This window comes from Streptomyces sp. NPDC007863 (assembly GCF_040633895.1).
Lineage (GTDB): Bacteria > Actinomycetota > Actinomycetes > Streptomycetales > Streptomycetaceae > Streptomyces.
In genome coordinates, this window is sequence record NZ_JBEYEI010000037.1 from 1 (window position 1) to 43045 (window position 43045).

Genomic DNA, 43045 nt, shown 5'->3' on the forward strand with positions numbered 1-43045 from the left:
GCAGGGGGGACCCTGTGGGAGAGTAGGACGCCGCCGAACAATTTTTAGCCTCAACCCCCAGACCTTGTCTGGGGGTTGAGGCATTTTTGCGTTCTCGTGAAGCCTCGTGCGCATCGCTTCCCTTCTCCAGGGGCCCCACCTAGCGTCAGCCGTCGGCGTGACAGTCGTACGGATCCCTAGGAGCTGTCTTGAGTACACGTGTACCCCGCCGACGGGGGCGAGCGGCGGTCGTCGCCGCTCTCGCGGCCGTGCTGCTGGCGGGATCGGCGCCCGTCGCCCAGGCCGAGGAGATACCCCTCGCGCTCGGACACCGGCTCGTCGACCACTACGAAGGGGCGCCGGGCGTCGCCCGGCCGCTGCCGGGCACCGGACCGGACCGGCACCCCCACCTCGCGCCCAACGGCCGCAGCGGCATGCACGCCGACGGGGCCGGCAGCGGCACCCATCCGTATCCGGCGCCGCTGGGGCGGAACCCCGAGGTCACGAGCGAGAAGATCGCTCCCGTCGGAGGCGAGTGCGCCACCGCCACCTTCGACGCCGGCGGGCGGCTGATCACCGTCTGCGGCACCTTCGGCGGTTTCCTGCTGAAGCTGCTGGACCCGAGCAGCCTCGACACCCTCGCCGAGTACAAGCTGCCGCAGCGCTCGTCCACCGTCGAGGCCCTCACCCGGCTCGACTTCGAGAAGATCTTCAAGGACACGTCCGGCGGCGCCTACTTCTACCTGGACGACCGCGACCGGGTGGTCCTCGCCGACTCGCGGCAGCACGTCCTGCGGATCGCACACGGGCAGAAGGCCGACGGCACCTGGGAGTTCACCGTCGAGGACGACTGGGACCTGACCCCGCTCGTGCCGCACGACTGCGTCAGCTGGACCAACCTCTTCCCCAGCGGGGTGTGCGACCCCGTCACCTCCGTGATGCCCGACTGGGACGGGCGGATCTGGTGGGTCACCCGGCTCGGGCGGGTCGGGACCGTCGACCCCGCCACCGGCATCCTGCGGGCGATCCGGCTCGACGGGGAGGAGATCCAGAACTCGTTCTCCGTCGCCGAGGACGGGGTCTCCATCGTCACCGACCACGCGCTGTACGCGTTCCGGGCCGACGGCGACGGGACGCCGCGGGTCGTCTGGCGGGAGACGTACGACCGGGGGACCGGGACCAAGCCCGGCTCGGTGAACCAGGGCTCGGGGACCACGCCCGACCTCTTCGGCAGCCGGGACGCGTACGTCGCCATCACCGACAACGCCGACGACCGGATGAACGTCCTCGTCTACCGGCGCGGGGACGGCGTGCCGGCGGGGGAACGGCTCGTGTGCAAGGTGCCGGTCTTCCGGTCCGGGGCCTCGACGACCGACAACTCGCTGATCAGCTGGGGCGACAGCCTCGTCGTGGAGAACAACTACGGGTACGAGAACCCGTCGTCGCTCGGGTTCGGGCGCACGGTCACCGGCGGGGCGACCCGGATCGACGTGCGGGGCGACGGCAGCGGGTGCGACGTCGTGTGGGAGAGCGACGTGCGGTCGCCGTCCACCGTGCCCAAGCTCTCCACCGCCAACGGGCTGCTGTACTTCTACGAGAAGCGGGCCAGCGCCCTCGGGATCGACGCCTGGTACCTCACGGCCGTCGACTTCCGCACCGGCGGGCGGGTCTTCTCGCGGCTGACCGGGACCGGGCTCGGCTACGACAACAACTGGGCGCCGGTCACCCTCGGGCCCGACGGGACCGCGTACGTCGGCGTCTTCAACGGGATCGTCGCCGTACGCGACACCGCCTGAGCCCGGGCCGGCCTCCGGGTCACTCCATGGGCGGCATCTCGCCGACCGTCGTGCGGACGTCGATGACCGCGAACACGGCACCCTGCGGGTCGAGGAGGGTGGCGAAGCGGCCGAAGGGGCTGTCCATGGGGCCGAAGATCTTGCGGCCGCCGAGGCGTTCGGCCGCGGTGACCGCGAGGTCGCAGTTGTCGACGGAGAAGTAGATCTGGATGTGGTTGGGGACCTCCGGCGGGAAGTCGTCGGGGGCCATCCTCATCCGGCCGAGCACCGGGTCGGCGCCGAGGTCGAAGACCTTGTAGTCCATGTCCTCGCCGGTCATCTTCTTGGTGTGGTAGCCGAAGACGCTGGTGAAGAAGGGGTCGGCCTTCTCGGGCCGGCGGGTGAAGACCTCGGCCCACACGTAGGAGCCCGGCTCCCCTTCGAGCTCGAAGCCCTCGTGGACGCCGCCCTGCCAGAGGCCGAAGACCACGCCCGACGGGTCCGACGCGAGGCACATCGAGCCGAAGTCGCCCACCCGCATCGGCTCCATCAGGATCGTGCCGCCCGCCGCCCGGATCTTCTCCGCCGTGGCGGTGACGTCGTCCGAGGCGAAGTAGAGACACCAGGCGGACTGGGGTGGGGTGTCGCCGCCGGGCATCGGCGGGACGATGGCGGCGACCGCCTTGCCGTCCTTGTACGCCTGGGTGTAGTTGCCGAACTCCGTCGACGCCTCGCCGAACGTCCAGCCCAGCACATCGGCGTAGAAGGTCTTGGCGCCCTCGGCGTCGGTGAACATCGCGTCGGTCCAGACCGGGGTGCCCTCGGGTCGTACGGCCATGACGAGACTCTCGCTTCCGATCGGTGACGTTTTGCGTGGCTCAGGGCCTTTGTCCACGCTAATCACGACCGGCCCGGCCCGCGCGGTGGCGCGCGGGCCGGCTCAGTGCGGGAGCCGCGTGAGGCCGTAGCGGTGGAACGGGGCCCTCGGCAGGGCCAGGTCCGGGCGCCAGGCGGCGAGGACCTGCGCGGACGGCAGGAACAGGGCCGTGGGCAGCTCGTCGGGGGAGGTCCAGCGCCAGCGCTCGATCTTCTCGGGCTCGGCCACGGCCGGAGTGCCCGTGAAGGCGCGGACCACCGTCGCCGCCGTCAGCCGGGTGAGCTCCGACGAGGTCACCGTGTCGAGGAGCAGGCCGATGACCTCGACGTCGGCGGGGCCGGCGGCGAGCGTCGTCTCCTCGGCCAGCTCGCGCGCCGCGGCCTCCTCGATGGACTCGCCCGGCTCCACCGCGCCGCCCGGGAGCTCCCAGACGCCCGAGCGGTCCAGACCGAGCAGGACCCGGCCGTCGCCGTCGAGGACGACGATCCCGGCGCCCAGGGCGGCCCGGGGGGTCGGCGGGCGGGTGTTGCGGGAAGCGGCGGCGGGATCGGAGGCGTACACGTCGGGCGTCATGCGCCCTGTCTACCAGCCGCCGCCGACATCCCGTCCGCCGGCGCCGGCGGGACGACGACGACCGGGCAGGCGGCGTGGTGCAGCACCGCGTGTGCCACCGACCCCACCAGGAGCTCGGCGATGCGGTGCCGGTGGTGCCGGCCCACGACGAGGAGGGCCGCCTCGGCGGAGGCGTCCACCAGGAGCCCCGCGGCGTCGCCCGGTGCCACCGTGCGGACCAGCTTCACGTCCGGGCGCCGCTCGGCGAAGGGGCGCAGCCGGGCCTCCTGCTCCCGCCGGGCCTCCGCGAGGAGCTCCTCGGTATCGTCGGCGAGGGGCAGCGGCGGGGGCATCTGGAAGGCGGGGGAGGGGGCCGCGACCAGCGCGGACGGGTTCGGCGGGAGGCGGAGCCCGGTCATCGCCTCCAGGGGTACGCGGCGGAGCGCGGCCGCCCCGAAGGCGAAGTCGATCACCTCGTCCGGGGTCTCCTCCGGGTGCAGGCCGAGCAGGACGCAGCCGGCGGCCGGGCCGCTGCCCAGGGAAGCGGTCCTCGCCTCGTGCGGGACCACCACCAGCGGGCAGGGGGCGCGGGCGGCGAGGGCGCGGCCGGTGGAGCCGAGGAGGAGGCTGGCGAAACCGCCGTGGCCGCGGGAACCCGTCACCAGGAGGCGGGCCTCCCGGGCCGCTTCCGGCAGCACGTCGGTGACGGTGCCGTCCAGGGACTCGTACCGTACGGGGACCGCGTGTCCCCGCTCCTCCACGACGGTCCGCACCGCGTCCAGGACGGTGTCCCGCAGCTCCGGCTCGGTGCCCAGCGAGGCGATCCTGGCCGCGCCCAGCTGGAGGGCGTCGGAGCGGACGTGGGCCACGACGAGCGGGGCGTCCAGGGCCTCCGCCTCGGCGAGTGCCCAGGACAGGGCGCGCAGACTGTGCTCGGAGCCGTCCACGGCGGCCACCACGGGCGGATCGCTCTTCACGTTCATGAGGGAATGCCTCCCTCGGCCGGCGCCGCGCCACGCCGGTGGGTCAGGAGCGGATCAGGCGTCCTGCTCGCGGGCGGCGCGGTCGGCCTCGCGCTGGGCGTTGCGCTCCTTGATGCGGACGGTCTCCTTGCGGACGTCGGCCTGGGTGGCGCGCTCCTTGACGAGCCACTCCGGGGCCTCGGTCTTCAGGGCCTCGATCTGCTCCGTGGTGAGGGCCTCGGTGATCCCGCCGCGGGCCAGGCCCGAGATGGAGATGCCCAGCTTGGAGGCGACGACGGGGCGCGGGTGCGGGCCGTTCTGCCGGAGCTCCTTGAGCCAGGCCGGCGGATTCGCCTGCAGCTCGTTGAGCTCGGCGCGCGAGACGACGCCCTCCTGGAAATCGGCGGGGGTGGCCTCGAGGTACACACCCAGCTTCTTGGCCGCGGTGGCCGGCTTCATCGTCTGGGAGTTCTGGTGCGACGTCATGGGGTCAAGGGTATCGAGCACACGGAGCTCCTCCGACCACGGTCGCCCTCCGACCTGCGCGGACGGCGGGCGTGACGGGCTCCGCCGGGCGCGGAGCGGCGGGTAATCTTGCGGGGTGACAGACTCCCCGCTTGCCCCCGCCCCCGACGCCGCGGCCTTCCGGCTCGCCTTCGTGCCCGGTGTGACGCCCTCGAAGTGGGTGCGGACCTGGGAGCAGCGGCTGCCCGACGTGCCGCTCACGCTGGTGCAGGTGACGCCCGGGGAGGCCTTCGGGATGCTGCGGGACGGCGGCGCGGACGCCGCGCTGCTGCGGCTGCCGGTCGACGGCGAGGACCTGAGCGCGATCCCGTTGTACGAGGAGACCAGCGTGGTGGTCGTGCCCAAGGACCACCACTTCGCCGCCGCCGAGGAGCTGGCCCCGGAGGACCTGGCGGAGGAGCTGGTGCTGCATCCGCTGGACGACGCGCTCGGCTGGGAGGGGTCGCCGCCTGGGCTTCCGGCGTTCCAGCGGCCGGAGACCACCGCCGACGCGATCGAGCTGGTCGCCGCCGGGGTGGGTGTGCTGGTCGTCCCGCAGTCGCTGGCCCGGCTGCACCACCGCAAGGACCTGACGTACCGCACGATCACCGGTGTGCCGCAGTCGCGGGTGGCGCTGTCCTGGCCGAAGGCCGAGGAGGCGCCCGACCTGGTGGAGGAGTTCATCGGGATCGTCCGGGGCCGGACCGTGAACAGCACCCGGGGGCGGCGCGCGGAGGAGCGGAAGGGGCAGAAGACCGACCGGAAGTCCGATCGGAAGCCCGGCCAGACGTCCGGTCAGAAGCCCGCGAAGAGGACGGCGGGGGCGAAGCCGGCGCGGCCGGGGAAGCCCGCCCAGGGCAAGGGCGGTGCCGCGGGGCGCGGCGGGAAGCCCCGCCGCGGCCGCTGAGCGGACCCCTCGGCATACTCCTTCTGATGATCAAGCGCCCACCACGGTGGGCGGTGAGAAGAGGAGAAGCCTTTGGCCGCCAGTTTCAGGACCGTCGTCGAGGTGGCACCCGCCCATCTCGACGAGGCCCGGTCGATCGACCGGGTGTTCCAGGAGGCGATCGCCCCCGCCACCGTCAATTTCGACTTCGAGGCCATCCACCAGGCGGCCGTCGCCGTTCCGGACAGCACCATCGTCCGGATGGTGCGCGGCTGGGGCCTGAGGGAGCACGCGCCGCTGCTCGTCATGGTGCTCTCGCTGAAGGAGGCCGTCCGGCAGGCGCTGCCGGCGGAGTGCGCGGAGGCGGGCTTCTGGGAGACCGTGGAGCGGGAGCTGGTCTCCGCGTTCACGGGGCTCGGCGAGCAGCTGGGGCAGCCCGGTCTGTCGTTCTACGAGGAGTCCGAGGAGCGCACCCGCTACTACCGGGACCTGTTCTTCGCGCTCCAGGAGGAGGGCGCGGCCGGTGACGCGCTGCACGCGCTCGCGTTCTGCGTGGACGTCACCGTCGAGCTGCCGAAGGAGCGGGTGCTCGGGCTCGGGCTGACGGACGCGGCGCCGTTCGCCGTCGGTCTCAACGCGATCGTGCTGCGGCGGCCGCTTCCCGTCGCGGCCTGATCCGCCGCTCGCGCCGGCCCGCCGTCCCGGGCCGGATCCTCAGCGGGGCCACGGGCCGTAGCCGTCCCCCGTACCGCCGTTCCCGTCGCCGTTCCCGTCTCCGCCGTTGCCTCTGCTGAGCCGGGCGACGAGCGGGACCAGGAACCAGCAGAGCGCCAGCCAGAGCGCCATCAAGACGACCAGCCAGAGCGCGATCGTGTCGTCCAGGACCATGCGCATGATCAGCAGGAACGTCGACACCATCGTCAGGTAGAGCAGCACCACGCCGACCAGGGTCAGGCGCCCCGCCCAGGCGACCGCCTCCGGTTTGAGCCGGCGCCCCGCCACGAGGCGGTGGACCGCCACCGGCGCGACGAGCGCGCCCGTGGTCGCCGCTCCCAGACAGACCGTCACGACGTAGATGACCCGGTCCGTCGTGCCCAGCTCGGCGAAGCGCGGCTGGAAGACGACGGCGACGAGGAAGCCGAACAGGATCTGGGTGCCCGTCTGGGCGACGCGCAGCTCCTGGAGGAGTTCGTTCCACCGCCGGTCGGCGCGCTGGTCACGGCTCTCGTCGCGTCCGTCGTCGGGCCGGACGGTGTTCTCGGTGGCCATACGGGGCGAGTGCCCGCACGCCCGCCCCGTATGCCCCTTCCCGCTCGGGTGCGCCTTCTCCGCGCACCCGGTCCGTGTCAGCCCACCGGCCCGCGCAACCGGCCCCGCCGGGCCGCCGCGACCAGCTCGGGGACGGTCGCGAGCTTGACGCGCGGCCGGCCCGTCGCCGCGCCCCGGGCGCGTTCGGCCCGGTCGATGGCGGCGAGGCCGCGGGCGTCGACGAGCCGCCCGGCGCGGCCGCGGGCGAGGCGGGCGAAGGCCTTCGCGGAGCCGGCCGGCTTCGGGAGGCGGCCGTCGACCGCGTCGGCGAGCAGGCTGCCGACGGTCTCCGCCGCGCAGGCGCGGTTGGCGCCGATGCCGCCGGAGGGGCCGCGCTTGATCCAGCCGACGACGTACGTGCCGGTCATGCCCTCGACGCGCCCCGCGGTGTGCGGGACGGTGCCGGTGGTCTCGTCGAAGGGCAGCCCGGCGAGCGGCACGCCCCGGTAGCCGACGGCCCGGACGAGGAGGCCGGCCGGGATGTCGGTGCTTCCCCCGGGGCCGCCGGCGCGGACCGCGCGGACCGCGTCCTCCCCGAGGGCCTCCTCGGGGGCCGAGTGGAAGCGGAGGACGATCCGGCGGCGGCCGGTGTCGGGGCCGCCGGTCCAGTCGACCGTCTCGCGGGCCGTCTCCTTGAGGAGGGCGGCCTTGTCGCCGGGGGCGGCCGTGTCGATGGCCTCGGCGATGCGGGGGTCGTGGGTGTCGACGACGAGGTCGACGCCGGGGAGGTGGCCGAGGGCGAGGAGCTCGGAGGCGGTGTACGCGGCGTCCTCGGGGCCGCGCCGGCCGAGGAGCACCACCTCGCGGACCCGTGAGCCGCGCAGGGCGGCGAGCGCGTGGTCGGCGATGTCGGTGCCGGCGAGGGCGGCCGGGTCGGTGACGAGGATGCGGGCGACGTCCAGGGCGACGTTGCCGGTGCCGACGATCACGACCCGCTCGGTGGTGCCGAGGGCGACGGCTCCGGGCGCGGTCTCCGGGTGGGCGTTGTACCAGGAGACGAGGGAGGTCGCGGAGAGGCTTCCGGGCAGGTCCTCGCCGGGGATGCCGAGGCGCCGGTCGGACGGGGCGCCGACCGCGTACACGACCGCGTCGTGGTGGGCGGCAAGCTCGTCGGGGGTGACGTCCTTGCCGATCTCCACGCCGAGCCGGACGGTGGCCCGGGGGTGGGTGTGGAAGCGGGCGAGGCTGTCGCCCGCGCCCTTGGTGCCCGGGTGGTCGGGGGCCACGCCGTAGCGGACCAGGCCGCCGGCGACCGGGAGCCGGTCGATGAGGGTGACCTCGGCGTTGGTGTGCAGGAGGAGGTCCTCGGCGGCGTACATGCCGGCCGGGCCCGTGCCGACGACGGCGACCCGGATGGGGGCGAAGTCGGAGGGCAGTGAGCGGCCGAAGGAGGGCTCGCCCCAGGGGTGGAAGGTGGGGGAGGCGAGGACGGGGGCGGGTTCGCGGCCCTCGAAGTGGGCGGCGTTGATCGCCTCGTACCGCTTCAGGGGCCCGGTGAGCCGGTCGACCGGGAAGATCGCGTCGACCGGGCAGGCGTCGGCGCAGGCGCCGCAGTCGATGCAGCTCTTCGGGTCGATGTAGAGCATCTCGGTGGTGCCGAAGTCCGGCTCCTCGGGCGTCGGGTGGATGCAGTTGACCGGGCAGACGGCGACGCAGGTGGCGTCGGAGCAGCAGGTCTGGGTGATGGCGTAGGTCATGGTGGCGGCTCGGCTCGGCTCGTCGGGGTCGGACTCGGGGTCGGACGCGGGGCGGACTCGGGTCGGAGTCGGGGCGGAGCCGCGGTCAGATGAGGTGGGCGCGCCGGTAGAAGCGGACGGCCGGCCGGGTCAGCATGCCGACGTCGCCGAGGAACTCCATGAGGCCGGAGCAGCTGGCCCGCAGCCGGGCCTTGTAGTGCTCGTTGGCGGCGGCCTCGCGGCGGGCGCGCTCGGGGTCGAGGCCGGCCCGGACGTACACCTCGGGGTTCACCAGGCTGGTGATGATGTAGTACGCGGCGATGGCGACGATCAGCGCCTGGAAGTGGCGGCGGGCGCGGCTCGCGCCGGCGAGGTTGCGGCGGGTCTCGTCCCGGGCGAACTTCATGTGCCGGGACTCCTCGACGACGTGGATGTTGTTGATGGTCCGCACGAAGGGGACCACCCGCTCGTCGCGCATCCAGTCGCGCTGCATGACGTCGAGGACCTCCTCGGCGACGAGGATGCCGGCGTAGGCGGCCTCGCCGAAGCCGACGGTCTTCATGACCCGGCCGAGCTCCATGATGGCCCGCTTGGGCCGGTAGGCGGGGGCGCCGAGCTTCTGGGAGCCGCGGGCGAACATGATCGAGTGGCGGCACTCGTCGGCGATCTCGGTGAGCGCCCACTGGAAGCGGGGGTCGGTGTGGTCGGTGCGGTAGATGTCCCGGAGCACCAGCTGCTGGAGGATCATCTCGAACCAGATGCCGGTGGAGGCGACGGAGGCGGACTCCTGGCGGGTCAGCTCCTTCTGCTGCTCCTCGGTCATCTCGTTCCAGTAGGCGGTGCCGTAGAGGCTGTTCCACTCCGGGCTCTGGCCGTGGAAGTCCTTGTCGAGCGGGGTGTCCCAGTCGACCTCGACGGCGGGGTCGTAGCTGAGCTTGGCCGCCGACCGGAGCAGCCGCTCGGCGACGTCGTCCTGGTCGTGGTTGTCCGGGCGCACGGTGCTGCTGGCCATCGTTGCGGCTCCTTGGGTCACGCGGTCGGCTCGTGGTCGTTCCCTCGCTTGTTAGACACCACGTCTAGCAAGCTTGTTAGACGGAACGTATAGCAAGGGTGTCGCGCGGGCTACCCCCCGGTACGGGATTTCTCGTCCGGACATGCCGAAGGGGCCGGAGCGCGATCCGCTCCGGCCCCTTCGGTCCGACCGTCAGAAGGTCAGGTTCCAGGCGTCGATCTTCCCGGTGTCCGCGCTCGCGTTGTCGTTCACACGGAGCTTCCAGACGCCGTTCGCCACCTCGGAGGAGGCGTTGACGGTGTACGTCTGGGCGATGTTGTCGGTGGAGCTGCCCGTCCGGTTGTGCAGGACGTAGACCGAGCCGTCGGGGGCGACGAGGTCGACCTTGAGGTCACCGATGTAGGTGTGCTTGATGTCCACGCCCACCTTCAGGGTGGCCGGGGCGTTGCCGGTGACGCCGCTGACGGTGATCGTGCTCTCGACGGTGGTGTTGTCGGGGACGGTCACGTCGGTGAGGTTCTCGAAGTACTTCCCGGGCGGGGGAGTGGTCGAGCCGCCGACGGCCTTCAGGGCGTCCACGCGGCCCTCGCCGAAGAAGCTGTTCTTCGCCGTGGTGCCGGTGCAGCGGGCGTCCGACGGGCAGGCCAGGTCGGTGGCCTGCTCGCCGAGCTTGGCCCGCAGGTCCGCCGGGGTGTACGCCGGGTTGGCGCTGGCCATGAGGGCGGCGACGCCCGCGACGTGCGGGGAGGCCATCGACGTACCGCTCAGCGAGGAGTACTTGCCGCCGGGGACGGTGCTGTAGACCGACTCGCCGGGCGCCGAGACCTCGATGACGTCACGGCCGTAGTTGGAGAAGGACGCCTTGGACGTGCCGCTGGTGCCGTTGGCGGCGACCGTGACGACGCCCGGCAGCTCGGCCGGGATGTCGAGGCAGTCGTTGGTGATCGTCCGGGTCACCGGGGTCGAGTCGTTGGGGCTCGACGAGTCGGTGGTCTTGTTGGCGAGGTCGACGTTGGAGTTGCCGGCCGCCGCGACCTGGAGCGAGCCCTTGCCCTCGGCGTAGGCCTGGGCGCGGCCCACGCCCTCCAGGATGGCCGCCTGGTCGAGGTTGTTCGGGCAGTTGAACTGCCACGGGTCGGTGTAGTAGCTGTTGTTGGTGACCTTGAAGCCGTGGTCACCGGACCACACCAGGCCGCAGATGGTGTTCTCGGCGAAGAAGAGGGTGCTGCCGGGCTCGGCGATGCGCACCGAGGAGATCTTCACGCCCGGCGCGACGCCGATGGCGCCCTTGCCGTTCTTGGCCGCCGCGACCGTGCCGGCCACGTGGGTGCCGTGCTGGTCGACGTCGCGCCAGGCGCCGATGCGGGTGTCCGCCTTGCCGTAGGCGCAGGAGACCGAGTCGGCGGCGTTGAAGTTCGGCGCCAGGTCCTGGTGCTGGTCGTCGACGCCGGTGTCCAGGATGCCGACCTTGACCGAGGCGGAGCCCGGGTTGACCGCCCAGGCCTGGTCGGCCTTGATCTGGGTCATGTCCGAGCGGACGGGCTCCGTCGAGGGGGCCGCGGCCTGCGACGGGTTGGCCGGGAGCGCCGGGTTGTAGGCGTCGGCGGGGACGTCCGAGGTGCGGGTCGCGCCGACCTTCTGCACGCCGGAGACGCCACGCATGGTGGTGGCGAAGGAGGCGGAGGTCGAGTGGGCGACGATCACGCCGATGGCGTCGAAGGAGGAGAAGACCGAACCGCCGTTCGCGGCCACGGCGTTGCGGACCGCGGTCGTGTCACCGGGGGTGGTGATCACCAGGTAGGCACGGGTGCCGGCGGCCCAGGCGGCGGGCGCCTGCTGGGTGGTCCGGGCGTTCGCGGTGAAGGCCGCGAGCGGCTCGTTGTCCACCGGGGCGGCCTGGGCGAGGGAGACCGGGCCCGCGAGGGCCAGGGTCGTGCCGAGGGTGATCGCCGCGAGTCTCATCCGGCCGGATATGTGGGAAAACAATGCGTCCTCCGATGGCCCGGTGGCGCGGGTGGCGCCGGCCGGGCCCTGTGATGTGTGGGGTGGACGCAAGATCCCAGATGGGGGGCGCGGAAGGAAGTCTTCTGTCCGACAAGCCCGTTCACGTAACAAAATCTTGACTTGAACATGGCGAAAGGGGGCGGATTTCCGTCTCCGCCCCCTTCCGTACGCGTGCGCCTACTTCAGGTAGGGGCCCGCCGTGCCGATCTTCCCGGGCCCGTTCAGGACGTACACCCGGAGGTTGCCCTTGCCGGGCGCGCCGACCGTGAGGGTGCCGTTGGAGACCGTCTTCACGTCGCCGGTGACGGCGTCGGTGTACGTGCCGTTCGGGATGCCGTTGTACGTGGCTCCGCCCGAGACGGTGACGAGCGCGAAGCTGTCCGTCGAGCCGCTGGTGTAGCGGCGCTTGAACGCCATGCCGCCCGAGATGCCCTCGGTGGAGTACTGGCCCATCTGGAGGGCGGGGATCGCCCGGCGGATCTCGTTGAGCCGCTGGACGTGCTTGACCAGGGGCTGCTGGAGGGTGGTCGCGACCTGGCCGCTCGCCCCGGAGACCTTCGAGAAGTCGGAGGCGGTGACGGTGCCGGCCACGTGGTCGCCGTAGTAGGCGCGGCCGGTGGTGGCCAGCGGGCAGGTGGGCCCGCAGTCGATCTTCTGGCCCTTCTGGAACTCGATCTCGGAGCCGTAGTAGAGCGTCGGGATGCCGCGGAAGGTCCACATCAGGGACATGTTCTCGGCCCAGGCGTCGGTGCCGCCGGTGTACCGCTCGCTCGACTTGTTCGGGCCGTAGTCGTGGCTGTCGACGTAGACGACGTTGTAGGTGGCGTCGTTGTAACTGTCGTCCGAGTCCTTGCCGTTGGAGAAGGCGTTGTACGCGTCACCGAAGTTCATGTGCATGCGCATGTCGATGACGTTCATGCCGGAGAAGCGGCTGTGGTCGGGCGTGTGGTAGCCGTTGCCGTTGAGGAAGGCGTTGGTGGAGGTGGGCTGGTTGCCGGTGCCCTGCTGCTGCTCGTAGTCGTACATCTCCAGGGCGGCCTTGGTGTCGTCGGCGTCGTACTCCTTGCGCTCCTTCCAGGTGAAGAACTGCGCGGAGTGGTTCACCGAGCCGCGGTTCCACTTGTCGTTGACGAAGGCCGCGACCTCGCCGAAGACGAAGAAGTTCCTCGCCGCCTCGGCGCCGTGCCGCTGGGTGACGCGCTCCTGGATCGCGGGGAGGAACCGGCGGTTCCAGGTGGTGCGCGGGATGTGCACGGCGGTGTCGACGCGGAAGCCGTCCACCCCCATGTCGATGTACTTGTCGTAGGCGCCGATCAGGTAGTTCTGGACGGTCGCGTTCTCGGTGTTGAGGTCCGCCAGGTCCTCGTGCAGCCAGCAGGAGCGCGAGTCCTCGCCCTCCCAGTTGCCGATCCAGCACTGGTGGAAGAGGTCCTTCGGGAACATGCCCGAAGTGGGGCTCGGCCACTGGCAGTTGTAGAGCGTGTAGCCCTCGGCGCTCTTCCCGCCGGTGGGCTTGCCCCAGTTGACACAGGTGTTGCCGGTGGGCTCGGCCGTCGACCAGAGGTCGCCGTTGTAGTACGACTTGCCGGTCCTCGGGTCGATCGTCAGGCCGTCGTACTCGAAGCCGGGCTGCTTCTCGTCGTAGTACCAGCTCCACTGGGTGTCCCGGACGCCGTAGACGGTCGGCGTGAACAGGCCCTTGGCGCCCCAGCGGGACGAGTGGTTGTAGACGACGTCCTGGTAGATCTTCATGCCCTTGGCGTGGGCGGCGTCGATGAGGTCCTGGTAGGAGGCGCCGGCCGACTCCAGGCGCGGGTCGACCTTGTAGAAGTCGTAGCCGTGGTAGCCGTGGTGGTCGTAGTCCGAGCGGTTGAGCACCACCGGGGTGACCCAGACGGCGGAGAAGCCGAGGCCCTTGATGTAGTCGAGCTTCTGGATCAGGCCCTTGAAGTCGCCCCGGAACATGGGGTCGTCGTTCGCCGCGTTCCCCGACTTCACGTGCTGGCTGCCGCCCCGGTTGTTGGAGGCGTCGCCGTCGTAGAAGCGGGCGGTGAGGACGAAGTAGATCGGGTCCTTGCGGGGGTCGGTGCCGAGCGGCTTGCCGTTGGCCGGGGCGGTGGGCTTGTCGCCGGTGGTGGCGGTGGCCGGGGCGGAGGCGGCCGAGACGTTCCCGGCGGCGTCCACGGCCTTCACCGTGTAGGTGTACGCAGTGCGTTCGGCGAGGTTCGTGTCCGAGAAGACCGTCGAGCCGACGTCGGTGACGACCGTGCCGGTGGTGCCTCCGGTGCGGGTGACCTGGTACTTCGTCACGCCCCGGTCGTCGGTGGCGGCGTTCCAGGAGAGCAGTACGGAGACGCCGTCGGCGGTCGCGGTGAGGCCGGCGGGGGCGGTGGGCGCCTGGGTGTCGGGCGGGGTCGCGGCGCAGGGGTCGGTGGCGTTCGCGGTCACCACCCGGTCCCGGACCGTGGAGGTGCCGGTGCCGATCGCGTAGTCGGCGCCGCCGTTGTTGTCCCACACGCCGTTGCCGTTGTTGAAGGCGGCCTTGAGGGAGGTGGCGGAGCCGAGGTCCAGCTCCCGCTTCCACCAGCCGGTGCAGGCGGCCGTCATGCCGAGACCGGGTACGGCCGTCCACGTGCCGCCGGCCGGCTGGTAGTGGACGTTCACCGTCGACCAGCCGAGGGAGGCCGAGGAGTAGTACACCGTCGCCTTGTTCGCGGTCGGCGGGGGCGTGTCGGCGCACGGGTCGGAGTGGGCGACGACGCCGTCCTTCACGGTGATGTTCCCCGTGCCCAGCGCGTAGTTGCCGCCGCCGTTGTTGTCCCAGGTGCCGGTGCCGTTGTTGAAGGTGGCCTGGAGCCCGGCGGCGGAGCCGAGGCTGACGGTCTTCTTCACCCAGTCGGTACAGGCGGGCTCCATCGCGGTGCCGGGCACGGTGGTCCAGGACCCGCCGTCGGGCGCCCAATGGAGGTTGTAGGCCGACCAGTTCTTCGTCTTGGTCCAGTAGTGGACGGTCGCCGTGTTCTCGGCGACGGCCGCCGCCGGGGCGGCGTCGAGGGCCGGGACGGCGGGGGCGGTGCCGCCGGGCGGCGCGGCCATCAGGCCGGCGAGGCCGGCCGCGGCGCCGAGCAGCGCGAGCGCGCGCCCGCGTCGCCGTGTGCGGGTGGGGGTCATGCGGTTCTCCAGACGAGGGCGCGCCGGGGCAGGGGGCCGGTGGTGAGAGGTGGGGATCGGCCCCCATGGAAGCGCGTGCGGAAACTTGCGGAAACTTCTTGCGTCGGCGGGAAGTTACCCCCGTGAGGCGCGCGCGTAAAGAGTCCGCGTCGAAGCGGTTCGAACGCGGTGTCCGGATGCCGGGACGGCGGCCGGGTCAGGGACCCGGGGATCCGCCCCGCTTCAGGTACGGCGCCAGGAGGGTGCGCCAGGACGAGTCGATGCGCCGGTACTCCGCCGGGCAGAGCGCGGCGCGGTCGCGGGGCAGCACTCCGTCCGGGTTCCCCTCGGCGTCCACCGCGTCGGCGAACCGCCGGGGATCGGAGCCGTACAGCCAGCAGGCCCAGTCGAAGAAGCGCTGCCCGTCGAGGGAGTGGACGTCGGAGTACGCGGCGACGCCCGGGTCGCCGCCCTCGGAGGCGGCCCAGAGGGCGCCCCAGGCGTTGACGGTCGAGATCGCGTAGTCGGCGTGGCGTTCGTCGCCGGAGGCGAGCAGGAGGACGGCCAGCTGGTCGACCGCGTCCTCCTCGCGGCCGGTGACGGGCAGGTCGTAGAGGTCGACGAGGGCGTGGCCGAGCTCGTGGAAGACGACGCCGTGGGAGAGGCCGACGACGTCCTCGTCGATGTCGTCCCCGGCGGGCGTCCGTTCCGCGGGGGCGTCGTCGGCGGCGGCGCGGGCGAAGACCCGGCGTGCGTCGGCCACGAAGCCGTAGCAGTAGGTGATCCGCCCGGTGGCCTTGGACCAGAAGGGGTTGGGGGCCTCGCAGCGCGCGGCCCGCAGCGGCACGTCGTGGGGCAGGGCGATCCGCGCGTCCGCGTAGGCGGCGGCGTCCTCCAGGATCCGCCGCTCGCGCAGGAACGCGCGGGCGGCGCGCTCCTCGGGGGTGCGCGGCTCCTCGTACCCGACGATGAGCTTGCCCGTGCCCCGGGAGGGGGTCGTCGGGGTCGCGGCGCAGCCGGCGAGGAGGGCCGCCGATGCCAGGGCGAGGGCCAGCCGGCGGACGCGGGCGGTGGCGGGCATCGGCGGCACCTCGTCTCGTGGGCGTCCCTGCCGACGAGCCTGGCCGCAGCGGGTGCCGGGGGCGAGCCCGCGGCGCCGGACGGGTGAGCCGGGGGTGCCGGCGCCTCGGGCGCGGGCCCCTGGCGCGGGGGCCCGGGCGCCCGGCCTCAGCCGCGGGGCCAGGGGCGGCCCTCCAGGCGCTCGATGTCCCGGTTGAAGCGTTCCAGGAACCCGGCGAAGGTGTCGACGTCCTCCGGGGACCAGTGCTCCATGATCCGTTCGAGCCCGCCGATGTTGAAGGAGCGGTCGGCCTCCAGCCGGCGCTCGCCCTCCTCCGTGATGCGGAACTTGCGGGCGATGCCGCCCTCCGGATCGGGGATGCGCTCCACGACCCCGGCGCGGAGCATCGCCGCCGTCTGCCGGTTGAGGGTGGAGGCGTCGAGCCCGAAGGCGTCGGTGAGCTGGCCGATGGACATGGGCCCGTGCATCCGGATCCGGGTGAGGAGCACGTACGCGCTGCGGTCGAGGCCGCCGGCGCCCACGCGGGTGCGCGGCGCGTGGAGGTGCGAGTGCCGGCTCAGCAACATCGTCTCGAACTCGACGCGGTCGGTGGGCTTCTCCACGGGCTTGTCCATGGGGGCATTCTCCCCTGCGAGAGCGCGGTATGCGGCATACATAACTTGTGCATCATGCATGAGATATGCATGATGCAGTGAATGTGCATGATGCGCAAACCGTGCCACGCACACCGTGACGCACGCATCTTCGCTCCATGACTTCAGGGAGACACCCGTGGACCGCGCCCAGACCGACGTACGCCCCGGAGGCGTCGTCGGCGTCCTCGCCTTCGCCGGCATCGTGGCGGCACTCATGCAGACCCTCGTGGTGCCGCTCATCGGCGACCTGCCGAGGCTCCTGCGCACCGGCGCCGACGACGCCTCGTGGGTGATCACCGCCACCCTCCTCGCCGCCGCCGTCGCCACCCCCGTCGCCGGCCGCCTCGGAGACACCCTCGGCAAGCGGACCGTGCTGCTCGCCTCCACCGTCCCCCTCGTCGCGGGCTCCGTCGTCTGCGCCCTCGCCGACTCCGTCGTCCCGATGATCGTCGGCCGCGGCCTCCAGGGCCTCGGCATGGGCATCGTCCCCGTCGGCATCAGCCTGCTCAGGGACGTCCTGCCGCCCGAGCGGCTCGGCGGCTCCATCGCCCTCATGAGCGCCTCCATGGGCGTCGGCGGCGCCCTCGGCCTGCCGTTCTCCGCCGCCGTCGCCGAACACGCCAGCTGGCGCGTCCTCTTCTGGGTCGCCGCCGGCCTCAGCGCCGTCGTCGCCGTCCTCGTCCACCGGCTCGTCCCGGCCGGCCGCCGCCACCCGAACCCCGGCCGCTTCGACCTGCCCGGCGCCCTCGGCCTCGGCGCCGGTCTCGTCTCCCTGCTGCTCGCCGTCTCCAAGGGCGCGACCTGGGGCTGGGGCAGCGCCACCACCCTCGGGCTCTTCGCCGCCGCCGCGGTCGTCCTGCTCGCCTGGGGCTTCTGGGAGCTGCGCACCCGCGACCCGCTCGTCGACCTGCGGGTCACCGTCCGCCCGGTCGTCCTGCTGACCAACCTCGCCTCGGTGCTCGTCGGCTTCGCCATGTACGCCCAGTCGCTGGTCGTCCCGCAGCTCCTCCAGCTCCCCGAGGCCACCGGCTACGGCCTGGGCCAGTCGATGATGGCGATGGGCCTCTGGATGGCACCGGCGGGCCTGGCGATGATGGCGCTCGCCCCGCTCGGCGCCAAGCTGTCCGCCGCCCGCGGGCCCAAGGTCACCCTCTCCGTCGGCGCCCTCGTCATCTCCGCCGGCTACGCCTCCTCGCTCGCCCTGATGGGCTCCACCTGGGGCCTGCTCGTCGTCACCCTGATCTGCAACACCGGCGTCGGCCTGGCGTACGGGGCGATGCCCGCGCTCATCATGGGCTCCGTGCCCGCCGAGGAGACCGCCTCCGCCAACAGCTTCAACACCCTGATGCGGTCCATCGGCACCTCGGTCTCCGCGGCCGTCATCGGCGTCGTCCTCGCCCAGATGACCACCACCCTCGGCGGCCACGCCCTGCCGTCCGAGAACGGCTTCCGGGCCGCCCTGCTCATCGGCGCCGGCGTCGCCCTCCTCGCCGCGCTCGTCGCCGCCCTCATCCCGGCCCGGCACACCCCCGCCGCCGGCGCCCCCGCCGAGGACCCCGCCCCGCAGGCCGCCCGCGCCGCCTGAGCCCGGGCCGCCTGAGCCCGCGCCGCCTGAGCCCGGGCCGCCTGAGCCCGCGCCGCCCGCGTCCGGGCCGCCCGCGCGGAGCCGGTACGGGTACGAGGCCGCCGGCCCGTACCCGTACCGCTCACCGCGACCCGTCCGCCTCCAGCGTGAACAGCGCCCCGTCCGGGTCCCGCACCACCACCCGGCGCCCGTCCCCGCCGGCCTCCGGCTCCCGGGCGCCGCCCCACTCGCCGCCCGGCACCACAAGGCCGCCGTGCTCCGTCACCGCCGCCACCGAGGCCGTCACGTCCGGCACCCGGAACCGCACCAGCCAGCGCGGCCGCAGCTGCGGCCGGGGCGAGGCCGCCTCCACCGGACCGCTGTCGAGCCGCGCCACCGGCACCCCGCCGCGGCGCAACACCACCCGGTCCTCCTCGTACGAGGTCTCGCAGCAGCCGGGCGTGTCCTCCGTCCAGCGCAGCACCCCGCCGTAGAACACGGCCGCGTCGAAGGCGTCCCGGGTGTGCAGCTCCACCCACGCCGGGGCGCCCCGCTCGCCCACGTGCCAGCGCGACACCAGGCGCCCCTCCCACACCGCGAACGCGGCGCCGTCCCGGTCCGTGGCCAGCGCCACCCGTCCCTGCGGCGGGTACGCCACCGGGCCCACGCCCACCGTGCCGCCCCGCTCCCGGATCCGCGCCACCGCCGCGTCCGCGTCCTCCACCGCGAAGAACACCGTCCACGCCACCGGCACCGCCAGTTCCGCCGCCAGGGCGGCGATCCCCGCGACCGGCACCCCGTCCCGCTCGCCCACCGCGTACGCCGAGCTCGCCTCCAGCTTGCCCGGCCGGAACGTCCAGCCCAGCACCGCGCCGTAGAACCGCTCCGCCGCGCCCAGATCCCGCGTCGCCAGACTCAGCCAGCACGGCGCGCCCAGCGCCTCCGCCGTCGTCGGCCCCGTCACCGGACCACCTCCTCGACCGAGCGCCCGCCGCCCGGACGCCACCCCGCGCGCCTTCCCCGCCCCGGGGCCCCGCACACCCCATGTCACCCTGACGGCCCCGGCCCTCAGGCGGCGGCGAAGGGCTCCGCCAGGGCCTGCGCGAGGTGGTGGTGCAGGAGGCCGAGGGGCGGCCGGTCAGGCGGGAGGAGCAGGGCCGCCAGCTTCCAGTAGCGGGCCATCACCGTCGTCTCCTCCCGGGCCAGAAGGCCGGCGAGCCGCCCGCGGAACGCGGGGGAGTCGGGCTCCCCGAGGGCGCGGGCGTACGCCTCGGCGAAGCAGTCCAGGACGCCGCGGCCGGCGGGCGGCCGGCCCGCCAGCACCTCCGCGCCCGCCAGGTCGTACGCCTCCGCCAGACCCTCGTACAGGACCGCCGCCCGGTAGCGCTCGCCCGGCAGCGGCGGGCCCGGTGCCCGCTCCGGGCGGGGATCCGAGACCAGGCCGCGCAGCAGGGCGAACGCACGCACCTGGGCGGGCGTCGGGTCGTCCGGCGGCAGCGGCACCACCTCGTCCAGGACCCGGGCCACCAACGGCGACGGCAGGCGCACCGGGAGCGAGCGACGCCAGAAGCGGACCACCGCGTCCGTGTCCGGAGGCAGCGGACCCGCCCCCAGCAGGGGCAGCAGCTCGGCGCGTTCGGGTCCCTCGCACTCCGCGAGGAGCCGCAGCGACGCCTCCCGCCACGCCAGGGCCGCCCGCTCGCGCGCCACGCCCCGCAGCTCCCCGGCCACCACGTCCGCCAGCCGGCCCTCGTCGTCGAGCGCCCGCGCCACCGCCGGCACGGCGAGGCCGAGTGCGCGCAGCGAGCGGATCTCCCGCAGCCGGTCCAGCGCCCCGGGGCCGTAACGCCGGTGACCGCCGCCACTGCGCCCGGCCTCCGGCAGCAGCCCCCGGTCCGAGTAGTACCGGACGGTCTTCACCGTGACCCCGGCCCGGCCCGCCAGCTCGCCGATGCTCCACGTCCCGTCGTCCGCGCCCGTCACCCCGCACCTCCGCCGCCTGCCCCGACCCCCGTGTCCGGGGTGGAATCTCCCCCTGGGGGAGTTCCTAGTCTGCCGGAGGCCGCTGGGGCCACGAGACGCGAGGAGGCGACGATGACGGCGTTCGTACTGGTGGGGGGCGCGTTCACCGGCGGATGGGTGTGGGACGGGGTCGCGGAGCGGCTGCGGGAGACGGGGGCCGCCGTGCATCCGGTGACCCTGGACGGCGGCCCGGACGCCGGACTCGGCACCCACGTGGGGGAGTTGACCGCGCTCCTCGACCGGATCGACGAGCCGGACGTCGTCCTCGTCGGACACGACTACGGCATCCACCCCGTCCTCGGGGCAGCCGACCGGCGGGCGGACCGCGTCTCCCGGGTGGTGTACGTCGCCGCCGGGCTCCCCTCGGACGGGGACCCCGCCCTGCTCCTCGTCCGCGACGAGGAGGTCCGGGCCCGGCTCGCCCACGACCCCTCCCCGCTGCCGCCGCCCCGGAGTCAGGAGTGGGCGCGCTGGGGGAGCCTCGACGGACTCTCCGCCGAGGACCTGGAGCGCCTGGACCGGCTCGCGGCGCCGCAGCCGGCCCGCACCCTCACCGAACCCCTCCGGCTCGGCGGAGACCTCGACCGGGTGCCCGCCGCCGCGGTCCTGTGCACCGGCGACGGGCCCGGCGTCGACGTCGTCGAGATGCTGGTCCGCACCGGCCCGCCCCGCTTCCGGAAACTGGCCGGACCCGGCTACGCCTTCCTCGAACTCGCCGCCGGACACTGGCCGATGCTCTCGCACCCGGCCGAACTGGCCGACCTGCTGCGGCGGGCCACCGCGGGCGAGGGCCGCCGCATCACCCTCGGCGACGAACAACCCTCCTACGAACAGCAGGAGTTCCTGCTGCCCACGCGGGAAGTGCCGTACGAGCGGTACGAACGCCTCGACGTGTACGCCCCCGACGCCGAGGGGCGGTGGCCGGCCGTCCTCCTCGTCCACGGCGGCCCCGTCGACGCCGACCGCGTCCCCACCCCGCGCGACACCCCCTTCTACCGGGGCTACGCCCGCCACCTGGCCGGCCTCGGCGTCGTCGGCGCCACCGTCGACCACCGGCTGTACGCCCTCACCGACTACGCCCGCGCCGCCGGTGACGTCACCGAGGCCCTCGAACGGCTCCGCGCCCACCCCCGGGTCGACCCGGACCGCGTCGCGCTCTGGATCTTCTCCGGCGGCGGACTGCTCGCCGCCCACTGGCTGGCGTCGCCCCCGCCGTGGCTGCGCTGCCTCGCCCTCTCCTACCCCGTCCTCGCCGCCCCGCCCGGCTGGGAGACCGTCGAGTCGCGCTTCCGCCCCGTCGACGCGCTCGCCGGCGCCGGGCCGCTGCCCGTGGTCCTGGTGCGCGCCGGACGGGAACACCCGGCGTTCGCGGCGACGGTGGAGGAGTTCCTCACCGCCGCCGGGAAGCACGGCACGGACGTCGAGATCGTCGACGTGCCCGAAGGCCGGCACGGCTTCGAGGCCCTCGACCGCACCGACGCCTCACGGGACGCCGTCGGCCGCGCCGTCCGGGCCGTGCTGCGCCGGGTGACCGGCGCGCGATGACGAGGGGCCGGGATCGTGGTGCCGCCCCCCGACGGCACCACGAGCTCACGCGCGGCCGGCCGCGTGCTCCGGGTCCCAGCCCCTTCGCGGCACCGACCCCAACAGAAGCCGAGTGTAGGGGCGTTCGGGCGCGCCGAGGACGCGGTCGACCGAACCGGACTCCACCACCCGGCCCGACTTGAGGACGAGCACGTCGTCCGCGACGTGCCGCACCACCGCCAGGTCGTGGGTGACGAAGAGGTAGCCGATCCCGGCCTCGCGGCGGATCTCCCGCAGCAGCTCCAGGATCTGCGCCTGGATCGACACGTCGAGCGCGGCGACCGCCTCGTCGAGCACGAGCACCCGGGGCTCCACCGCCAGCGCGCGGGCGATCGCGACGCGCTGGCGCTGGCCGCCGGAGAGCCCGCGCGGCAGCGCCGCCGCCTCCCGCGCGCCGAGACCGACCCGGTCGAGCAGGTCGGCGACACGGGCCTCGCGGGCGGCGGCGTCCAGCGGGGTGTGCAGGCGCAGCACCTCGTCGAGGCAGCCGCGCACCGGGATCCGCGGATCGAGCGAGAGGTACGGGTCCTGGAAGACCATCTGGATCTCCCGTGCCCGGGCGAGCCGTTCGGCCCGTCCCCGCGCGCGGGCCGAACGGTCCCGGCCGTCGAGCCGGACCGTGCCGGCGTCGGCCCGCTCCAGACCGACCAGCATCCGCACCGTGGTCGTCTTGCCGCTGCCGGACTCGCCGACGATCGCCAGCGACCCTCCCGCCGGAAGCGTGAACGACACGCCGTCGACCGCGAGATGGTCGCCGTACCGCTTCCGCAGGCCCTCGACGACGAGGCCCTTCTCCATCGGCGTCGTCACAGCGCGATCCCTTCGTCGGCACGGAGGCACGCGGCGAACCCCTCGCCGTGGCGCGCCAGTTCGGGCTTCTCCTCGTCGCACCGCGCCACCGCGTGCGCGCAGCGCGCGGCGAACGCGCAGCCCGACGGGGACTCCGCCAGCGACACCGGACGGCCCGGGATCGCACGCGGCGCGGGGGCGCCCGCCTCGATCCGGGGCGTGCAGGCCAGCAGGCCTGCGGTGTACGGGTGGCGGGGGCGGTCGAACAGCTCGTCGGTGGACCGGGTCTCCACGATCCGGCCCGCGTACATCACGTACACCCGGTCGCAGATCGCCGAGGCCAGCTCCAGGTCGTGGGTGACGAAGAGCATGCCGGTGCCCCGCTCGGCCCGCAGCCGCGCCAGGATCGAGATGACCTCGGCCTGGGTGGTGACGTCCAGGGCGGTGGTCGGCTCGTCGGCGACCAGCAGCGCCGGCTCGGCGGCGAGCGCCGCGGCGATCACGACCCGCTGGAGCATGCCGCCGGAGAACTGGTGCGGGTGGCGGCGCAGCGCCCCGCGCGGGTCCCGGATGCCGACCGCCCCGAGGAGCTCCTCGGCACGCGCGGTGGCCTTCGCCGCCGGGGTGCCGGAGGCCCGCAGGCCCTCGGTGAGGAAGTCGCCGACGCGGCGCAGCGGATTGACGGAGGCGCGCGGGTCCTGGAAGACCATCGCGACCTCCCGGGCCCGCAGCGCGGCGAGCCGCGCCCGGTCCATGGTGAGGACGTCGACGCCGTTCACCCGGACCTGCCCGGTGGCGCGGGAGCCCCGCGGCAGCAGGCCGAGGACGCTGCGGCAGGCGACGGACTTGCCGGAGCCGGACTCGCCGACCAGGCCGACGGTCTCCCCGGCGCGCACGGTCAGGCTGACGCCGTCGAGGATGGGCCGGGCGGCCCGGTCGCCCGGGAGCCGGAGTCCGAGGCCGTCGATCTCCAGGACGGGAGGGGGTGTCTGGTGGGTCATGGGGTTCACTTCTCCCGACGGGCGATGCGGTCGGCGAGGCCCTCGCCGACGATGCCGAAGGCGACCACCGCGAGCACGACGCACACGGACGGCGCGAGCGCCGGCAGCATCGCGCCCTGGAGCACGGCACCCTGGCCCTCGTTGATCATGGCTCCCCAGTCGGCCGTCGGCGGCTGTACGCCGAAGCCGAGGAACGACAGGGCCGCCAGGTCCATCAGCGCGTAGCCGAAGTTCATCGCCGACTGCGCGAAGACCGTCGGCGCGATGTTCGGCAGCAGATGCCGGACGCACACCGTCCAGCCGGACCAGCCCTGCACCACGTACGCCTCGACGTACGGCCGCGCCTTCTCCTGCCGGGCGATGCCGCGCACCAGCCGTCCCACGTACGGGGTGTACGCGACGGCCATGGCGATCACCGGGGCGGTCATGCCCGGGCCGGTGACGGCGACGAGCAGGATCGCCAGCATCAGCCCGGGGACCGAGAAGACCAGGTCCATCGCCCGGGACAGGAGCGTGTCCGCCCAGCCGCCGCGCCAGGCCGCCACGACGCCGAGCAGGGTCCCGAGCAGGGTGGAGACGGCGACCACGAGGAGCGGCCCGAGGAGGCCCGTGCGGGCGCCGTACAGCAGCCGGGACAGGATGTCGCGCCCGGACTGGTCGGTGCCGAGGAGGTGGTCCCCGGAGGTGCCGACCAGGCTGGCCCCCAGGTCCAGGGCCTCGGGGTCGTACGGGGCGAGCAGCGGCGCGCACACGGCGACGAGGACGAGCGCGGCGAGCACCGCGACCGAGGCCGTGAACAGCGGACCCTGCCCGAGGAGGCGCAGCCTCCGCAGGCCCGGCCTGCGGTACGGCACCGTGGTGAGGGTGGTGGTCATCAGGAGCCTTCCCCGGGGGAGAGACGGGGGTCGATGAGGGGGGCGAGGAGGTCGACCGCGAGGTTGACGAGGACGAACGCCGCCACGCTGAGCAGGGTGACCGCCTGCACGACCGCGAAGTCCTGGGAGGTCACCGACTGCACCAGCAGCGAGCCGAGGCCGGGCACGTCGAAGGCGGTCTCCACGATGGCGGTGCTGATCAGCAGGCCGGCGAGCATGGTGCCGCCGACGGTGACGACCGGGCCGAGCGCGTTCCGCAGCACGTGCCGGCGGACCACGGTCCGGCCGGCGACGCCCCGCGCGCGGGCCACCTCCACGTGCTCGCGCCCCAGTTCGTCCAGCATCGCCGAGCGCGTGACCCGGGCGAGCAGGCCCGCGAAGGTGAGGGCGAGCGCGAAGGCCGGCAGCGTCAGCTGGTGGAGCCGGGGCCCCAGGCCCTCGGCGGCCCCGCCGCCCGGCCCGGGGAACCAGCCCAACTGCACCGAGAAGACCGAGACCAGCGCGATCGCGGTGACGAAGGACGGGGTGGCGGTGGCCACGCCCGTGCCGATGAGGACGGTCTTGTCGACCGGGCCCGGGCGCAGCGCGGCGAGGATGCCGGCGCCGACGCCGAGGACGGCGACGAGCAGCGCCGCGTACCCGACGAGCAGGGCGGTGCCGGGCAGCCGCGAGCCGAGGAGCGCGGTGACGTCCTGGTGGTACTGGGCCGAGCGGCCGAGGTCGCCGCCGAGGACGCCCCCGAGCCAGGTGCCGTACTGGACCACCAGCGGTTCGTCCAGGTGGTGCTCGGCGCGCAGGGCCGCCACGGCCTCGGGGGTCGCGGGGCGGCCGTGCAGCAGGAAGGTGACCGGGTCGCCGGGGGCGAGGTGCACGGTGCCGAAGACGACGACCGAGGTCACGAAGAGCACCGCCACCAGGCCGACGAGCCGGCCGACGAGGAAGCGGGTCATGACTGTGCGGCCCCGATCGTCGCGGCCCACGGGTAGTAGAGCTGGGAGATGCCGGTCGGCGCGCCGGTGATCCGCTTGCCGAGGAAGACCGAGTAGGGCGCCTCGTACACCGGGATGATCGGCAGCTCGCGCAGGGCGATCTCCTGTACGTCGGCGGTCAGTTCGGTGCGCTTGGCGGCGTCGTACTCGGTGTTGGCGCGGTCGAAGGCGAGGTCGTACTCGGCGTTGGACCAGTTGCCGTAGTTCCCGAAGTCCCCGGTGCGCAGGTACTGGTAGAACTCCAGCGGGTCCGGGGTGTTGTCGTAGCCGTTGGTGATGACCAGGTCGAGCCCGTCGCGGGCGGCCGGGTCCACGAAGATGTTGCTGTACGCGTCCGGGGAGACCGGCTGGAGCTTCACGTCCAGGCCGATCTGGCGGCCGGCGGCCTGCACGGCGTTGGCGACGACGCTGATCTCGGGGGCCATCGAACTGGTCGCGATGGTCACCTTCCTGCCGGTGGCGCCGGCTTCCTCGATCAGCTTCTTCGCGGCCGCCACGTCGTAGGCGGTCTCGGGCAGCGTGTCGTAGAGCGCCGCCGTCTTCTCCGGGACGAGCGACCAGGCGCCGCGCGCGGCGGGAGCCTTGGCCGGTACGCCCACCCCGCCGGCGGCGGCCTTGACGATGTTCTTCCGGTCGAGCGCCATCGACAGCGCCCGGCGGACCCGCAGGTCGCCGAGGGTGCCCTTGAAGTTCGTGACCGCGAGGTCGGCGGCGGCCGTGTTGGGACCGAAGAGGAGCGAGCCCTTGCCGCTGGTGCGCAGCTGCGCGAAGGAGGAGGAAGGCACCATGTAGCCGCCGTCGGCGGTGCCGGAGAGGAAGGCGTTGGCGCGGGCCGCGGCGTCCTCGATGAAGGTGAACTTCACCGACTCCGACTTCGGGACGAGCTTCTCGTCCCAGTAGGCGGCGTTCTTCTTCAGGGTGATGCTGTCGCCCTGCGCCCACTTCTCCAGGGAGAAGGGGCCGGTGCAGTTCAGCTTGCCCTTGGGGGTGCCGTAGTCCTTCCCCTCCTTCGCGAGGGAGGCGGCGCTGACGACGGTGCCGGGGGAGGCGGCGAGCAGCTCGTGGAAGAGCGCGTCGGCCTTGCCGAGCCGGATCGTCACCTCCAGCGGGCCCGTCTTCTCGATGGCGTCGACGGTCTTGAAGGCGGAGCCCCACGGGGAGCCGGTGGCCGGGTCCATCTGCCGCTTCAGGGAGGCGACGACGTCGTCCGCGGTCATCACCGTGCCGTCGTGGAACTTCACGCCGGGCCGCAGGGTGTAGACGAGGGTGCGCGGGTCGGGCTGCGCCCACTTCACCGCGAGACCGGGCTCGATCCTGAGGTCGGGGGTGACCCGCAGCAGCTGCTCGCAGACGTTGGCGAGGACGGTGTTCGGCGGGTAGTCGTACGCCAGGGCGTAGTCGAGCGTGTACGGCTCCGCGTACAGCGACCACGTGAAGGAGTCGAGCGGGCCCTTGGCGGCCGGCGAGGTGGGGGAGACCTTGTAGTCGGCTCCGCCGCCGGTGCCCCGCGGTGGCTGGGCGGCACCGGAGCAGGCGGTGAGGGAGGCCGCGACGGCGGCGGTACAGACGAATGCGATGAATCTGGGCGTGCGCATGCAGACCCACCCCTTTACGGGTGTAGTGACGGGCGCTGGGGGGATGGAGCGAGTATTGATGCGGGAACGTTCCCGCACAAGGGTTCCAGCGAGTTTGCGGGAACGGTTTTCCAAAGGTCAGAGGGATGGCAGCATCAGCACCATGACCGAAGCCTCAGAGCATGACGGAGCGACCCCGGAGCGTGGCGGGCAGGCCGCGGGGTGGGGTGGCGGCGGACCCGGTGAACGGCGCCCGGGAAGCGGCCGTGCGGCCGCTCCGGCCCCACGGGCCGCACCGCGCGTCCGGCTCGTCGACGTCGCCCGTGAGGCCGGCCTCTCCAAGACCACCGTGTCGGCGGCCCTGAACGGCACCGGCCGGCTCTCCCCCGAGGTGCGGGAGAAGGCCCGCGAGACCGCGCGCCGCATGGGCTACCGGCCCAACGCCACCGCGCGCCAGCTGCGCGCGGGACGGGCCCGGCTCATCGGCTACGTGGTCGGCGAACTGGCCGACACCCCGTGGACCTTCCTGGAGTCGCCGTACTTCGCCCGGCTCACCGGGGCCACCGCCGCCACCGCGCTCGCGCGCGGCTACGCGGTGGTGCTGCTGCCCGCCGGATCGCTGCAGAGCGAGTGGGCGGCGCTGCCCCTCGACGCCGTGGTCGTCGCCGACCCCGTCGCCGACGACCGGATCGTCGAGGACCTGCTGGCCGCCCGCATCCCGGTCTTCAGCGACCGGTCCGTGGAGGGCCGGCCCGGCGCCCACTGGGTGGACGTCGACGCGGCGGACGCCGTCGGCCAGGTCCTGGACCACTTCCACGCCCAGGGCGCCCGCCGCCCGGTCCTCGTCGTCCCGGACAGCACCACCCGCTTCCACCGCGAGGTGGACGCCGCGCACCGGGCCTGGTGCGCCGCACACGGGCTGCCGGAGCTGACCGTACGCGCCGCCGAGCCCGGCAACGGACCGGTGATCCAGGCCGTGGAGACCGCCCTGGGTACCGGACCCGACCGCCCCGACGCCCTCCTCGTGGTCGCCGAGGCCAGCCCGCCGCTCGTCCTGGACGCGGCCCGCCGCCACGGCTACGACGTGCCCGGCGACCTCCTCCTCGTCTGCGTCAGCGAGGACGAGACCGCCGTCCACACCCAGCCGCCGGTGACCACCCTGAGCCTCCGCCCCGACGCGGTCGCCGAGGCGGGGATCGCCCACCTCATCGCCGTACTGGAGGAAGGGCGGGAGGAAACGGGCGGGGCGCTGGTGCCGGTGAGACTGGAGGTGCGGGGGTCGTCGGTGAGGGCGGGGTAGCGGCGTACGGGATCCTGGATCCAACGTCCTGGATCCAATGTCCTGGATCCAACGTCCGGGATCCAATGTCCGGGATCCGATGTCCGGGGTTGGGATATTGGATCCACGATTCTGGATCCAAGATCTTGGATCCAGGGTCCGGGATATCGGATACAGGAGCCGTCCGTAGCCGTAGCCGTAGCCGTAGCCGTAGCCGTAGCCGTAGCCGTAGCCGCAGCCGTACCTGCCGGGCCGCCAGACCCGGTCAGGCCTCGTACACCAGCCGGCCGCCGACGTACGTCCGCTCCACCCGGGCCTCGGCGATCGCGTCGGCCGGTGCGGTCAGTACGTCCCGGTCGAGGACGACGAGGTCGGCGAGGTGGCCGGCGGTCAGGCTGCCCGCGTCGTCGTGGCCGTTCACGTGCGCGGCGCCGGCCGTGTAGGCGGTGAGGGCGGAGAGCAGGTCGATGCGCTCCTCCGGGTAGAAGACCCTGCCGTCGGGGGACTCCGGGTCGCGCCGGTTCACGGCGACGTGGATGCCCTCCAGCGGGTTCGGGCTGGAGACCGGCCAGTCGCTGCCCGCCGCCAGGGTCGCCCCCGACCGCAGCAGCGAGCCGAACGGGTACTGCCAGGCCGCCCGCTCCTCGCCGAGGAACGGGATGGTGAGCTCGTCCATCTGCGGCTCGTGGGCCGCCCACAGCGGCTGGATGTTGGCGATGGCGCCGAGCGCGGCGAACCGGGGCACGTCGGTGGGGTGCACCACCTGGAGGTGGGCGAGGTGGTGGCGGTTGCCGCGCCGCCCGTTGGCCGCGATCGCCGCCTCGACAGCGTCCAGCGCCTCCCGCACCGCACGGTCGCCGAGCGCGTGGAAGTGCACCTGGAAGTCCAGCGCGTCGAGCTCGGTGACGTACCCGAGCAGTGCCTCGGGGTCGACGAAGCTGAGCCCGGTGTTGCCGGTCGCGCAGCCGCAGCCGTCGAGGTACGGGGTGGTCATCGCGGCCGTGAAGTTCTCCGCGATCCCGTCCTGCATGATCTTGACCGAGCCGGCCCGGAACAGCCCCGAGCTCAACTGCTCGCGGCGGTCGACCAGTTCGGGGATCTGCTCGGCCCCGCGCTCGCGGTCCCACCACAGCGCACCCGTCACCCGGGCGGTCAGCGAACCGTCCTTGGCCGCCGTCAGATAGGCGTCCGACGGGTCCGGCATGCCGTTGAACGAGCCGAGCAGGGCGTCCTGCCAGCCCGTCACGCCCAGCGAGTGCAGCAGCCGCTGCGCCCGCAGCAGCCCCGCGAGCCGGTCCTCCGAGGTGCTCGCCGGCACCAGACGGGAGACCAGGCCGGTCGCGCCCTCCTGGAGCATGCCGCTCGGGGTGCCGTCGGCCTCCCGCTCGATCCGGCCGTCCGCCGGGTCCGGGGTGCCGGCGGTCAGCCCGGCCAGCTCCAGGGCCCGGGTGTTCGCCCAGGCGCCGTGGTGGTCGCGGTTCGACAGCAGGACGGGACGGTCGGGGACGACCGAGTCGAGCAGCTGACGGGTCGGCAGGCCGCCCGCGAAGCTCTCCATCGACCAGCCGCCGCCGGTGACCCACTCCCGGTCGGGGTGGGCCTCGGCGTACGCGCGGATCCTCGCCAGGTACTCCGCCACGTCGACGCTCTCGGTGAGGTCGCACTCGGCGAGCTCGGCGCCGCCCCCGACCGCGTGGATGTGGGCGTCCTGGAAACCCGGCAGCAGCAGCCGGCCGGCCAGGTCCACCACCTCGGTGCCGGGGCCGATCAGCTCGCGCACCTCGTCGTGGCCGACGGCCGTGATCCGGTCGCCGGTGACGGCGAGCGACGTGGCCCGGCTGCGTGCCGGATCCAGGGTGAGGACGGGGCCTCCGGTGAAGACCAGATCGGCCTGGGGCATACCAGCTCCCTTGCGTGCGGCCGCGCCGGGGAGGGCGCGGGACGGACGACGCCGGCCGGCGGGCGAGGGGTGCCGCGCGGCGGGCGTCGGACGGAGTCCGGCCGGGCGCGGCCACCGGATCGCACCGGCGCCGCCGCACGGCTGACGGGCGCCATGGAAGCCCGCGAGCCGTTTACACGTCAATGGTGTTGACGTAAGGTCCCGGCCATGTCCGCACGCGTCGTCCCCGAAGGCAGCCGGCAGCGCCGCCGCCCCACCAAACAGGGTGCCGTCCTCTCCGAACGGCTCATCGTCGACACCGCGCTGCGCCTGGTGGCCCAGCACGGCGCCGAAGCGCTCTCCGTACGCAGGCTGGGCGCGGCCCTCGGCGCCGACCCCAGCGCCCTCTACCGCTACTTCCGCAACACCGACGCCCTGCTCCTCGCGATCGCCGACGAGCTCATCGGGCGGGCGCAGGAGGGCTGGGAGGCGACCGGGGACTGGCGGACCGACCTGCGGGCGATGGGCCTGCGCATCCACGCGTCCTACCTCGCCCAGCCGCAGGCCGCCCTGCTGGCCGCGCACCGCACGACCGGCCGCCCGCACGAGACGCGGGCGGTCGAGAAGATCCTCGGCATCCTGCGGGACGGCGGCTTCCCCGACCCGCTGGCGGTCCGCGTCTACCACGCCTTCGTGGACCAGGCCCTGGCCTTCGCGGCCCAGGACGCGGCCGCCGCCGCGCTGCCGGAGGCGGCGGGCGAGGCGGACAGCGAGGTCTGGGGGCAGGTCTACGGCCGCCTCCCGGCCGAGACCCATCCGCACATCGCGGCGACGTTCCCCCTCCTCGTCGCGGACATGCGCGACAGCGGCTATCCGTTCGCCCTGGAGCTCATGCTGACGGCCCTGGAGACGCTGCACCCGGACGCGGCGGGAAGCCCGAAACGGGTCCGGAGGAACGGTTCCTGATCCTTCCTCAGGAGGCGGGGACGGGCGTGTGGCGGCCCACCGCCGCCAGGTCCGCCGAGATCCGTACCGCCGTCTCCCACAGGTGGGGCAGGACGGCCGCGAGGCTCTCCTCGGGCGCGCAACGGCCCGCGTTGAGAGCGATGTTGAGCGCGGCGACCACCCGGCCCGTCCCGTCGCGCACCGGCACCGCGATCGACCGCAGTCCTTCCTCCAGCTCCTCCTCCACCCAGCCGAAGCCCCGCTCGGCGGTCACCGCCACGGCCTCCCGCAGCTCGCCGGGGCCGGTCAGGGTCCGGGGCGTCAGCGCCTCCGGCGTGATCCGGCCGAGCCGCCCGTCCCGCTCGGCCTCCGGCAGGGCGGCGAGCAGCACCCGCCCCATCGAGGTGGCGTACGCGGGCAGCCGGGTGCCCACGACGATGTCGATGCGCATGATCCGGCTGCCCGCCACCCGCGCCACGTACCGGATGTCGTCCCCGTCGAGCACCGCCACCGACGCCGACTCCCGCACCGTCCGCACCAGGCGGACCAGGTGCGGGGTGGCGATCTCGGGGAGGGTGAGCGCGGCGAGCCGGGCGTGGCCGAGTTCCAGGACGCGGGGGAGGAGCACGAAGCCGCCGGCGTCCTCGCGGACGTACCCCAGGTGGCACAGGGTGATCAGCGACCGGCGGGCGGTCGCCCGGGGCAGCCCGGCGAGCCGCGCGAGATCGGTGAGCCGGGCGGGCCCGCGGACGGCCCCGAAGGCGCGCAGCACGTCGAGCCCCCGGGCGAGCGACTGGAGGAACCCGGCCCCCAGCTCCTCCTTCAGCGCGCCTCCGGCGGGCGTCACGGCCCGCGGTTCCGCCTCCGGCGGTACGGTTCCGAGGGCGAGCGCCGCCTCCATGGCCGCGACCGTCTCCCGCAGGGGCGGCAGGGCGAACGCCTCCAGGGCGGCGGCGTCGTGCCGGCTGGTGTGGCTGACCACGCTCACCGCGCACACGACGGCTCCCGCCGGATCCCGTACGGGCAGGGCCACGGCGACGAGCCCCGGCTCGATCAGCTGGTCGTCGACGGCCACGCCCCGCTCACGGGCCTCCCGCACCCGCTCCGCGAACCCGCCGTCCCCGTCCGGGACGCCCTCCTCGGCGGCGAACAGCGCGCCGGGCGCGCACCGTCCGGCCGGCAGCAGGTCCCCGGGCCGGAAGGCGAACGCCAGGGCCCGCCGCCGGCTCGCCTGCGCCAGGAAGCGGACCCCGTCCCCGTCGGGCACGGCCAGCGACACCGGCTCGTCGAGCCGCTCGGCGAGCGCGGCGGCGTGCGGCCCGAGGAGCGCGGGCAGCCCGCAGAAGTCCAGGTAGGCGTTCCCGAGCTCGGCCGCCCCGGGCGCGAGCAGCAGATCGCGGCCTTCGGCGCGCAGCATCCCGAGGGCGGTGAGGGTGGTCGCGATCCGGTCCACGGTCGCCCGCGCGAGCCCCGTCTCCCGCGCCACCTCCCCGACCCCGCGCCGGCCGCCGTCCCCGGCGACCACCGCCCGCACCACCGCGAGCCCCCGCACCAGCGGCCCGACCGCCTCGGCCGGCCTCGTCGTCATGCCCTCTCCCCTCCCTCCACCCCGCGCGGGAGCACCGTACCCGGCGCACGGGCGCGCCGGAGGGGCGGGCGTCCACGGGGACGCCCGCCCCTGGGCGGGTGCGGAGGAGGTCAGGCGTAGAAGCGGTAGACCGCCTGGGCGACGCAGGCCGGCTTGTCGGCGCCGTCGATCTCCACGGTGAGGTCCACGGTGACCTCGACGCCGCCGCGGACGTCCTCGACGGAGGCGATGCGGCCGTGGGTGCGGATCTTCGAGCCGACGCGGACGGGAGAGGGGAAACGGACCTTGTTCAGGCCGTAGTTGACGGCCATCGACACGCCCTCGACCTGGAGGAGCTCGCTCCACATGGGGATGAGGAGGGAGAGGGTGAGGTAGCCGTGGGCGATGGTGCCGCCGAACGGGCCGGTCGCGGCCCGCTCCACGTCGACGTGGATCCACTGGTGGTCGTCGGTGGCGTCGGCGAAGGTGTCGACGCGGGACTGGGCGATCTCCACCCAGGAGCTGTGGCCGAGGTCGGCGCCGGCCTGGGCGCGGATCTCGTCGATGCCGTGGACGGTGAGGGACATGCGGTTCTCCAGGAGGTCAGTGGGCCGGGTCGCTGCCGTAGTGGTCCCGGATGGGGCCCTTGAGCAGCTTTCCGGTGGCGTTGCGGGGCAGTTCGGGAGCGAGGACGACGCTCCGCGGGAGCTTGTAGCGGGCCAGCAGGCCCCCGAGGTGGGCGAGGAGTTCCTCGGCGGTGGGCGCGGTGCCGGGGCGGGGGACGACGACCGCGCGGCCCACCTCGCCCCAGCGGGCGTCGGGGACGCCGATGACGGCGGCCTCGGCGACGTCGGGGTGGCGGAGGAGGGCGTCCTCCACCTCGGCCGGGTAGATGTTCTCCCCGCCCGAGATGATCATGTCCTTGAGGCGGTCGACGAGCGTGACGTAGCCGTCGGCGTCGACGGTGGCGACGTCGCCGGAGCGGAAGCGGCCCCCGTCGAGGAAGGCCTCGGCGGTCGCCTCGGGGAGGTTCCAGTAGCCCGGGGTCACGTTCGACCCCGCGACCACGACCTCGCCGTTCTCGCCGGGCGCCGTCTCGGTGCCGTCCGGGCGGAGCACGGTGACGTCGGTGAAGAAGTGCGGCACGCCCGCCGAGCCGGCCTTGCGGTCCGAGTCGGCGCGGTCCAGGACCAGGGCGCCGGGCGACGCCTCGGTCATCCCGTACCCCTGGACGAAGGCGAGCCCCCGTTCCAGATAGGTCCGCGCGGTCCGGGTCGGGACGGGCGCGCCGCCGCACAGGAGGAGCCTCAGGCTGGTGAGGTCCGCCTCGCGCCAGCCGGGGGCCGCCGCCATCGCGTCGTACATCGTCGGCACGCCGAACAGGGCGGTGACGCCGTGGAGTCCGATGAGCCGCAGGGCCCGCTCCGGGTCGAAGGCCGACTCCAGGAGGACCGTGCCGCCCTTGAGGAGGGTCGGCAGGCAGCTCATGTTGAGGGCGCCGGTGTGGAAGAGCGGGGCGCCGACGAGGGCGACCTCGTCCCCGGCGAGGTCCGTGTCCACGACGACGTTGAGGCTGTTCCAGACGACGTTCCCGTGGGTGAGGACGGCGCCCTTGGCCCGGCCCGTGGTGCCCGAGGTGTACATGATGAGGCAGAGGTCGTCGTGGCCGACCTCCTCGTCGATCTCCTCCGCCGGTGAGGCCGCGAGCAGCTCCTCGTACCCCCGTCCCGGCCCGTCCCCCTCGACGGAAAGGAGGCTCAAGGGCCCGGCGGCGGAGACGAGTTCGTCGACCTTGCCGTCCGGCTGCCGCGCGTGGACCAGCGACCGGGCGCCGGAGTCGGCCAGTTGGAAGGCGAGCTCGGCGACGGCGAGGCGGTTGTTGAGCGGGACGAAGACCGCCCCGAGGATCCCGGTGGCGAACAGCGTCTCCAGATACGCGGGATGGTTCGGGCCCAGGAAGGCGACCCGGTCCCCGCGCGCCACGCCCGCGCCCCGCAGGGCGTGCGCGAGCCGGGTCGAGCGGTCGTGGAGGGTCGCGTAGTCGTACGCGCGCCCCTCGTGGAGGAGGGCGGTGCGGCGGGGAGTCCTCCGGTTCCGGCGGGCCGGCCAGGATCCGATGCCCTGGTTGCGCATGGCGTCTCCCTCAGGTGGTGAGGCCGAGGAGCCGGGCCGCGTTCTCCTTGAGGATCTTCGGCCGGACCTCGTCCTTGATCGGCAGCCCGGCGAAGTCGGCGAGCCAGCGGTCCGGCGTCAGCAGCGGATAGTCCGAGCCGAAGAGGACCTTGTCCTGGAGCAGGCTGTTCGCGTAGCGGACGAGCTGCGGCGGGAAGTACTTCGGCGACCAGCCGGACAGGTCGATGTACACGTTCGGCTTGTGCGTCGCCACCGCGAGCGCCTCGTCCTGCCAGGGGAAGGACGGGTGGGCGAGGACGATCCGCATGCCGGGGAAGTCGGCGGCGACGTCGTCCACGTCCATCGGGTTCGAGTACTTCAGCCGGATGCCGCCGCCGCCCGGCGCGCCCGCGCCGATGCCGGTCTGCCCGGTGTGGAAGACCGCGATCGCGCCCGCGTCCTCGATGGCCTCGTACAGGGCGTACGCCATCCGGTCGTTGGGGTGGAACGCCTGGATGTTCGGGTGGAACTTGAAGCCCTTGACCCCGAACTCCTCGACGAGCCGCCGGATCTGACGGACCGCCGCCTTTCCCTTGTACGGGTCGACACCGGCGAAGGGGACGATCACGTCCGGGTTCGCGGCGGCCGCCTCGGCGATCTCCTCGTTCGGCACCGGCGGGGTGCCGGTGGCGGACTCCGCGTCCACCGTGAAGACCACGCAGGCCATCGACCGTTCGCGGTAGTACGCGGCGATCTCCGGCAGCGTCGGGTGCCGGTGCTCCGCCTTGAAGTAGGCGCCGGCGGCGGCGTCCAGCTCGGCCGAGAGCGACGCCCCGCCCTTCGCGGACACCTCCGCGTGGGCGTGCATGTCGATGGCGACGAGCGCGTCGTAGTCCAGCACGGCGCCGCTCACAGGACCGGGGCGGGGATGCCGTAGGTCTCCGGGGCGCGGCCGACCGAGACCGGCCAGGCGGCGGCGATCGCGTCCGCGCTCCAGCCGCCGTCCGCGTACGCCACCGCGATCTCCTGCGGGTGCGACCACAGGGCGAGCTTGTCGCCGCCGATGCCGATGCACTGGCCGGTGACGCCGGCGGAGGCGTCCGAGGCCAGGAAGGTCACCAGGCCCGCGACGTCCTCGGGCGTGCCGAAGCCCTCGCCCTTGCGCAGGCTGTCGGGGAACGGCGTGCCGTCCTGCTCCAGGGCCTCGACGTGCGGGGCGAAGACCGGGATCGTCTTGGTCATGGCGGTGGCGGCGACCGGGATGACGGCGTTGGCGGTGATGCCCGCGCGGCCCAGCTCCATCGCCCAGGTGCGGACCATGGCGGCGATGCCGGCCTTGGCGGCCGCGTAGTTGGTCTGGCCGAAGTTGCCGCGCTGCCCGGCAGGGGAGCCGGCGACCACGATCCGGCCGCCGTCGCCCTGCTCGCGCATGCGCTCCACGGCGGCGCGGACGCAGGTGAAGGTGCCGCGCAGGTGGACCTGGACGACGGTGTCGAAGTCCTCGTCGGTCATCTTCCACAGCACGCGGTCGCGGAGCACCCCGGCGTTGGTGACCATCGTGTCGATGCGGCCGAAGGCGTCGACGGCGCGGGCGACGAGCGCTTCGGCGGCCTCCGCCGTGCCGACCGGGACCACCTCGGCGACGGCCCGCCCGCCCGCCTCGGTGATCTCCTTCACGGCCGCGGCGGCGGCCTCCGCGTCGACGTCGTTGACGACGACGGCCGCGCCGGCGGCCGCGAGGGAGCGGGCGTAGGCGCGGCCGAGACCGCGGCCGCTGCCGGTGACGACCGCCACCTTGCCGGTGAGGTCCACCGGGGGCGCCGGGTGCACCTGGGGAGAAGTCATGGACGGGTCCTTCCCGTGAGTCGAGGGTCGCCGGGGGCGGGGCGCGGGATCGCCGCCTCGCTCACGCACCGGCGGCGCCAAAGTTAGGCAAGTTCTCGTCTGCGGTCAACAAAGTGCCGAATATTTGTCGGCGGGCCCCTCTCGCCCCGACCCCGCCGCCTACGCTGTCCCCGTGACCCCACCCGCCCCGCAGCGCACCCCGGAAACCGGGCCCGAAGCCCCCGAACGCGGCTCCGTGCCCCGCCCCCAGTCCCTGATGCTGAGCTTCTTCGGCATCCACGTGCTCGGCACCGGCACCGCGCTCTCCTCGGCGAGCGTCATCGACGCCCTCGCCCGCGCCGACGTCGGCGAGGACGCCGTCCGCTCCACCCTGACCCGCATGGTCGGCCGCGGCCTCCTGGACCGGCACCGCCGCGGCCGCCGCATGTACTTCTCGCTGACGGAACGCGCCGCCGCCGTCCTCGCCGACGGAGAGGAACGCGTCCGGCGCACCGGCGCCGTCAACCACGCCTGGGACGGCACCTGGACCCTCGTCGGCTTCTCGCTCCCCGAGTCCTGGCGGCGGGAGCGCCACGACCTGCGCTCCCGGCTCGTCTGGGCCGGCTTCGGCCCGCTCCAGAGCGGCCTGTGGGCGGCGCCCGGCCGCGTCGACGTCGAACCGATCGCCGCGGAGCTCGGGCTCGGCGACCGTATCAGGGCCTTCCACGGCCAGGCCGCCGCGCCGACCGAGGCCGGCCCCCTGCTGCGCACCGCCTTCGACCTCGACGCCATCGCCGCCGACTACCGCGCCTTCCTCGCCCGTTGGGGCGACGACGGGCCCGCCCCCGGCGACGCCCGCGACGACCTCGGACGCCAGCTGCTGCTGCACACCGACTGGCTGGAACTCGTCCGCCGCGACCCGTACCTGCCCGCCGAACACCTCCCCGAGCAGTGGCCGGCCGAGGCCGCCGAACGCACCTTCCGGGCGCTCTCGGAGCGGTACGACCCCGGCGCCCGCCGCATCGCGGAAGGCCTCCTCGACCGCTGGGACCCGCACGCCTGAGGCCCCCGTGCCCCGGCCGGGGCACCGCCGTCCAGCCTTACGTCAACACCATTGACCTTGCCGTACGCGGCCCGGTCTCATGGGCGGCACCTCGGAAGGAGCCCCGCGACCGGGCTCCTCCGCGATCCGGAGGACACCCCCATGGACCACCTGCACTCGCTGCGGGACGCCGCGCCGACCCCGTTCTGGCTCGACGACGCCCGCCGCCCCCAGGCCACCCCCGCCCTCGTCGGAGCCACCACCTGCGACCTCCTCGTCGTCGGCGGCGGCTACACCGGCCTGTGGACCGCGCTCGTCGCCAAGGAGCGCGACCCCTCCGCCGACGTCGTCCTCGTCGAGGGCGAGGAGATCGGCCACGCCGCCTCCGGCCGCAACGGAGGCTTCTGCGAGTCGAGCCTCACCCACGGCCTCGGCAACGGCCTGGACCGCTGGCCCGGCGAGATCGCCACCCTCGAACGCCTCGGCCGCGAGAACCTCCAGGCCATGGAGGACGCCATCGAGCGGTACGGCATCGACTGCGACTGGGAGCGGACCGGCTCCCTCACCATCGCCACCGAACCCCACCAGGTCCCCTGGCTCGCCGAGGAGGCGGAGACCGCCGAGCGGTACGGCGCCACCACCGCCCTCCTCGACGCCGACGCCGTCCGCGCCGAGATCGACTCGCCCACCTTCCTCGGCGGCCTGTGGAACAAGAGCGACACGGCCATGGTCAACCCCGCCCGCCTGGCCTGGGGCCTCAAGCGGGCCTGCCTCGACCTCGGCGTCCGCGTCCACGAGCACACCCCGGCCCTCTCCCTCGACGAACACGGCCCCACCGTCGCCGTCCGCACCCCCTACGGCCGCGTCACCGCCCGCCGCGTGGCCCTCGCCACCAACGCCTACCCGTCGCTGCTGCGCCGCCACCGCCTCTACACGGTCCCCGTCTACGACTACGCGCTGATGACCGAACCGCTCAGCCGGGAGCAACTCGCCGCCGTCGGCTGGCACAACCGCCAGGGCTGGTCCGACCCCGCCAACCACTTCACCTACGTCCGGATCTCCGCCGACGACCGGATCCTGTGGGGCGGCTACGACGTCGTCTACCGCTACGCCGGCCGCGTCCGCGCCGAGCACGAGCGGCGGCCCGAGACCTTCGCCACCCTCGCCCGCACCTTCTTCCGCACCTTCCCGCAGCTGGAGGACGTCCGCTTCAGCCACGCCTGGGGCGGCGCGATCGACACCAGCACCCGCTTCTGCGTCTTCTTCGACACGAGCCACCGGGGCAAGGTCGCGTACGCCGCCGGCTTCACGGGCCTCGGCGTCGGCGCCACCCGCTTCGGCGCCGAGGTGATGCTCGACCTCCTGGCCGGCGAGCGCACCGAGCGCACCGCCCTCGAACTCGTCCGCCGCAAGCCGCTGCCCTTCCCGCCCGAGCCCGTCCGCTCGATCGGCATCGGCATCACCCAGCGCTCGCTCACCCGCTCCGACCGCAACGAGGGCCGCCGCGACCTGTGGCTGCGCACCCTCGACCGGCTCGGGCTCGGCTTCGGCAGCTGACCGCCCCGTCCGCGACGTAGGCTGGCCTCCGGAATCGGGAGGGCACGGTGAAGGACGGACGGCTGCTGCACGTCTTCGACATGGACGGGACGCTGCTGAGGGGCACCTCGGCCAGCCTGGAGATCGCCGCCCGCCTCGGCTGCCTGGCCGAACTCCACGCCTTGGAGGCCGAGTTCGCGGCGGGAGCCGTCGACACCCGGGGATTCGCCGCCGCCCTGCACGGACTGTGGCGCGACCTGACCCCCGGCGTCGTCGCCGAGGCATTCGACGGGGCGCCGTGGATCGGCGGTCTCGCGGAGGTCCTCGCGGACATCCGGGCCCGGGGCGACCGGGCCGTCGTGGTCACCATGTCGCCGGACTTCTTCGCCGACCGGCTGCGCGGCCTCGGCGTGGACGACGTGGTCGCCTCCGGCTTCCCGCCCCCGCCCTTCCGGACGGCGCCCGACCCGGCGCGGATCCTCGTCCCCGGGGACAAGGTGACCGCCGTCGACCGCCTCCGCGGCGCCCTCGGCCTCGACCGCGACGCCTGCGTCGCCTACGGCGACTCCGGCTCCGACGTCCCCCTCTTCTCCGTCCTCCGCCACACGGTGGCCGTCAACGCCACCCCGGGCCTGCGCGCCCTGGCCCGCGCCGGGTACGACGGCGACGATCTGCGGGCCGCGTACACCCTGGGCAGAGAGCTGCGCGCCCGCGCCTGAACGGTCAGGCGCGGGCGCGCTGTTCACGTGCGTGCCGTGATCACCAGGTGACGGCCTTGCCGCCGAACGTCACGGCGAGCGAGCCGTTCGCGGCGAAGGACCAGCCGAGGGCACCGCTGTAGTTCACGCACCGCGAGCCGTTCGAGCCGGACCAGAACTGGTTGGTGGCGTCGACGTCACCCACGAGCTTGTCGTTGGTTCCGGAACTCGTGCTGCGGCAGGAGGTGTTGCCCCGGAAGACCGACGTGCCCGCCTCGAAGGTGTAGTTGCGCTGGGCGTTGTCGACCGAGATGTTCTCGGAGACCTTCAGCGAACCGGGGTTGCTGTTGTACGTGAAGCCGTGCTTGCCGTTGCGGTAGGCGATGCTGCGCCGCACGACGTGGTCGACGGCGATGGACTCCCCGCCGAGCTTGTAGCCGTTGCGGTCGCCGTTGGCGTTCACGGTGCCGTCGGAGAGGGTGCCGTTGGTGTACGCGAGGGAGTTCTCGATCGTCACCGGGTCGATCGGGCCGGTGTCCGGCTTGGTGTAGAGGTCCCAGCCGTCGTCGATGTTGTGGTGGGCGACCGCGTACCGGAAGACGTTCCCCGGCCCGGTGGTCAGCTTGGCGGCGAAGCCGTCGGCGTTCTCGCCGGCCGCGTCGGCGTTGTCGTGCGACTCGACGCTCACCATGAGGTTGCGGGCCGGCCACTGGTCGCGCGGGGTGGTGGAGCCGATCCGTCCGAGCTGGAGGCCGGTGTCGCGGTTGAAGCGGGTGACCGTGCGCTCGATGACGTTGTCGCTGCCGCCGACGTAGATGCCGTTGTCGCCGGCCCGCTGCACGATCAGCCCCTTCACGTGCCAGAAGCTGCCGTTCAGGGCGAGCCCCCGGTTGGAGGACGACTCGGCCATCGCGGAGAAGTCGAGCACCGGCGTCTCGCCCGGGTAGGCGGCGATCGTCTTGCGGGCGGCGGAGGTGCCGTTGTTGCCCGCCGCGACGGTGATCGTCTGGGCGTGCGCGTACGTACCGCCGCGCAGGTAGATCGTGCCGCCCGCGCCGATCCGGGTGATCGCGGAGGCGAGCGTCGTCGGGTCGGACTCGGTGCCGGAGGCGCCCGCGGAGCCGGCGGGCGACACGTAGAGGGCGGGCCCGGAGGGTGCGGGCGAGTCGGCGGTGGTGAGCTCGACGTGGTCGACGTTGGGCAGCCCGGCGGCCGTCGTCGGGTTCAGCCGGACGGTGTTGGAGCCGGCCGCGACCGGCACGGTGAAGGTCCGCGTCGTCCAGCCGGTCCAGACGCCGGTGGACGCGAAGGACGCCCCCGCCGCGACGGTCGCGCCGTTGACGACGACGTCGGCGGGGCGGGGCGTGGTGGTCCCGTTGGCGAACCGCACGCTGAGCGTCGCCGTCCCGGCGGCGGGCGCGGTCACGGTGAACTGGGCGTACGCGCCGGTGGCGTTGGTGCCGTTGCAGAACCCGCTGCCGGAGAACCCGGTCCAGTCGGAGTCGATCGTGCCGGTGCAGACGGCGGGCGAGACCTCGGCCTCGTACCGCCCGGTCGCGGCCTGGGCGCCGCCGGCGGCGCCCAGCGCGACGAGGGTGCCGGCGACGAGGCCCACGCTGACGGCGAGGGGAGTGGTGCGCATCGGTGTCTCCTGGTGGGGGAGGCGGCTCGGACACGGTGGAAAGCGCTTTCTCCGTACGGGGCGACGCTAGAGGGAGCGTCGGAGACGCGTCAATATGCGGGTACGTGATTGGGGTTCACGAATATGAACGGACAGGTGGGCTGGGGGACTTCGCCGTCCGCCCCGAGGCGCGGGGAACTCGAGCAGGCGAACCCCGACCACGTGGGTTCGGCGCACGCCGTCATCGGCCCGAAGGGCGACAGCCCGCGCATGTGCTTCCAGCGCGTCCCCGAGGGCAAGGTCGTCAAGAACCGCGTCCACCTCTGCGTCCGCGTCGCCACCGGCCTCGTGGGCGAGGAGCGCCTCGCCGTGCTGGAGGCGGAGTGTGCCCGCCCGGTCGTGCTCGGAGGCGTGCGCTTCCGCCGGCTGGAGGCGGACGACGAGAACGAGTCGTGCATGGTGATGCAGGACATCGAGGGCAACGAGTTCTGCCTGGACTGAGCGCGCCCCGAGGCGCCGGAGCGATGCCGGGGCCGGGGAGGCGCTGGCGGACACGGTGCGGAGGGAGAAGACGCCGTCGCCGTCGCCCTCGCCGCCGGCGCACCGGCGCAGCGTAGGGACCGAAGTCACCGGCTGGGGGATGCTGCTCAGTGCCACACACGAGCCGCCGAAGGCGGGCGCGAGCGTCGACGTCTTCTACGCGCCCGGCGACGCGCGCCCGGACTCGCCGGTCCTGGAGGGCGGCCGCCGCTGGGATACGAGCGTGCTCGCGTGCGAAGTGACGTGCGAGGTAAGGCGGTTCACCCCGTCCGGGCACTTTCCCGCCCTCGGCATCCTCCTCCTGCCGACCGCCCTCGGCTGGAACGCCGCGGGCCTGGCCGCCCGGCCGCCTTCCTGTCCTGCGTGACACCGGGCGCGGCGCCAGCCTGGCTGTGGTGCTCGTTCCAGCCGCCCGGTATCGGGGAGGCGTCGAAGGGGTGGTGAGCTGCTGTCGGGCGGGCGGGCATGTGTCTTCTGGTGTGCATGAGCGAGCATTCCGGCCTGTGGTGGTTGCCCGTATGCCTCGGGAACGGCAGTTCCGAGGTCGAATGGGTGACCTTGCTGCTGGGCGGTCGTTGGATGCGGTGACGGGCACGTGGTGTGTGCGGGTCTGGGAGGGGGTGTCTGGGTGGGTGTGTTGCGGGAGGTGGCGGCGTCGTTCGTCGTGCCGGGGCCCTCGGGGGTCGCGGTCCGTGACCGGCTCAGGCACCTGACGGCCGGGGACGAGAGGGTGCTGCGGTCGGTGGGAGCGCACCTCGGCTCCCTGGCGTCCGGCGACCTCAAGGCCCGCTGCGCTGACGGCCTGGACCACTCCACGGAGGCATGGGCGGCGCGGAAGCGGGAGCTGACGGCCGTGTCGTCGTCGCGGTGGGCGGGGTCGTTGACGAAGGCCACGCACGACCAGTGGGCGCTGGCCCGCCGTGGTCAGGCAGCCCGTCTTCAGGGCCTGGAAGCCGGTATCCGCACGATCGCGTACCGCCTGGCACTGCCGGTCGGATCGAAGGGCACTGCGCGGGCTCCCGGCGGCTACCGCTCGCAGCGCGAGTGGTTCCACAAGTGCCGCCGCCTGCGTGTCCTCGAAGACCGGCTGGCCGCCGTGCGCGCCGACCGCGAGGCCGGCGTCGTGCACGTGACACGGGGCGGCAAGCGCCTGCTCAACACCCGCCACCACCTCGACGCGGCGCAGCTGACCGAGGCGGAGTG

General features: G+C 73.7%; 36 protein-coding genes and 2 pseudogenes. 13 read left to right on the plus strand and 25 right to left on the minus strand.

Going from position 1 to position 43045, the window contains the following annotated elements:
* The first annotated feature begins 248 nt into the window (after positions 1-248).
* Positions 249-1775 (plus strand): hypothetical protein, encoded by a 1527-nt coding sequence (locus ABZ621_RS35755; RefSeq protein ID WP_360611137.1) that lies wholly within the window; start codon positions 249-251, stop codon positions 1773-1775.
* A 19-nt stretch (positions 1776-1794) separates the two neighbouring features.
* Here the strand turns inward: ABZ621_RS35755 and ABZ621_RS35760 are convergent, their stop codons facing one another.
* The 4 genes from ABZ621_RS35760 to ABZ621_RS35775 form a co-directional block, all read right to left on the minus strand.
* Positions 1795-2592: a VOC family protein gene (locus tag ABZ621_RS35760; RefSeq protein WP_360611085.1), complete on the minus strand. Its 798-nt coding sequence runs from the start codon at positions 2590-2592 to the stop codon at positions 1795-1797.
* Positions 2593-2694: 102 nt separating this feature from the next.
* Positions 2695-3204 carry an NUDIX domain-containing protein gene (locus ABZ621_RS35765; RefSeq protein ID WP_360611087.1) on the minus strand — a complete coding sequence of 170 codons (510 nt, stop codon included), beginning with the start codon at positions 3202-3204 and terminating at the stop codon, positions 2695-2697.
* Complete coding sequence (locus tag ABZ621_RS35770; protein WP_360611088.1) at positions 3201-4166, minus strand: universal stress protein; 966 nt, start codon at positions 4164-4166, stop codon at positions 3201-3203. Before ABZ621_RS35770 ends, ABZ621_RS35765 begins: the two co-directional genes overlap by 4 nt.
* Before the next feature lie 54 nt (positions 4167-4220).
* The gene (locus ABZ621_RS35775; protein ID WP_360611090.1) at positions 4221-4631 is read right to left on the minus strand and encodes a DUF5997 family protein; all 411 of its coding nucleotides are present in this window, start codon (positions 4629-4631) and stop codon (positions 4221-4223) included.
* 115 nt (positions 4632-4746) lie between these two features.
* Here ABZ621_RS35775 and ABZ621_RS35780 point away from each other — a divergent pair, with 115 nt between their 5' ends.
* On the plus strand, positions 4747-5556 hold the full coding sequence (locus ABZ621_RS35780) for a LysR family transcriptional regulator substrate-binding protein (RefSeq protein WP_360611092.1): 810 nt from the start codon (positions 4747-4749) through the stop codon (positions 5554-5556).
* A 72-nt stretch (positions 5557-5628) separates the two neighbouring features.
* Positions 5629-6210, plus strand: a complete 582-nt coding sequence (locus ABZ621_RS35785) for a Type-2Aa cytolytic delta-endotoxin (RefSeq protein ID WP_360611093.1) — start codon at positions 5629-5631, stop codon at positions 6208-6210.
* A 39-nt stretch (positions 6211-6249) separates the two neighbouring features.
* Here ABZ621_RS35785 and ABZ621_RS35790 read toward each other — a convergent pair whose 3' ends face one another.
* The 7 genes from ABZ621_RS35790 to ABZ621_RS35820 form a co-directional block, all read right to left on the minus strand.
* The gene (locus ABZ621_RS35790; protein WP_360611094.1) at positions 6250-6804 is read right to left on the minus strand and encodes a DUF6328 family protein; all 555 of its coding nucleotides are present in this window, start codon (positions 6802-6804) and stop codon (positions 6250-6252) included.
* Between the two features lie 77 nt (positions 6805-6881).
* Positions 6882-8540, minus strand: a complete 1659-nt coding sequence (locus tag ABZ621_RS35795; RefSeq protein ID WP_360611096.1) for an FAD-dependent oxidoreductase — start codon at positions 8538-8540, stop codon at positions 6882-6884.
* Positions 8541-8625: 85 nt separating this feature from the next.
* On the minus strand, positions 8626-9531 hold the full coding sequence (locus ABZ621_RS35800) for a diiron oxygenase (RefSeq protein WP_360611097.1): 906 nt from the start codon (positions 9529-9531) through the stop codon (positions 8626-8628).
* A gap of 192 nt (positions 9532-9723) precedes the next feature.
* A complete protein-coding gene (locus ABZ621_RS35805) occupies positions 9724-11493 on the minus strand; it encodes a S8 family serine peptidase (RefSeq protein WP_360611099.1) in 1770 nt (589 codons plus the stop codon).
* A 219-nt stretch (positions 11494-11712) separates the two neighbouring features.
* Complete coding sequence (locus ABZ621_RS35810; protein WP_360611100.1) at positions 11713-14706, minus strand: carbohydrate binding domain-containing protein; 2994 nt, start codon at positions 14704-14706, stop codon at positions 11713-11715.
* Positions 14707-14902: 196 nt separating this feature from the next.
* On the minus strand, positions 14903-15766 hold the full coding sequence (locus ABZ621_RS35815) for a DUF4344 domain-containing metallopeptidase (protein WP_360611102.1): 864 nt from the start codon (positions 15764-15766) through the stop codon (positions 14903-14905).
* A gap of 146 nt (positions 15767-15912) precedes the next feature.
* Complete coding sequence (locus tag ABZ621_RS35820; protein WP_360611139.1) at positions 15913-16368, minus strand: MarR family transcriptional regulator; 456 nt, start codon at positions 16366-16368, stop codon at positions 15913-15915.
* A gap of 169 nt (positions 16369-16537) precedes the next feature.
* Here ABZ621_RS35820 and ABZ621_RS35825 point away from each other — a divergent pair, with 169 nt between their 5' ends.
* Positions 16538-17986 (plus strand): MFS transporter, encoded by a 1449-nt coding sequence (locus tag ABZ621_RS35825; protein WP_360611104.1) that lies wholly within the window; start codon positions 16538-16540, stop codon positions 17984-17986.
* Between the two features lie 121 nt (positions 17987-18107).
* Here ABZ621_RS35825 and ABZ621_RS35830 read toward each other — a convergent pair whose 3' ends face one another.
* Positions 18108-18929, minus strand: coding sequence for a VOC family protein (locus ABZ621_RS35830; protein WP_360611106.1), 822 nt, complete (start codon positions 18927-18929; stop codon positions 18108-18110).
* Positions 18930-19033: 104 nt separating this feature from the next.
* Positions 19034-19948, minus strand: coding sequence for a MerR family transcriptional regulator (locus ABZ621_RS35835; protein WP_360611107.1), 915 nt, complete (start codon positions 19946-19948; stop codon positions 19034-19036).
* Between the two features lie 111 nt (positions 19949-20059).
* On the opposite strand from ABZ621_RS35835, the gene ABZ621_RS35840 reads away from it, so the two are divergent.
* A complete protein-coding gene (locus tag ABZ621_RS35840; protein WP_360611109.1) occupies positions 20060-21532 on the plus strand; it encodes an alpha/beta fold hydrolase in 1473 nt (490 codons plus the stop codon).
* 45 nt (positions 21533-21577) lie between these two features.
* Here the strand turns inward: ABZ621_RS35840 and ABZ621_RS35845 are convergent, their stop codons facing one another.
* From ABZ621_RS35845 to ABZ621_RS35865, 5 genes are read right to left on the minus strand one after another with little or no spacing between them, the layout of a single operon-like run.
* Entirely contained in the window at positions 21578-22369 is a 792-nt protein-coding gene (locus ABZ621_RS35845) for an ATP-binding cassette domain-containing protein (protein ID WP_360611141.1), read from the minus strand.
* A gap of 8 nt (positions 22370-22377) precedes the next feature.
* On the minus strand, positions 22378-23361 hold the full coding sequence (locus tag ABZ621_RS35850) for an ABC transporter ATP-binding protein (protein WP_360611111.1): 984 nt from the start codon (positions 23359-23361) through the stop codon (positions 22378-22380).
* A gap of 5 nt (positions 23362-23366) precedes the next feature.
* Positions 23367-24236 carry an ABC transporter permease gene (locus ABZ621_RS35855; protein WP_359529039.1) on the minus strand — a complete coding sequence of 290 codons (870 nt, stop codon included), beginning with the start codon at positions 24234-24236 and terminating at the stop codon, positions 23367-23369.
* Positions 24236-25186: an ABC transporter permease gene (locus tag ABZ621_RS35860; protein ID WP_360611113.1), complete on the minus strand. Its 951-nt coding sequence runs from the start codon at positions 25184-25186 to the stop codon at positions 24236-24238. The genes ABZ621_RS35855 and ABZ621_RS35860 overlap by 1 nt, the downstream gene beginning before the upstream one ends.
* Positions 25183-26820 (minus strand): ABC transporter substrate-binding protein, encoded by a 1638-nt coding sequence (locus ABZ621_RS35865; protein WP_360611114.1) that lies wholly within the window; start codon positions 26818-26820, stop codon positions 25183-25185. The genes ABZ621_RS35860 and ABZ621_RS35865 overlap by 4 nt, the downstream gene beginning before the upstream one ends.
* Positions 26821-26962: 142 nt before the next feature.
* Here ABZ621_RS35865 and ABZ621_RS35870 point away from each other — a divergent pair, with 142 nt between their 5' ends.
* Positions 26963-28099, plus strand: a complete 1137-nt coding sequence (locus ABZ621_RS35870; protein ID WP_360611116.1) for a LacI family DNA-binding transcriptional regulator — start codon at positions 26963-26965, stop codon at positions 28097-28099.
* 244 nt (positions 28100-28343) lie between these two features.
* On the opposite strand, the gene ABZ621_RS35875 is transcribed toward ABZ621_RS35870, so the two are convergent.
* Positions 28344-29978, minus strand: coding sequence for an amidohydrolase (locus ABZ621_RS35875; RefSeq protein WP_360611118.1), 1635 nt, complete (start codon positions 29976-29978; stop codon positions 28344-28346).
* 207 nt (positions 29979-30185) lie between these two features.
* On the opposite strand from ABZ621_RS35875, the gene ABZ621_RS35880 reads away from it, so the two are divergent.
* A complete protein-coding gene (locus tag ABZ621_RS35880) occupies positions 30186-30923 on the plus strand; it encodes a helix-turn-helix domain-containing protein (protein WP_360611120.1) in 738 nt (245 codons plus the stop codon).
* A 7-nt stretch (positions 30924-30930) separates the two neighbouring features.
* Here ABZ621_RS35880 and ABZ621_RS35885 read toward each other — a convergent pair whose 3' ends face one another.
* The 5 genes from ABZ621_RS35885 to ABZ621_RS35905 all read right to left on the minus strand — a co-directional run bounded on the left by ABZ621_RS35885 (position 30931) and on the right by ABZ621_RS35905 (position 36426).
* Positions 30931-32490, minus strand: coding sequence for an IclR family transcriptional regulator C-terminal domain-containing protein (locus ABZ621_RS35885; protein WP_360611121.1), 1560 nt, complete (start codon positions 32488-32490; stop codon positions 30931-30933).
* Positions 32491-32600: 110 nt separating this feature from the next.
* Positions 32601-33056, minus strand: a complete 456-nt coding sequence (locus tag ABZ621_RS35890; protein WP_360611123.1) for a MaoC family dehydratase — start codon at positions 33054-33056, stop codon at positions 32601-32603.
* A gap of 16 nt (positions 33057-33072) precedes the next feature.
* Complete coding sequence (locus ABZ621_RS35895) at positions 33073-34602, minus strand: long-chain fatty acid--CoA ligase (protein ID WP_360611125.1); 1530 nt, start codon at positions 34600-34602, stop codon at positions 33073-33075.
* Between the two features lie 10 nt (positions 34603-34612).
* The gene (locus tag ABZ621_RS35900) at positions 34613-35479 is read right to left on the minus strand and encodes an amidohydrolase family protein (protein WP_360611143.1); all 867 of its coding nucleotides are present in this window, start codon (positions 35477-35479) and stop codon (positions 34613-34615) included.
* Positions 35480-35490: 11 nt separating this feature from the next.
* On the minus strand, positions 35491-36426 hold the full coding sequence (locus ABZ621_RS35905; RefSeq protein WP_360611127.1) for an SDR family NAD(P)-dependent oxidoreductase: 936 nt from the start codon (positions 36424-36426) through the stop codon (positions 35491-35493).
* Between the two features lie 172 nt (positions 36427-36598).
* Here ABZ621_RS35905 and ABZ621_RS35910 point away from each other — a divergent pair, with 172 nt between their 5' ends.
* The 3 genes from ABZ621_RS35910 (at position 36599) to ABZ621_RS35920 (ending at position 39702) form a co-directional block, all read left to right on the plus strand.
* Entirely contained in the window at positions 36599-37468 is an 870-nt protein-coding gene (locus tag ABZ621_RS35910; protein ID WP_360611129.1) for a PaaX family transcriptional regulator C-terminal domain-containing protein, read from the plus strand.
* Positions 37469-37609: 141 nt separating this feature from the next.
* Complete coding sequence (locus ABZ621_RS35915) at positions 37610-39004, plus strand: FAD-dependent oxidoreductase (protein WP_360611130.1); 1395 nt, start codon at positions 37610-37612, stop codon at positions 39002-39004.
* Positions 39005-39051: 47 nt separating this feature from the next.
* Complete coding sequence (locus tag ABZ621_RS35920; RefSeq protein WP_360611132.1) at positions 39052-39702, plus strand: HAD-IB family phosphatase; 651 nt, start codon at positions 39052-39054, stop codon at positions 39700-39702.
* Positions 39703-39742: 40 nt separating this feature from the next.
* Here ABZ621_RS35920 and ABZ621_RS35925 read toward each other — a convergent pair whose 3' ends face one another.
* The gene (locus tag ABZ621_RS35925) at positions 39743-41323 is read right to left on the minus strand and encodes a carbohydrate-binding protein (protein WP_360611133.1); all 1581 of its coding nucleotides are present in this window, start codon (positions 41321-41323) and stop codon (positions 39743-39745) included.
* A 192-nt stretch (positions 41324-41515) separates the two neighbouring features.
* Between ABZ621_RS35925 and ABZ621_RS35930 the strand changes: the two are divergent.
* From ABZ621_RS35930 to ABZ621_RS35940, 3 genes and pseudogenes are all read left to right on the plus strand, one after another.
* Positions 41516-41803 (plus strand): annotated as a pseudogene (locus tag ABZ621_RS35930) (VOC family protein); the annotation flags it as partial.
* Positions 41804-41942: 139 nt separating this feature from the next.
* Complete coding sequence (locus tag ABZ621_RS35935; RefSeq protein ID WP_360611135.1) at positions 41943-42209, plus strand: hypothetical protein; 267 nt, start codon at positions 41943-41945, stop codon at positions 42207-42209.
* 261 nt (positions 42210-42470) lie between these two features.
* Positions 42471-43045, plus strand: a pseudogene (locus tag ABZ621_RS35940) (hypothetical protein); the annotation flags it as partial.

Coding starts and splice junctions, on each gene's coding strand:
- ABZ621_RS35890 (WP_360611123.1), bottom strand. CDS start 33,056: ATGTCCCTCACCGTCCACGGCATCGACGAGATCCGCGCCCAGGCCGGC.
- ABZ621_RS35895 (WP_360611125.1), bottom strand. CDS start 34,602: ATGCGCAACCAGGGCATCGGATCCTGGCCGGCCCGCCGGAACCGGAGG.
- ABZ621_RS35885 (WP_360611121.1), bottom strand. CDS start 32,490: ATGACGACGAGGCCGGCCGAGGCGGTCGGGCCGCTGGTGCGGGGGCTC.
- ABZ621_RS35915 (WP_360611130.1), top strand. CDS start 37,610: ATGGACCACCTGCACTCGCTGCGGGACGCCGCGCCGACCCCGTTCTGG.
- ABZ621_RS35795 (WP_360611096.1), bottom strand. CDS start 8,540: ATGACCTACGCCATCACCCAGACCTGCTGCTCCGACGCCACCTGCGTC.
- ABZ621_RS35865 (WP_360611114.1), bottom strand. CDS start 26,820: ATGCGCACGCCCAGATTCATCGCATTCGTCTGTACCGCCGCCGTCGCG.
- ABZ621_RS35775 (WP_360611090.1), bottom strand. CDS start 4,631: ATGACGTCGCACCAGAACTCCCAGACGATGAAGCCGGCCACCGCGGCC.
- ABZ621_RS35935 (WP_360611135.1), top strand. CDS start 41,943: ATGCTGCTCAGTGCCACACACGAGCCGCCGAAGGCGGGCGCGAGCGTC.
- ABZ621_RS35925 (WP_360611133.1), bottom strand. CDS start 41,323: ATGCGCACCACTCCCCTCGCCGTCAGCGTGGGCCTCGTCGCCGGCACC.
- ABZ621_RS35860 (WP_360611113.1), bottom strand. CDS start 25,186: ATGACCCGCTTCCTCGTCGGCCGGCTCGTCGGCCTGGTGGCGGTGCTC.
- ABZ621_RS35855 (WP_359529039.1), bottom strand. CDS start 24,236: ATGACCACCACCCTCACCACGGTGCCGTACCGCAGGCCGGGCCTGCGG.
- ABZ621_RS35840 (WP_360611109.1), top strand. CDS start 20,060: ATGACGGCGTTCGTACTGGTGGGGGGCGCGTTCACCGGCGGATGGGTG.
- ABZ621_RS35850 (WP_360611111.1), bottom strand. CDS start 23,361: ATGACCCACCAGACACCCCCTCCCGTCCTGGAGATCGACGGCCTCGGA.
- ABZ621_RS35800 (WP_360611097.1), bottom strand. CDS start 9,531: ATGGCCAGCAGCACCGTGCGCCCGGACAACCACGACCAGGACGACGTC.
- ABZ621_RS35805 (WP_360611099.1), bottom strand. CDS start 11,493: ATGAGACTCGCGGCGATCACCCTCGGCACGACCCTGGCCCTCGCGGGC.
- ABZ621_RS35880 (WP_360611120.1), top strand. CDS start 30,186: ATGTCCGCACGCGTCGTCCCCGAAGGCAGCCGGCAGCGCCGCCGCCCC.
- ABZ621_RS35905 (WP_360611127.1), bottom strand. CDS start 36,426: ATGACTTCTCCCCAGGTGCACCCGGCGCCCCCGGTGGACCTCACCGGC.
- ABZ621_RS35765 (WP_360611087.1), bottom strand. CDS start 3,204: ATGACGCCCGACGTGTACGCCTCCGATCCCGCCGCCGCTTCCCGCAAC.
- ABZ621_RS35845 (WP_360611141.1), bottom strand. CDS start 22,369: ATGGAGAAGGGCCTCGTCGTCGAGGGCCTGCGGAAGCGGTACGGCGAC.
- ABZ621_RS35810 (WP_360611100.1), bottom strand. CDS start 14,706: ATGACCCCCACCCGCACACGGCGACGCGGGCGCGCGCTCGCGCTGCTC.
- ABZ621_RS35815 (WP_360611102.1), bottom strand. CDS start 15,766: ATGCCCGCCACCGCCCGCGTCCGCCGGCTGGCCCTCGCCCTGGCATCG.
- ABZ621_RS35870 (WP_360611116.1), top strand. CDS start 26,963: ATGACCGAAGCCTCAGAGCATGACGGAGCGACCCCGGAGCGTGGCGGG.
- ABZ621_RS35790 (WP_360611094.1), bottom strand. CDS start 6,804: ATGGCCACCGAGAACACCGTCCGGCCCGACGACGGACGCGACGAGAGC.
- ABZ621_RS35875 (WP_360611118.1), bottom strand. CDS start 29,978: ATGCCCCAGGCCGATCTGGTCTTCACCGGAGGCCCCGTCCTCACCCTG.
- ABZ621_RS35760 (WP_360611085.1), bottom strand. CDS start 2,592: ATGGCCGTACGACCCGAGGGCACCCCGGTCTGGACCGACGCGATGTTC.
- ABZ621_RS35770 (WP_360611088.1), bottom strand. CDS start 4,166: ATGAACGTGAAGAGCGATCCGCCCGTGGTGGCCGCCGTGGACGGCTCC.